This is a genomic window from Azospirillum sp. BE72 (genome assembly GCF_031455875.1).
In the GTDB taxonomy this organism is placed as follows: Bacteria; Pseudomonadota; Alphaproteobacteria; order Azospirillales; family Azospirillaceae; genus Azospirillum.
Genome location: NZ_JAVDTO010000001.1, coordinates 443,872 through 499,413, shown reverse-complemented (window position 1 = coordinate 499,413; position 55,542 = coordinate 443,872). Strand labels below are relative to the sequence as shown.

General features: G+C 68.0%; 54 protein-coding genes and 1 other RNA gene (2 of these 55 cut by a window edge). 22 read left to right on the top strand and 33 right to left on the bottom strand.

Annotated features, from left to right (window positions below; translation table 11 throughout):
• Window positions 1-29: the 3' end of a DUF2783 domain-containing protein gene (locus J2Y49_RS02470; protein ID WP_014248756.1), read on the top strand. 169 nt of this gene lie to the left of the window's left edge; 29 of the gene's 198 nt are visible here — the last part of the coding sequence; its start codon lies beyond the left edge, outside the window; the stop codon is at window positions 27-29.
• Between the two features lie 216 nt (window positions 30-245).
• Window positions 246-1,616 carry a CocE/NonD family hydrolase gene (locus J2Y49_RS02465; protein WP_310111846.1) on the top strand — a complete coding sequence of 457 codons (1,371 nt, stop codon included), beginning with the start codon at window positions 246-248 and terminating at the stop codon, window positions 1,614-1,616.
• 94 nt (window positions 1,617-1,710) lie between these two features.
• Here J2Y49_RS02465 and infC read toward each other — a convergent pair whose 3' ends face one another.
• Both infC and thrS read right to left on the bottom strand, forming a co-directional pair.
• Window positions 1,711-2,274: a translation initiation factor IF-3 gene (gene infC, locus J2Y49_RS02460; protein WP_409017768.1), complete on the bottom strand. Its 564-nt coding sequence runs from the start codon at window positions 2,272-2,274 to the stop codon at window positions 1,711-1,713.
• A gap of 48 nt (window positions 2,275-2,322) precedes the next feature.
• Window positions 2,323-4,287 carry a threonine--tRNA ligase gene (gene thrS / locus J2Y49_RS02455; protein ID WP_310111840.1) on the bottom strand — a complete coding sequence of 655 codons (1,965 nt, stop codon included), beginning with the start codon at window positions 4,285-4,287 and terminating at the stop codon, window positions 2,323-2,325.
• 214 nt (window positions 4,288-4,501) lie between these two features.
• On the opposite strand from thrS, the gene J2Y49_RS02450 reads away from it, so the two are divergent.
• Both J2Y49_RS02450 and J2Y49_RS02445 read left to right on the top strand, forming a co-directional pair.
• Entirely contained in the window at window positions 4,502-4,747 is a 246-nt protein-coding gene (locus J2Y49_RS02450) for an AbrB/MazE/SpoVT family DNA-binding domain-containing protein (RefSeq protein WP_310111837.1), read from the top strand.
• On the top strand, window positions 4,744-5,091 hold the full coding sequence (locus J2Y49_RS02445; RefSeq protein ID WP_310111834.1) for a type II toxin-antitoxin system PemK/MazF family toxin: 348 nt from the start codon (window positions 4,744-4,746) through the stop codon (window positions 5,089-5,091). The genes J2Y49_RS02450 and J2Y49_RS02445 overlap by 4 nt, the downstream gene beginning before the upstream one ends.
• A 10-nt stretch (window positions 5,092-5,101) precedes the next feature.
• On the opposite strand, the gene J2Y49_RS02440 is transcribed toward J2Y49_RS02445, so the two are convergent.
• The 3 genes from J2Y49_RS02440 to J2Y49_RS02430 all read right to left on the bottom strand — a co-directional run bounded on the left by J2Y49_RS02440 (window position 5,102) and on the right by J2Y49_RS02430 (window position 7,933).
• Entirely contained in the window at window positions 5,102-6,352 is a 1,251-nt protein-coding gene (locus J2Y49_RS02440) for an EAL domain-containing protein (protein WP_310111831.1), read from the bottom strand.
• A 136-nt stretch (window positions 6,353-6,488) separates the two neighbouring features.
• Complete coding sequence (locus tag J2Y49_RS02435) at window positions 6,489-7,562, bottom strand: quinone-dependent dihydroorotate dehydrogenase (RefSeq protein WP_310111828.1); 1,074 nt, start codon at window positions 7,560-7,562, stop codon at window positions 6,489-6,491.
• Window positions 7,559-7,933 (bottom strand): DUF952 domain-containing protein, encoded by a 375-nt coding sequence (locus J2Y49_RS02430; RefSeq protein WP_310111826.1) that lies wholly within the window; start codon window positions 7,931-7,933, stop codon window positions 7,559-7,561. The genes J2Y49_RS02435 and J2Y49_RS02430 overlap by 4 nt, the downstream gene beginning before the upstream one ends.
• 356 nt (window positions 7,934-8,289) lie before the next feature.
• Here J2Y49_RS02430 and J2Y49_RS02425 point away from each other — a divergent pair, with 356 nt between their 5' ends.
• Window positions 8,290-8,508 (top strand): hypothetical protein, encoded by a 219-nt coding sequence (locus J2Y49_RS02425; RefSeq protein WP_063635317.1) that lies wholly within the window; start codon window positions 8,290-8,292, stop codon window positions 8,506-8,508.
• A 29-nt stretch (window positions 8,509-8,537) separates the two neighbouring features.
• On the opposite strand, the gene J2Y49_RS02420 is transcribed toward J2Y49_RS02425, so the two are convergent.
• From J2Y49_RS02420 to J2Y49_RS02375, 10 genes are all read right to left on the bottom strand, one after another.
• Window positions 8,538-8,858 (bottom strand): hypothetical protein, encoded by a 321-nt coding sequence (locus J2Y49_RS02420; protein WP_149222382.1) that lies wholly within the window; start codon window positions 8,856-8,858, stop codon window positions 8,538-8,540.
• A gap of 33 nt (window positions 8,859-8,891) precedes the next feature.
• Window positions 8,892-10,412, bottom strand: a complete 1,521-nt coding sequence (gene terL / locus J2Y49_RS02415) for a phage terminase large subunit (RefSeq protein ID WP_310111820.1) — start codon at window positions 10,410-10,412, stop codon at window positions 8,892-8,894.
• Entirely contained in the window at window positions 10,409-12,439 is a 2,031-nt protein-coding gene (locus J2Y49_RS02410) for a glycosyl hydrolase family 28-related protein (protein WP_310111816.1), read from the bottom strand. Before J2Y49_RS02410 ends, terL begins: the two co-directional genes overlap by 4 nt.
• A gap of 33 nt (window positions 12,440-12,472) precedes the next feature.
• A complete protein-coding gene (locus J2Y49_RS02405) occupies window positions 12,473-13,279 on the bottom strand; it encodes a hypothetical protein (protein ID WP_310111814.1) in 807 nt (268 codons plus the stop codon).
• Window positions 13,279-15,174, bottom strand: a complete 1,896-nt coding sequence (locus tag J2Y49_RS02400) for a hypothetical protein (protein ID WP_310111812.1) — start codon at window positions 15,172-15,174, stop codon at window positions 13,279-13,281. The genes J2Y49_RS02405 and J2Y49_RS02400 overlap by 1 nt, the downstream gene beginning before the upstream one ends.
• Window positions 15,175-15,187: 13 nt before the next feature.
• Window positions 15,188-15,757 (bottom strand): hypothetical protein, encoded by a 570-nt coding sequence (locus J2Y49_RS02395; protein ID WP_310111809.1) that lies wholly within the window; start codon window positions 15,755-15,757, stop codon window positions 15,188-15,190.
• A gap of 91 nt (window positions 15,758-15,848) precedes the next feature.
• Window positions 15,849-16,121 carry a hypothetical protein gene (locus tag J2Y49_RS02390; RefSeq protein ID WP_310111807.1) on the bottom strand — a complete coding sequence of 91 codons (273 nt, stop codon included), beginning with the start codon at window positions 16,119-16,121 and terminating at the stop codon, window positions 15,849-15,851.
• A 56-nt stretch (window positions 16,122-16,177) separates the two neighbouring features.
• Complete coding sequence (locus J2Y49_RS02385) at window positions 16,178-16,996, bottom strand: phage capsid protein (RefSeq protein ID WP_194909743.1); 819 nt, start codon at window positions 16,994-16,996, stop codon at window positions 16,178-16,180.
• 331 nt (window positions 16,997-17,327) lie between these two features.
• Window positions 17,328-17,552, bottom strand: a complete 225-nt coding sequence (locus J2Y49_RS02380) for a hypothetical protein (RefSeq protein WP_194909746.1) — start codon at window positions 17,550-17,552, stop codon at window positions 17,328-17,330.
• Window positions 17,549-17,971, bottom strand: a complete 423-nt coding sequence (locus J2Y49_RS02375) for a Fur family transcriptional regulator (protein WP_310111803.1) — start codon at window positions 17,969-17,971, stop codon at window positions 17,549-17,551. Before J2Y49_RS02375 ends, J2Y49_RS02380 begins: the two co-directional genes overlap by 4 nt.
• 142 nt (window positions 17,972-18,113) lie before the next feature.
• On the opposite strand from J2Y49_RS02375, the gene J2Y49_RS02370 reads away from it, so the two are divergent.
• Both J2Y49_RS02370 and J2Y49_RS02365 read left to right on the top strand, forming a co-directional pair.
• Complete coding sequence (locus tag J2Y49_RS02370) at window positions 18,114-18,668, top strand: superoxide dismutase family protein (RefSeq protein WP_194909748.1); 555 nt, start codon at window positions 18,114-18,116, stop codon at window positions 18,666-18,668.
• A gap of 297 nt (window positions 18,669-18,965) precedes the next feature.
• Window positions 18,966-20,501, top strand: coding sequence for a DEAD/DEAH box helicase (locus J2Y49_RS02365; protein WP_310111799.1), 1,536 nt, complete (start codon window positions 18,966-18,968; stop codon window positions 20,499-20,501).
• A gap of 75 nt (window positions 20,502-20,576) precedes the next feature.
• Here the strand turns inward: J2Y49_RS02365 and gstA are convergent, their stop codons facing one another.
• The 9 genes from gstA to J2Y49_RS02320 all read right to left on the bottom strand — a co-directional run bounded on the left by gstA (window position 20,577) and on the right by J2Y49_RS02320 (window position 29,713).
• Complete coding sequence (gstA, locus tag J2Y49_RS02360) at window positions 20,577-21,191, bottom strand: glutathione transferase GstA (RefSeq protein ID WP_310111798.1); 615 nt, start codon at window positions 21,189-21,191, stop codon at window positions 20,577-20,579.
• A 98-nt stretch (window positions 21,192-21,289) separates the two neighbouring features.
• Entirely contained in the window at window positions 21,290-22,741 is a 1,452-nt protein-coding gene (locus tag J2Y49_RS02355; protein WP_310111794.1) for a methyl-accepting chemotaxis protein, read from the bottom strand.
• 14 nt (window positions 22,742-22,755) lie between these two features.
• Window positions 22,756-23,070, bottom strand: coding sequence for a hypothetical protein (locus tag J2Y49_RS02350; protein ID WP_310111792.1), 315 nt, complete (start codon window positions 23,068-23,070; stop codon window positions 22,756-22,758).
• A 415-nt stretch (window positions 23,071-23,485) separates the two neighbouring features.
• A complete protein-coding gene (locus tag J2Y49_RS02345) occupies window positions 23,486-24,310 on the bottom strand; it encodes an acyl-ACP desaturase (RefSeq protein WP_310111790.1) in 825 nt (274 codons plus the stop codon).
• A 259-nt stretch (window positions 24,311-24,569) separates the two neighbouring features.
• Window positions 24,570-24,986, bottom strand: a complete 417-nt coding sequence (locus tag J2Y49_RS02340) for a F0F1 ATP synthase subunit epsilon (protein WP_310111788.1) — start codon at window positions 24,984-24,986, stop codon at window positions 24,570-24,572.
• A gap of 145 nt (window positions 24,987-25,131) precedes the next feature.
• Window positions 25,132-26,553, bottom strand: coding sequence for a F0F1 ATP synthase subunit beta (gene atpD, locus J2Y49_RS02335; protein ID WP_310111784.1), 1,422 nt, complete (start codon window positions 26,551-26,553; stop codon window positions 25,132-25,134).
• Between the two features lie 86 nt (window positions 26,554-26,639).
• Entirely contained in the window at window positions 26,640-27,527 is an 888-nt protein-coding gene (locus tag J2Y49_RS02330) for a F0F1 ATP synthase subunit gamma (protein ID WP_310111781.1), read from the bottom strand.
• Between the two features lie 87 nt (window positions 27,528-27,614).
• Window positions 27,615-29,144: a F0F1 ATP synthase subunit alpha gene (atpA, locus tag J2Y49_RS02325; RefSeq protein ID WP_014248784.1), complete on the bottom strand. Its 1,530-nt coding sequence runs from the start codon at window positions 29,142-29,144 to the stop codon at window positions 27,615-27,617.
• Complete coding sequence (locus J2Y49_RS02320; RefSeq protein WP_310111775.1) at window positions 29,144-29,713, bottom strand: F0F1 ATP synthase subunit delta; 570 nt, start codon at window positions 29,711-29,713, stop codon at window positions 29,144-29,146. The genes atpA and J2Y49_RS02320 overlap by 1 nt, the downstream gene beginning before the upstream one ends.
• Window positions 29,714-30,096: 383 nt before the next feature.
• Here J2Y49_RS02320 and J2Y49_RS02315 point away from each other — a divergent pair, with 383 nt between their 5' ends.
• The gene (locus J2Y49_RS02315; RefSeq protein ID WP_310111773.1) at window positions 30,097-30,492 is read left to right on the top strand and encodes a hypothetical protein; all 396 of its coding nucleotides are present in this window, start codon (window positions 30,097-30,099) and stop codon (window positions 30,490-30,492) included.
• A gap of 118 nt (window positions 30,493-30,610) precedes the next feature.
• Here J2Y49_RS02315 and J2Y49_RS02310 read toward each other — a convergent pair whose 3' ends face one another.
• Together J2Y49_RS02310 and J2Y49_RS02305 are read right to left on the bottom strand one after the other, a co-directional pair.
• Window positions 30,611-31,126 carry a cache domain-containing protein gene (locus tag J2Y49_RS02310; RefSeq protein WP_310111771.1) on the bottom strand — a complete coding sequence of 172 codons (516 nt, stop codon included), beginning with the start codon at window positions 31,124-31,126 and terminating at the stop codon, window positions 30,611-30,613.
• Window positions 31,127-31,313: 187 nt separating this feature from the next.
• On the bottom strand, window positions 31,314-33,530 hold the full coding sequence (locus tag J2Y49_RS02305) for a primosomal protein N' (protein ID WP_310111768.1): 2,217 nt from the start codon (window positions 33,528-33,530) through the stop codon (window positions 31,314-31,316).
• A gap of 195 nt (window positions 33,531-33,725) precedes the next feature.
• On the opposite strand from J2Y49_RS02305, the gene fsa reads away from it, so the two are divergent.
• The 4 genes from fsa (at window position 33,726) to J2Y49_RS02285 (ending at window position 38,562) form a co-directional block, all read left to right on the top strand.
• Window positions 33,726-34,382, top strand: a complete 657-nt coding sequence (gene fsa / locus J2Y49_RS02300) for a fructose-6-phosphate aldolase (protein WP_085090287.1) — start codon at window positions 33,726-33,728, stop codon at window positions 34,380-34,382.
• A gap of 17 nt (window positions 34,383-34,399) precedes the next feature.
• Window positions 34,400-35,122, top strand: a complete 723-nt coding sequence (locus tag J2Y49_RS02295; protein WP_310111765.1) for a DUF484 family protein — start codon at window positions 34,400-34,402, stop codon at window positions 35,120-35,122.
• Complete coding sequence (locus tag J2Y49_RS02290; protein ID WP_310111763.1) at window positions 35,119-36,069, top strand: tyrosine recombinase XerC; 951 nt, start codon at window positions 35,119-35,121, stop codon at window positions 36,067-36,069. The genes J2Y49_RS02295 and J2Y49_RS02290 overlap by 4 nt, the downstream gene beginning before the upstream one ends.
• Before the next feature lie 312 nt (window positions 36,070-36,381).
• Entirely contained in the window at window positions 36,382-38,562 is a 2,181-nt protein-coding gene (locus J2Y49_RS02285; protein ID WP_310111761.1) for a methyl-accepting chemotaxis protein, read from the top strand.
• A gap of 105 nt (window positions 38,563-38,667) precedes the next feature.
• On the opposite strand, the gene lpdA is transcribed toward J2Y49_RS02285, so the two are convergent.
• Both lpdA and J2Y49_RS02275 read right to left on the bottom strand, forming a co-directional pair.
• Window positions 38,668-40,065: a dihydrolipoyl dehydrogenase gene (gene lpdA, locus J2Y49_RS02280; RefSeq protein ID WP_310111760.1), complete on the bottom strand. Its 1,398-nt coding sequence runs from the start codon at window positions 40,063-40,065 to the stop codon at window positions 38,668-38,670.
• A 159-nt stretch (window positions 40,066-40,224) separates the two neighbouring features.
• Window positions 40,225-40,812, bottom strand: a complete 588-nt coding sequence (locus J2Y49_RS02275; protein ID WP_310111757.1) for a Uma2 family endonuclease — start codon at window positions 40,810-40,812, stop codon at window positions 40,225-40,227.
• 174 nt (window positions 40,813-40,986) lie between these two features.
• On the opposite strand from J2Y49_RS02275, the gene J2Y49_RS02270 reads away from it, so the two are divergent.
• Window positions 40,987-41,145, top strand: coding sequence for an entericidin A/B family lipoprotein (locus tag J2Y49_RS02270; RefSeq protein WP_014248797.1), 159 nt, complete (start codon window positions 40,987-40,989; stop codon window positions 41,143-41,145).
• Between the two features lie 174 nt (window positions 41,146-41,319).
• On the opposite strand, the gene J2Y49_RS02265 is transcribed toward J2Y49_RS02270, so the two are convergent.
• The 3 genes from J2Y49_RS02265 to rfaE1 form a co-directional block, all read right to left on the bottom strand.
• Entirely contained in the window at window positions 41,320-41,688 is a 369-nt protein-coding gene (locus J2Y49_RS02265; RefSeq protein ID WP_310111753.1) for a DUF6481 family protein, read from the bottom strand.
• Window positions 41,689-41,882: 194 nt separating this feature from the next.
• Window positions 41,883-42,092 (bottom strand): cold-shock protein, encoded by a 210-nt coding sequence (locus tag J2Y49_RS02260; protein WP_194909781.1) that lies wholly within the window; start codon window positions 42,090-42,092, stop codon window positions 41,883-41,885.
• Window positions 42,093-42,289: 197 nt separating this feature from the next.
• Window positions 42,290-43,735 carry a D-glycero-beta-D-manno-heptose-7-phosphate kinase gene (gene rfaE1 / locus J2Y49_RS02255; RefSeq protein WP_310111749.1) on the bottom strand — a complete coding sequence of 482 codons (1,446 nt, stop codon included), beginning with the start codon at window positions 43,733-43,735 and terminating at the stop codon, window positions 42,290-42,292.
• A gap of 122 nt (window positions 43,736-43,857) precedes the next feature.
• On the opposite strand from rfaE1, the gene J2Y49_RS02250 reads away from it, so the two are divergent.
• The 3 genes from J2Y49_RS02250 (at window position 43,858) to J2Y49_RS02240 (ending at window position 46,533) form a co-directional block, all read left to right on the top strand.
• Entirely contained in the window at window positions 43,858-45,351 is a 1,494-nt protein-coding gene (locus J2Y49_RS02250) for a HAMP domain-containing sensor histidine kinase (RefSeq protein ID WP_310111746.1), read from the top strand.
• 32 nt (window positions 45,352-45,383) lie between these two features.
• A complete protein-coding gene (locus tag J2Y49_RS02245) occupies window positions 45,384-45,659 on the top strand; it encodes a hypothetical protein (RefSeq protein WP_310111745.1) in 276 nt (91 codons plus the stop codon).
• 91 nt (window positions 45,660-45,750) lie between these two features.
• Window positions 45,751-46,533 (top strand): methyltransferase domain-containing protein, encoded by a 783-nt coding sequence (locus tag J2Y49_RS02240; RefSeq protein ID WP_310111743.1) that lies wholly within the window; start codon window positions 45,751-45,753, stop codon window positions 46,531-46,533.
• A gap of 26 nt (window positions 46,534-46,559) precedes the next feature.
• Here J2Y49_RS02240 and J2Y49_RS02235 read toward each other — a convergent pair whose 3' ends face one another.
• A complete protein-coding gene (locus J2Y49_RS02235) occupies window positions 46,560-47,183 on the bottom strand; it encodes a ParA family protein (protein WP_310111740.1) in 624 nt (207 codons plus the stop codon).
• An 11-nt stretch (window positions 47,184-47,194) separates the two neighbouring features.
• Entirely contained in the window at window positions 47,195-48,799 is a 1,605-nt protein-coding gene (locus J2Y49_RS02230) for a CHAD domain-containing protein (RefSeq protein WP_310111738.1), read from the bottom strand.
• A gap of 294 nt (window positions 48,800-49,093) precedes the next feature.
• Between J2Y49_RS02230 and J2Y49_RS02225 the strand changes: the two genes are divergently transcribed.
• The 6 genes from J2Y49_RS02225 to J2Y49_RS02200 form a co-directional block, all read left to right on the top strand.
• Complete coding sequence (locus J2Y49_RS02225; protein WP_310111735.1) at window positions 49,094-50,287, top strand: phosphoglycerate kinase; 1,194 nt, start codon at window positions 49,094-49,096, stop codon at window positions 50,285-50,287.
• Between the two features lie 146 nt (window positions 50,288-50,433).
• Window positions 50,434-50,531, top strand: an RNA gene (gene ffs, locus J2Y49_RS02220) — signal recognition particle sRNA small type.
• Between the two features lie 105 nt (window positions 50,532-50,636).
• Window positions 50,637-52,529, top strand: a complete 1,893-nt coding sequence (locus J2Y49_RS02215) for a DNA polymerase III subunit gamma/tau (protein WP_310111733.1) — start codon at window positions 50,637-50,639, stop codon at window positions 52,527-52,529.
• A 3-nt stretch (window positions 52,530-52,532) separates the two neighbouring features.
• Window positions 52,533-52,856 (top strand): YbaB/EbfC family nucleoid-associated protein, encoded by a 324-nt coding sequence (locus J2Y49_RS02210; protein WP_085090301.1) that lies wholly within the window; start codon window positions 52,533-52,535, stop codon window positions 52,854-52,856.
• A gap of 59 nt (window positions 52,857-52,915) precedes the next feature.
• Window positions 52,916-53,509 (top strand): recombination mediator RecR, encoded by a 594-nt coding sequence (gene recR, locus J2Y49_RS02205; protein ID WP_310111723.1) that lies wholly within the window; start codon window positions 52,916-52,918, stop codon window positions 53,507-53,509.
• A gap of 361 nt (window positions 53,510-53,870) precedes the next feature.
• Window positions 53,871-55,542: the 5' portion of an NAD(P)/FAD-dependent oxidoreductase gene (locus J2Y49_RS02200; RefSeq protein WP_310111721.1), read on the top strand. The gene runs 497 nt beyond the window's last position; 1,672 of the gene's 2,169 nt are visible here — the first part of the coding sequence; it begins with the start codon at window positions 53,871-53,873; the stop codon falls past the right edge of the window.

Sequence of the window (55,542 nt, the reverse complement as noted above, 5' to 3'; positions counted from 1 at the left end):
TGCGGGTGGCGCGGCAGGGGGTGGAATGAGGGACTCGTGGTGCGAAGTTAGACCCCCACCTAACCTCCCCCGCTGGGCGGGGGAGGAACTGCCGCCACTCTCCTGCATAAGCGCTTGTCCCCTCCCCCGCCCAGCGGGGGAGGGTTAGGGTGGGGGCATCGTCAGCCACCTCTCCCACTGACGCCAAGCCCAAGATGGCGTACAAAAGCGCAAGCCCCCCTTCCCTTGCGGAGACTGCGCCCGCCATGACCCTGCGCCGCCTGATCGCCCTGCTGTTCATGCTGTCATGGTGCGGACCGGCGCTGGCCGAAGGGCTGGTGCAAACGCCGCTGTCGATCCCCGCGCGCTTCCCCGACGGATCCTCCGCAACGTTGGAGGCGATGCTGCTGCGGCCGGACGGTCCTGGTCCCTACCCCATCGCGATCATCAGCCACGGCACCCCGCGCGACCCGGCGGAGCGGGCGCAGATGACGCCGTTGCGCTATCTGCCGGAAGCCCGTGAGTTCGCCCGGCGCGGCTGGGCGACGGTGGCGGTGATGCGGCGCGGCTATGGCGGATCGGACGGTCCCTACAGCGAGACGACCGGCGCCTGCAACAACCCCGACTACCTGCATTCCGCCCGGCAGAGCGCCGAGGACCTGCGTCAGGCCGTCCGCCATGTGGCGACCCAACCCTATGCCGATCCCGGCCGCATCATCGCGGTGGGCGTGTCGGCCGGCGGGCTTGCCAGCATCGCGCTCAGCGCCGATCCCCCGCCCGGGCTGAAGGCGGCGATCAGCTTCGCCGGCGGGCGCGGCTCCATAGCCGACAACGAGGTCTGCCGGGAGGAGCGGCTGGTCGCCGCCTTCGGCACGCTGGGCCGCAGTTCGCGCGTTCCGACCCTGTGGATCTATGCCGAAAACGACCTGTTCTTCGGCCCCGATCTCGCCCGCCGCCTCTGGGAGGCTTTCACCCATGAAGGCGGCCGGGGCGAGTTCATCGCGGCACCGCCGCACGGCAAGGATGGGCATTCCTTCTTCAGCGCGGCGATTGCGGATTGGACGCCGATGGTCGACGAATTCCTGGCGCAGAACGGGCTGGTCCCGCGCCGGACGCCGATCGCGCTGACCTTGCCGGCTCTGCCGCCGCCGCCCGAACTGTCCGCCGCGAACCGGGCAAAGTTCCCCGCCTATGTCGCGGCCGGCGGCAACAAGGCCTTCGCCGTGTCGCCCGACGGCGCCTATGGCTGGAAATCCGGCCTGCGCGGCCTGGACGCGGCGCAGGAGGGCGCGCTGGAGACCTGCGCGAAGCATACCCGCCAAAGCTGCCGCATCGCCTACCTGAACGACCGCCCTGCCGGTGCCGATTTGGCCGCCACGCCGATGGAGGAACCGCGCGGCACGCAAGTCAGGCTGGAGCCGCCTCCCGAGCTGTCCGACGCCAACCGGCCGAAATTCAGCGCCTATCTTGAAGCGGCCGGCCGCAAGGCCTTTGCGGTGTCGCGGGACGGCGCCTTCGGCTGGAAGTCCGGCATGTCCAGTGAGGACGCCGCCCGCCGCGGTGCCCTGGACAACTGTGCCAAATACACCCGCCACACCTGCTATGTAGTGATCGTCGACGACCGGCCGCTGCGGTGAGGAAAGGTTGGGGAACCCGCACTGCCGCATCAGGCAAAGAAAAAGGCCCGTCCGGCATCCCGGACGGGCCTTTCTCGCAACAATCACCCCCGCGTCAGCGCGGAGCCAGCACCATGACCATCTGGCGGCCTTCGAGCTTCGGCATCTGCTCGACCTTCGCCAGTTCGGTAAGCTCGTCGCGGACGCGGACCAGCACGTTCATACCCAGATCCTGGTGCGCCATTTCGCGGCCGCGGAAGCGCAGGGTCACCTTGACCTTGTCACCTTCCTCGAGGAAACGGCGCGCCGAGCGCATCTTCACGTCATAGTCGTTGTCATCGATGTTCGGCCGGAGCTTGATCTCCTTGACCTCGATGATCTTCTGCTTCTTGCGGGCCTCGTTCGCCTTCTTCTGCGCCTCGTACTTGAACTTGCCATAGTCGAGGATTTTACAGACAGGCGGTTCGGCCTGGGGAGCAACCTCGACCAGATCGAGGCCGGCATCCTCAGCGGCCAGCAAAGCATCGCGCAACGACACCACCCCCATCATCTCGCCATCGGCACCGACGAGACGAACGGAACGAGCCGAGATCTCCCGGTTAACCCGCGGGCCATCGCGGGTCGGGGCGGCTTCGGACGGGATCCTGGCTATGGACGCTTCTCCATGGTCTGAAACCACGCAGAGGCCGGCCGTCCAGAGGAGCGGCCGGCGGCGTCGCGTGGTCGGTTAAAACGGCGAGTCGGTCACGGTTTCGCCTGCGGGCGATTTCGCTTCCTCAACCAGTTTAGCCACGGCAGCGTCGAGGGCAAGAATTTCCTGATCCTTGCCGCCCAGCACGCGGAGCGCGACCGTCCGCTCGTCTGCCTCGCGCTTTCCGACAACCAGCATCAGCGGCACCTTCTGCAGGCTGTGCTCACGGACCTTCAGGTTGATCTTCTCGTTGCGGGTGTCGAGCTCGACGCGCAGGCCCTTGCGCTTCAACAGCTTGGCCACTTCCTCGGCATAGCCGTCGGCCTCGCTGGTGATGGTGGCGACGGTCACCTGCACCGGCGACAGCCACAGCGGGAACTTGCCGGCGTAATGCTCGATCAGCATGCCGATGAAGCGCTCCATCGACCCCAGGATCGCCCGGTGCAGCATGATCGGCCGGTGGCGCGCGCCATCCTCGCCGATATAGCTGGCATCGAGTCGTTCCGGCAGGTTCGGATCGTACTGCAGCGTGCCGCACTGCCAGGTCCGGCCGATGGCGTCGGTCAGGTGGAATTCGACCTTCGGTCCGTAGAAGGCGCCCTCGCCCGGCAGTTCCTCGTACTCCAGCCCGGCGTCGCGCAGCGCCTGGGCGAGCGCTCCTTCGGCCCGGTCCCACAGCTCGTCGGCGCCGGTGCGGACGTCCGGACGCAGCGCCAGTTTCACCGAGATCTTGTCGAAGCCCAGATCCTTGTAGACGCCGAGCTGCAGCTTGAAATACTCGGCCGCCTCGCTCTGCACCTGATCCTCGGTGCAGAAGATGTGGGCGTCGTCCTGGGTGAAGGCACGCACGCGCATGATGCCGTGCAGCGCGCCCGACGGCTCGTTGCGGTGGCAGGCGCCGAACTCCGCCATGCGGATCGGCAGGTCGCGGTAGGAACGCAGGCCGTGGCGGAAGATCTGCACATGGCCGGGGCAGTTCATCGGCTTGATGCCCAGCAGCTTCTCGCCGCCGTCGGCCTCCACCTTGAACATGTTGTCGCCATACATGTCCCAATGGCCCGACGCCTTGAACAGCGAGCTGTCGATCAACTGCGGCGTCTTGACCTCGACATAGCCGGCGCCCTTCAGCTTGGTGCGGATGTAGGTTTCCAGCGTCTGGTAGAGCGTCCAGCCCTTCGGATGCCAGAAGACCGAGCCGACCGCCTCCTCCTGCACATGGAACAGGTCCAGTTCCTTGCCCAGCTTGCGGTGGTCGCGCTTCTCCGCCTCCTCGATCTGGTGCAGGTAGGCCTTCAACTCCTTCTCGTCGCGCCAGGCGGTGCCGTAGATGCGCTGGAGCATGGGGTTGCGGCTGTCGCCGCGCCAATAGGCGCCGGCCACCTTCATCAGCTTGAAGCCCTGCCCGACCTTGGCCGTCGTCATGGCGTGGGGACCGCGGCACAGATCCAGCCAGTCGCCCTGGCGGTAGATCGACACCGGCTCGCCCTGCGGGATCGCCTCGATCAGCTCGGCCTTATAATGCTCGCCGAGATTCTTGAAGTAGGCGACGGCTTCGTCGCGGTCCCAGACCTCGCGAACGATCGGGATGTCGGCCCCGACGATCTCGCGCATCTTCGCCTCGATCTTCTCCAGATCCTCGGGCGTGAACGGCTCGTCACGCGCGAAGTCATAGTAGAAGCCGGTGGCGATCGACGGGCCGATCGTGACCTGCGTGCCGGGATACAGCTTCTGCACCGCATCGGCCAGCACATGGGCGGCGTCGTGGCGGATAACCTCGAGAGCGTCGGCGTGGTTGCGCGTGACGATCTCGATCTTGGCGTTGGTAGTGACGGTGGTGGTGAGGTCCTTCACCGTGCCGTCGATCTTGACGGCAAGCGCATCTTTGGCAAGGCGCGAACCGATGGACTGGGCGATCTCAAGCCCCGTCACCGGCCGGTCGAACTCCCGCACGCTGCCGTCGGGCAGCGTGATGGCGATGTTGGACGTCACCGAAGTCACCATTTACTAGTGTTGGTCTCACCCGCATCGGGTGCCCGGACAGGACCGGGAACGCGAAATTTCCATCGCCACGTGGGGGAATGTCAAGCGCGGTGGCCGAAATCAAGGCCTCCAGGCAACTCATGGCTTTATTTTTGCCACGCTTGCCGTATATCCTGTGAATATCCGGCTCGATGGCATTTCCATGCCATATCGCAGCGTCAAGGAGGCCACGTCCATGCAGGTCCAACTCGCCCGATGGGGCAACAGCCTGGGCATCCGCATCCCAAAGGACATCGCCAGTCAAGTGGGGCTGCGAGATGGCGCAAGGGTCGATATTCACGCCGAAGGCGACCGGATCGTCATCACCGCGGACCGCCCCCGTTACAGCCTCGATGAACTCATGAAAGGCGTCACGCCGGAGGCGATGCGGGATGCGTTCGACTGGGGTCCTGACGTCGGCCGCGAGATCGTCGAAGAATGACCGAAGAAGAATGGCAACCGGAAGCAGGCGATCTGATCTGGACCGACTTCGATCCTCGCACGGGGCGCGAGCAAGGCGGGCGAAGACCGGCACTGATCGTGTCGCCCTGTGCATTCTGGCAAGCGACGCGCTTTGCAATCGTATGCCCGATCACCACGCGCGTTCGCCCATTTCCCAGCAGTGCCGTCCTGCCGCCGGGTCTGCCGATTTCCGGTGAAATCCTGACCAGCCATGTCCGCAGCATCGACACCATGGCCCGGCCGGTGCTGTTCTCCGGCGCACGCATCCCATCTGCTATCCTGGCAGAGGTGCGCGGAAAGCTCGCGGCGCTGATCGGGCTTTAGAATTCCACCCTCACTCCGGCTTCCGGCTCAGCCGCGGTTCGCCGAACAGATAGCCCTGGCCGAAGTCGAAGCCGGTGTCGAGCACCTCGACCAGCTGGTTCTCGGTCTCGATCTTCTCCACGATGAGGTCGATACCGTCAGCGGCGCAGCGGCGGCGCAACTCCCGGATGCGTTCGGCATTGGCGGGGTCGAGCACCAGGGCGCGGTCCAGCTTGATGCAGCGGAACTCGTGGCGCAGCAGCCGGTCGACGTCGATGGCGAGATCCGTCACCTGATCCATCGAGAAGCGGAAGCCCAGCCGCGCCAGCTGCGACAGGATGCCCATGGTCACTGCCCCGCCGGCGCTCAGGGCATGCTGGCTCAGTTCGAACACCAGCTTCGGCACCAGGGCGTGGTTCTGCGCCATCATGTTCAGGAACTGGCGCATGAACTCCGCGTCGGCCAGCGTCGCGGCAGAGATGTTGGCGAAGAAGCCGATGGCGTGCTGGCGCCGCTCCGTCTCGCGGATCAGCTGGACGCAGCGGACCAGCTGCAGGTTGTCGATGGTGGCGATCAGCCCCTCGCGCTCGGCGATGTCGAGATAGCGGTCGGGCATGATCTGCTGCCCGTCGGCGGCCCGCACGCGCGAGAACACCTCGTAAAAGCGGTGCTTGCGCTGGGGCAGGCTGACGATGGGCTGGAGATATACGTCGATGCGGTCGGCCTTCAGCGCGTCGCGCACCGCCTCCAGCACCGCGGCGTCATCCATCGGCGCGGACGGCGCAGCGGCGGACGGCGCAGTGGCGGACGGGGCCGGCGCGGGACGGCGCTCCGCACTGGCGGCCGGTGGACGGGGAGCCCGCCGTTCGGTCAGGCGGGCGACCAGCGACTGCAGAAGCCTCACCTCCTGCATCACCGCGTCGTAGCGGCCCCCGCCGTCGGACTGGGCACCGGGTTCGGCGGCGAACCGCTGCTCCAGAAGGTGGGCCAGTTCCTCCACCCGGTCGTTCAGACGGGCGAGGCGGCGGGCGGCCTTGCGCTCGCGTTCCAGCCGGGTCACCACGTCATGGACCAGCGCCCCGGCCAGCACCACCAGCGCGCCGGCCATCCACGCCAGCAGCGGATCGGCCTCCGGGCGTAGCGCCCATAGAGCGGCACCGGCGGAAATTCCGGCGATCAGGTAAGCCAGCGCATAGACAAGGTGCGTCAGCAGGGTCATCGCAGGAACCACGGTGGTGGAAACGGTAGTGCCGGGGCGGAAGTCGGCGGTCAAGGCCTTCATTAGGATGCGGAGCCTTCGGCACGGGCATGGCACGGACCGGGCGGGCATCCCCACTCACTGTCGGGACACCCGTTTGACGATCCGTTAATGCTACGCCCCTGCACGCCGCATCCTGCGCGGTTTCAGCGGTGATCCCTCAGCGGAGATCCGCCCCCACCGCCTCGGCGACCGAGCGGAAGCCGTCGCGGCGCAGCAGTTCCGCCAGTTCGCGGCGGATGCGGTGGACCACCGCCGGCCCGGCATAGACCATCGCCGAATAGAGCTGAACCAGCGAAGCGCCGGCCCGGATCTTGGCATAGGCGTCCTCGCCCGTCGCCACGCCGCCGACGCCGACGATCGGCAGCTTGCCGCCGGTCAGCGCGTAGATCTCGCGCAGGACGGAAGTGGAGGGTTCGAACAACGGAGCGCCTGACAGGCCGCCGGCCTCGCTGCGCATCGCCGCCGGGATGCCGTCGGGCCGGGAGATGGTGGTGTTGGAGACGATCAGCCCGTCGATGCCGGACTCCAGCGCCACCGCCGCGATGTCGCTCTTGTCCTCCACCGTCAGGTCAGGGGCGATCTTCAGCAGAAGCGGCGGATTGCGGGTCAGGCCGCAGGCGGCCCGCGCCTCCAGCACCCGTTCCAGCAGGGCGCGCAAGGGATCCCGGCCCTGCAGCGCGCGCAGGCCCGGCGTGTTGGGGGAGGAGACGTTGACGACCAGATAATCGACCAGCGACGCCAGCCGGCGCACGCCGATCACGTAATCGTCGGCGGCGTCGACCGTGTCCTTGTTCTTGCCCAGGTTGGCGCCGACGATGCCGGGAGCGCGCCTGGCCGCCGCGCGGCGGCGCTCCAGCCGCTGGGCGAAGGCTTCCAGCCCCTCGTTGTTGAAGCCCATGCGGTTGATGACCGCCCGCTGCTCCACCAGCCGGAACAGGCGAGGACGCGGGTTGCCGGGCTGCGGCCGCGGGGTGACGCTGCCCGGCTCGACGAAACCGAAACCGAGGTTCAGCATCGCGTCGACCACTTCGGCATTCTTGTCGAAGCCGGCGGCGAGCCCGACCGGGTTGGTGAAGTCCAGCCCCCAGACGCGGGTGTGCAGCGACGGTTCGTCCTTGCCACGGGCCGGCGGGACCAGTCCGGTCTTCAGCGCCTTGATGGTCAGGCCATGCGCGGTCTCTGGGTCGAAGCGGAACAGCAGCGGCCCGGCAAGCGGATAGAGGTCGATCACGGAACGAGATCCTGGAGGGTGAAGGGAAAGCCGGCCGGGAAGACGTGGCGCCCATCCGGCCCCAGCGGCAGCGGGTCGACCCGCAGCACGGCATCCACCGGCAGTGGCCCGTAAAGATGCGGGAACAGCTGTCCGCCGCGCGAGGGTTCCCAACGCAGGGCGGCACCCAGCCGGTCGGCGTCCACCGTCAGCAGCAGCAGGCCGTCCTGGCCGGCCCGATGCTTGGCGGCGCTCTCCACCACCTGTCCGGCGGTGGAGAAATGGATGAAGCCGTCCTGGACATCCTGCGACGAACCCGGGTAGCTGCCGGCCGGGCGGGCGGCGTCCCACTCGTCCGCGCGGCACATGTGGTGGATGATTCGGTCGGTCATGATGGTCGGACACTATCCCAAGGCGCGGCCACCGGCCAGACGCATCAAAGCCGCAGCCCGAAAGCCGCAGTTACCCACTGTGCGGGGCGTCCCATGCGGTCGGGTCCGGCAAACCCTGGATCACAACGCAAGATCGACTCCCCGAATGCAATTACGCACGCGTCGCGCGTTGCATTTTGCAAAGCACACTCGAAACTATTCGGCATTTTGCGGGTATTTTTGAGTTTCCGGGGCCTTCGTTCCTGCCTAAACGGCGGGCCATCCAGTTCAACCCCTGCGATTCCAAGGGCCGAAGCCGCCTTCGCAGATTGGCACCGCTTTTGCTGTGACAGAAGCAAGTCAACGGAGGACCCGTCATGAACGCGATTTCCATGAGCCTGATGAAGAAGACCCAGTCCTGCGACACGGACCTGGGCGCCTCGGTCACCGCCATGGGCGCGCTGTGCGAGCCGGGTCAGACCGCGGTCCCGCTGAAGCCGAGCGCCACCATGCTAGCGGCAGGCGCGCGCGCCGGCGGCGTGTCGGTCGAAGTGGCCTGGAAGATCTACCAGGCGATGATCCACCACGCCGACTGAGCCGACTCGCCCGTTTCGGCCGTTGACGGTCAGCGCCGTCCGCCCTCGAAGGGCATGAAGCCGGAATCGAGCTTGGTCTCGATCCGCAGCAGATGGTCGGTCAGGCGCTGTTCCACGTCCTTGAGCGTCGCGAAGGAGACGTAGGTCTTCGCGACCTCCAGCTTGTATGCGGCAAGATTCTCGCGCACCTGTGCCTGAGCCTCCTCCGCCCGGGCGCGCAATTCGTCCAGCGCGCTGTCGGCATCCTTGCGCACCCGCGCGATCAGCCAGAACAGCCCGCCCATCGCCGGCAGTTCGACCGCGGTGATCCACCAGGCGAGATCCAGGCCTCCGGTCAGAGTGTCGTGCATCGGGGTCTCCTGTGGTTGAGGTGGGGAAACGACTCAAAGCTCCCAATCCGACGGCGCCACCACCGTGCCGATACCCCGCCAGTCGGGGCGGCGTTCGGGCGGGGCCGCCGCGTCTTCGAAACGGAAGGGTTCGGCATTGAGGCAGCCGGCCACCGCGTCCAGGCCGTCGTCGGGCCCGCGGTAGCGGCCGTCCGGACGCCAGTCGCGCATTTCCCGGATCAGCGGCGTGTCCCATACCGACCGGTGGGCCAGCAGGCGGCGGTCGGCCATCAGGGCATTGAAGGCCTCCGTGATCCGCTGGGCCTTGGGCTTGCGGCTGGTCTGCTCGACCACGCCGACGGCCAGCCGGTCATGGCGCAGCCGTTCGCGCAGCAGGCCGGGCAGGAAGCGGCCCAAGCCGTTGATTTCGATATGGATCGACGACAGGTGGTTGTCGGCGATAAGGCGGGAGACCTGACCGCATTGCTGATCGGCCTCCGTCTCTTCCAAACGCGGGTCGACCGCCAGATACAACACCCGGTGCAGGTAGAACCGGTTGTCGGTACCGCCGAAAACCACGGCCACCACGCTGCCGTCGCCGCTTTTCGCCTTGCCGTCCGCTTCCAGCCGGGCAAAGGCCGGGTCCCACCAGCAGGAGGCGGAAACCATCCGCACTCCGTCAAGCGTCAGCACCGCACGGCCCAGCGCCTCGCGATACACCAGCTCCGCGTCGTAGCGGCCGAGCTTGGCGACATCCAGCATACCGTCGGCGACGCTGACCGGACGCAGCAGCATCTGGCTGGTGAACTTGTTGGGGCCGGTGGATTTGCGGATGCGGGCAACATGCGCCTCGCCGAAGCGCTCCTTCCAGGTGTAGGTGCGGCGGCCCTCGGCGTCCTCGGTATAGACCGGCAGGACCAGCCGCTCGAACCCGTCCAAGAAGGGCGGGCTGCCGTCGTCGGTCTCCTCGGCATAGAGGCTGTCCTGCGCATGCGGCGTGCCGACATAGAGCTGCGTCCCGCCCGGCACCAGCACATACTCCAGCTCCGACAGACGCTCGCGCAATGCTGCGCGCTTGACCGCGGTGTCGGCGTTGCGCGGCACCTCCACATCGTCACAGATCACCACGTCGGCGCGGCTGCCGGTGATGTTGCCCCCGATGCCGGCCGCCGCCATCGACGGGTCGCGCAATTCCATCGGCCGCACCACCGTGAACTGGTCGGCCGCCCACTGGTCGCGCTCCCTGGCCGGCGGCTTCAGGTGGGCGCAGCCGGGATGGCGCTCCAGGATGCGCTTGACGTTGCGCACCATCTTCGTCGCCAGCTTCAGGTCGGCGGCCAGCACCAGAAGCCGGCGGTTGGGATCGCGCAGCAGCAGCCACGCCGCGAACAGCCCGACCAGGGTGGACTTGCCCGACCCGCGGAAGGCCATCAGCAGCATGCGCCGGTTCTGCCCGGCCATATGCTCCTCCAGCCATCCTGCCATCCGCGCGTGGTGGGCGGGGGTCTTCAGTTCGACCATCCTGTTCCAGCCGTCGACGAAGCCGAAGAAGCTGTCCTCCTTCCCCGCCCTCATGGATTCCGCCCCAGGATGTGCCAGCCGGCGCCGTTCGACATCACCGTCACCGCATGGCCCTGGGCGGCCAGCGCGATGGCCTCGCTGTCCGGCCCGCCGCCGCCGGCCTGGGTGACGGTGACGCGGTTGCCGCCGGTGTCGGACTTCTTGACGGTGACCGTCCGCCCCACCGCATGCGGCGCCGACGGCGCCGGCAGCCGCACCTCCACCGCCCCGCTCCAGGCGCTGACCAGATAGAGCTGCTGGTTCAGGTCAGGTTCGAACAGGCCGGGGGTGTCGTGATAGTGGGCGTTGCCCGGCTGGCTGTTGCCGGCGACGATCCACCAGCCCGCCCCGTTCGACACCAGCGTGACGAAGTCGTAGCGGTTGCCGAGCGACAGCGCCCGTCCGTCCGGCCCCGGCCCGCCGGTCTCCGTCACCGTCAGCGGGTTGGTGGACGCATCGGTGCGCTTGATCGTCACCGCATGGCCGTTGACGGTCTCGGCCTTCGGTAGACGCAACTCCACCGGCCCGCCATAGGCGCTGGCCAGATAGACGGAGCTGCGCAGGTCCAGCGCCACCACCCCGCCTGTCGCCGGTTCCACATAGTCGGTGTCGTAACGCAGCGCCTCCACCACCAGTTCGGTGACGCGGCTGCGCTGCAGCCGGTTCTTCTCCGGATAGCCGGCATTGACCGCCGTGTACTGCCCGCCGGAGCGGTCGAGGATCGCCGGACCGGCGGCGGCGGAGAACAGGTTGATGATCGCCGTCTCCACCGACCCGGCATCCAGCTGCAGATTCGGCAGGGCGCCCAGCGACTCGGCGTAGAAATTCACGATCAGCGTCTTGTCGGTGACGGAGCCGACACGGAAGCAGGCCTCCGCCTCCGGCCACAGATTGGCCTCGCAGTCGAAGAAGGCGTTGTTGTAGCGCCCCTGCTCCACGAAGAAGCCGCAGCCGCTCATCGGCGCCGACAGCGAATAGACCCGCACGGCGTGGAACCGGTTGGCGTTCGGCGTATCGCCCGCCCCCGTCCGCGTCAGCCACACCCCATGGCGCGACGGCCGCGCCACCAGCACGCGGGCGATGTTGTTCCAATAGCAGGGCAGGTTCGGGTCGATATGGCCGTCGAACAGCAGCCCCACCTCCGGCTCCCACAGGGTCAGGTCGGTCAGGCTGTTCTGCACGCAAGGCCCGTCGCGCCCGAACAGCCGCACTCCCGCCCTGCCCTGCTCCAGCCGCAGGCCTGACAGGGTGGCGTAACCGTCCGGCAGATGGATCAGGTCGAAGCCGTTGGACGCTCCCTGGATCACCGATCCCTGCCCCACCCCATACAGCGTCTGCCCATAACCGAGCGTCAGCGTGTTGGCGACGCGGTAGGTGCCCGGCGGCACGAAAACTGCGCGGGCCGAGGTCAGCGCCGCCTGCAGGGCCAGCGTGTCGTCGACCAGCCCGTCGCCCGCCGCGCCGAAATCCTTGACGGAGACGAGGTCGGCCAACTTGTCGCGCACCGGCCGCGCGGTGGCCCCGGCCCCCGGCGGCACATAGGTCGCCAGTGCCTCCTCGTCCACCGGCGGGCGGATGGTGGGGTTGCCGGCGCTGTCGAAGGCCAGCAGCTTGCCCTGGCGCAAAGCCCGTTCCGGCAGCAGGGGGGAGGCCGGCAGGTCGCTGTCGGCATAGCGCAGCATCAGTTCCTGATTGCCCGCCACCTGCTGGAGCATCGCCGTCAACCGGTCCAGCTCGCCGTTGAGGGCGGAGGCCGGCAGCGGCCCGCTTTCACCGAAATCGCTGCGCCGTTCGATGGGCAGCCGGCGGCGCAGCAGCACCACCGTTCCCTCCGCCGGCGCCGCGGCGAAGGTCACCGCCCCGCCCGCGGTGGCCCCGGCCCCGCCGACCGCATAGCCTGTGCTCTGAAGCGCGGCGCCCAGGAAGACCTGCAGATCCTCGTCGGCGAAGATCGGGAACGGGTAGGTGAAGACCCGCTGCATGCCGTCGGCGAGATACTGCACGCGCGGGGTCCCGCGCGGAATGAGAAGCGACGTGGACATCAAGGGTCTCCGCGAAAACGGACACAAGCAGATTCAAAAGAACTTGCTCATGTATTCCAGCCGCTGACGGTCGGCGAGTTGCGACAACTCCAGCAGGTTGCGGCGCTTGGCTTCGTCCAGGCTCTGCTGGATGGCGGCGCGTTTCAGCTGGTCGGTCGCCTGCGCGTTCTTCCGTTCGGTTTCGCTGGAGTTGGTCAGCCCCAGCAGGATCGCCTCGCCCGACCCGTCCTGCGCACTGACGCCACGCGCGCCCAACCCGGCGCGGGTCTTGCCGACCGCCTGCCGCAGGGCGGCAAGCCGACGCTGCTCGGCGGAATCCGCCGCAGCGGTCAACTGTGCCAGCTGGGTTTGGGTATCGGTTTCCTTGGAGCGGACGGCCTGCTCCTGGCTGGCGCGCAGCTGCGCCAGCGTCTGCTCCTGGGAGGAGCGGAAATCGTCCATTTCCTTCGCCCGTGCCGCCGCCGCAGCAGCAGCGGCCTCCTCGTCCTTCTGGCGCTGAAGCTCCTGCTCCCGTTGACGCAACTCGGCATCATGCGCCCATTGGCGGGCCTGCGCTTCGGCCTCCAGCTGGGCCTGCTGCTGGCGGGCGACGGCTGCGGCCTGGGCGTTGCGTTCGGCCGCCGCCGCTTCCTCGCGGTACTTCTGTTCCAGGGCCGCCTGTGCCGCTGCGGCCTGCGCCGCGTCCTGCTGGCGCTTGTATTCCAGTTCGGCAGCGGCTTGTTGGGCTGCGGCCTGCTGTGCGGCGGCACCGGACTGGCCGGCATTGGCGCTGCGCACGGTGCCGATGACCGAGTTCGCCAGCGGCAGCGCCGTGGTCACGAGGGGAGCAATTCCACCCATCAGTCGTTCACCTTCAATTCCATGGTCACGGAAAGCAGCGTGAAGGGCAGCGGCGCATCCTGTTCGATGCGCCACAGCGGGACATTGGTGTCGTGGCGCCAGCCGAGCGCCCGCAACCGGCGGTCCCCCGACACGCGCGGCGGTACCCCGTCGGCTGGTTGCGGGCCCAGCCGGTGAAGCGGAAGTTCCTGCAACCCACGCCCCAGATCGACTCGCAGCGCCGCCGTCTCCTCCAGCCGGAAGGTGATGGCGACCAGCCGGACGATGTCGGCCCCGGTCGCCTGCCCCAGCAGGTTGGGCGGCAGCGGTTCGACCCGGTGGGTATAGGGCAGTCCGATCTCGACCCTGCGCGCCGGCGGGTCGAGCGTGATGCTGCCGGCCTGGACAGTGGCCGGGTTGCGCACCACCCCGTCGGCAACGACGGCGACCGTCCGTCCCTCCAGATGCGTCAGCCCGCCCCAAACCGCGGTTGCGTCCACCCGCTCGCCGGTGATCGCCGCGTCGAGATTCAGCGCATCGTCGAACCGCTCGACGGACCACACGCCGCGCCGCTCCACCAGCGTGTAGACTTCGTCACCCACCGCGGCGACGGAGCGGACCGCCCCATCGGTTTCCAGCAGGGTCCAGGCGGTGACATTCTCCGCCCGGTAGGCGGTCAGCGCCCCCAGCGTGCCGTCCTCCATCGCGACGAACAGCAGCCGGCGGTTCTGGTCGTAATCCTGGTCGCGCGGGCTGGACACCAGATGGCGGGCCAGCAGGGCGAGATCGTTCGCCTGATAGGCCGCCTCGGTGTCGGTATAGAGGAACTCGCGGATTTCGCGCCGGTTGCGCGGCACGAACAGCGTCGCCCCCTCCACATCGCGCGGCGGAATGGCGCGGTCCATCGGCGAGCCGATGCGCGTCTGGCGGTTGACCTGCATGCTCTGCGGGGTCAGCGGGTCGCCGGTCACCATGTACTCGGCGCCCGACGTGAAGACCTGCAGATGCCGGCCGGAAAAGACGGCGCGCACCGCGTTCACCTGATCGGACAGGATGCCGAACTCGATGGCCTGATCGTCCAGCCCCTCGCCCAGATCGAAGTTCCAGATCTGGGCGGAGCGCGACAGCCACAGCCGGTTGGGCAGGTCGCGCGAGCCGCCGATCACCAACCGGTCCTGGTGGAAGGCCGCCGACACCGGCCAGCCGCGCAATGCCGAGAAGGCCTGCTCCTCCCATTGCGTCGTCGGCTGGGTATCGGCCAGTGCTTCCTTGACCGTCGCGTTGACCTGGGTGGCCGATACCACGCCGGTCACCTGCAGTTGCTTGCCCTTGATGCGGATGCGGGTGCCGTCGTGGCGCGGGTCGAACACCGGGGCCGAGGCGGTGACGGTGATCGCCCCGCCGGTGCCGGACGGCGTCACCGTCACCGCCGGATCGCCGAAGCGGTGGAAGGGTGTCCGCACCAGTTCCCCTTCCACCGCAAAGGCCCACTCGGCCAGGGTCCAGGCCCCGTCGTCGCCACGCGTCAGCTTGCGCGGCGGCAGGTCGGGATGGCAGACCAGCAGCGTGTCGGCGCTCTGCGTCCAGGTGATCTGCGCCAGTTGCGTCATCGTCCAGGGCGCGGCAACCGACGCCAGCTTGCCCCCGCCCTGGAACACGTCGATCCAGCGGTCGGTGAAGACCAGCAGATAGGTCTGTTCGCTGTTCCGCTCGAACGCAACCAGCCGCCCGTCGCCGCGGGCCAGCGCGGTGAAGGCAAGGCCGGACCGCCGCGTCACCCCGCCGGTCGGGTCGATGAACAGGTTGCGCAGGGCCAGCGCGCCGTTGTCGTAGGCCTTGAGGTCGCCGCGCCCCAGCAGGCGGCGCGACACCTCTCCGGCGGTGAAGTTGGTCTTGACCTGATGCAGCCGTCCCATCACGCCCTCCCCATCACACTCTTGCTTCGATCAGCGTGAAGTCCTCGAAACCGGGCTGGGTGTCCTGCTGGGCGTCGATCTGGCGGGCACGGCGGAACTCGCTTTCGGCCAGCTGGGCCAGCAGCTCCGCCCGTGTCGAGCTTTCGGTCAGCGGCAGGCAGAACTCGGCGGCGAGCCGGGCGATCAGCGCCTGATCGAAGAAGGCAGGAAACTCCTCCTCCGCCGGACGGCCGATGTAGGACAGGGTGACGGCGCCGGCATCGCACAACAGCGTCCGGCCACTGATGCGATAGGACAGGCCGCGCCCCCGCCCGGCGCCGCCCGCCCCCAGCGCCCGCAGGAAATCGGCCGGCAGTTGGAAGGCGCAGGCATAGTCGGCGACCGGCGGTTCGGCCAGCCGCGGCAGCGTCGCCTGGACGCTGGCGAAGCTCCAGGCGTTGGCCGACAGCAGCGCGTCGCGCGTCGGCGCATAGAGGGCGGCGGCCACCTCCGCCTCGGCGGAGCCGTCGTCGAAGGAAGCGATGGCGGTGGCACCGAGCTTGATCAGCGCGCGGCCGCACAGGCCGATGGCGGTCAGGGCCATGGACGGTCTCCCTTTCCAGGGTTTCGGAAAGGCGCCGCCCTCCATGGTCGCCCTCCATGGTCGACGTGCGGCGCCCTTCCCCTTCGGCGGATCAGTCGCTGTTGGCGCTGCCGAACGGCGTCAGATTGGCGACGTCGACCGCCCCGTTGGCGCTGGCCGCCACCACCAGCACGCCGGTCGCCGGCGTGGCGGCGCCGACCGCGCAGTTCGCCAGCAGCATGTCGCCCACCCGCAGCAGGTCGGCCGCTCCGTTGAAATAGCCGACGGTGTCGATGTCGGTCGCCGCATCGGTCGTGGTGTAGTGCCAGAGCGTGAAGCCGTTCGCGTAGGCGAGCACGCTCAAATCCTTGGACGCATAGGCCATGGATCGAAGACTCCGGAATGTGGGGGATGCGAGTGAGAGGGGGGATCGCCCCCCGCTCAGCTCTCCAGGCAGCGCAGGGTCACCACGCCGGTGGTGTCGATCAGCGCGGCGCCCTGGCTCATCATGTTGTTGACGAAATGCGCCGCACGGTCGCCGTGCCAGGTGATGTCGGTCTTCACGTCGGCGCCCGCCGCATGGCCGACCGCCGTCTTGTGATACCAGTGGCAGAGCCGGACATTGCCGCTCAGCGTCAGACCGGAATGCGGCAGCCACAGCGTGCCGAGCCAGCGCTTGGCCTGGGTGCCGCGCCAGGGCAGCTCGTCGGAACCGACATAGTCGGAGCTGGCGAACTCCTCGATGCCCAGCAGCTGGCTCCACTGCTTCCAGCCGACGACGGCGAAGCGCTGGCCGTCGTCCGGCACATCGGCCTCGCCCATCATCTCGAAGGCGGCCAGGATCTTGGCCTTGGTCAGCCCGTCGGCGGCGCTGCCGGCATAGTTGACGGACTTGTTCAGTTCGGCGATCAGCAGCTCGTCGGTCTTGCGGCCCAGCGCATAGGCGCCGGCATTGGCGATGATCTGCCGCTCGTCGATGTTGGTCTTCAGCTCGTCCAGCCGGTCGACCCAGTCGCCGGCATAGAAATCATACAGCGCGCATTCGACCGGGGTGTGGTCCAGGTTCATCACCGGGACGGCACCGTGGCGCGACTTGGTGGAGGCGGCGCCCTTGCCGACCTTCTGGAAGACGGTGGAGGCGCCCTGCACGTTGTTCTTGCTGCGCACCGTGTTGCGCAGCTTCGAACCCATGCGCTGGTAGGCCTCGTGGACCTCGCGCTCGAACTGCTTGACGAACGCCTGGGCGATGCTGGTCGACATAAGGATTTTTTCCTTTCGCGTTCCTGCGGATCCCGCGACGGCGTGGCGGGAGGAATCGTTCCGCCACCCGGTTGTCGGAGATGCGCGCAAGGCGCAGCGCCGGCCGCGGGCGAAACGCAAAAACGAAAAGGGCCGGCCGGACTTTCAAGTGTCCAACCGGCCCTTTTCGGACCGAAGCGAGGGGAGAGCTGTGGGTCTGTCTGGCATCGAGGTCCAGGGGCGGACCTGTCGCCTTGACGAGATTGATTCTAGGATTTTATGCGGGGGCAATCAAGGACTATTTTCACACGAGGTGTCTGCTGGCGGTCGCCCCCACCCTGACCCACCCCCCTCAGTGCCGAACCGGCCCCGCCACCCAATGGCTGACGATGGTCTCCGCCTGGGCCGGCGGGATTTCCGGATGGTGGTAGCGGTAGACGGTGACCGCCGCCTCCAGCGCATAGCGTTCCGGCTGGCCGCAGCGGCACAGGCCGGAATAGCAGCGCTGCACCGCATCGCGGCAGGCGATGGCGTCGACGATCGGCTGCTCCGCCTCGGGGAAACGGGGATCGGTCATGGACGCTCCTCCTCATCCAGGGGCACGCCGTAGATTTCCAGCCGGTGGCCGACGATCTTGTAGCCGAGTTCGCGGGCGATGCGCTCCTTCAGCGCCTCCAGCTCCGGGCTGGCGAACTCGATGATTCGCCCGGTGCGGGTGTCGATCAGGTGGTGATGGTGGTCGGCCGACGCCTCCTCGTACCGCGCACGGCCGTCGCCCAGGTCGACACGCTCGATCACCTGCGCGTCTTCCAGCAGCCGCATGGTGCGGTACACCGTGGCGATCGAAATGCGCGGGTCGATCTGCACGGCCCGGCGGTGCACCTCCTCCACATCGGGATGGTCGTCGGCGTCCGACAACACCTGCGAGATGACGCGGCGCTGCCCGGTCATCTTCAGCCCCTTCTCCATACACAACGCTTCCAGACGCGACGTCATCACCCCAACCCTGGTCTTTGCTTCCCGAGACCCCCATCATACTGAAAACCGTTCGCAATCCCAGAGCGGTTTCGCAGCGACGGAAAGTCGCTGAACCCGCCGGCGCCACCCCTGGCCCGGCCAAGTTGGAGGACTCACCCGCATGACCCGTGCCCACCCGCCCCGGATCGGGACGACGCAGGCCCTGCTGATCGCCGGCCTGTCGCTGTTCGCCGCCCCGGCCCTGGCCCAGCAGTCGGCCCCGGCTCCCGCTCCCGCCGCCCAGGCCGCCGTCGCCGATGCCCAGGGCAAGCCGCTGGGGACCGTCACCTTCACCCGCTTCCCGCACGGCATCCTGGTCCACGGCCAGCTCGAAGGACTGCCGCCGGGCTGGCACGGCATCCACATCCACGAAAACGGCGCCTGCACGCCCGACTTCAAGGCGGCCGGCGGCCATTTCGCCGCCCAGGGCTCCAAGCACGGGCTCGAGGCCGAAAAGATGCATTACGGCGAGCTTCCCAACATCTGGGCCAACGAGGCGGGCAAGGCCGGGTTCGAGGCTATCACCCACATGGTCACACTGACCGACGGGCCGGACGGCCTGTTCAAGCAGGGCGGCACCTCCATCGTCGTCCATGCCCAGCCCGACGACTATCTCAGCCAGCCCGCCGGCAACTCGGGCGACCGCATCGCCTGCGGCGTCATCAAGAAGCCGTAAGCACCTCCTGAACCGCCCCGGGGCGCGACCATTTGCCGCGGCGTCGCGGCGGGGATTCGCGCCCCTCCCCCACGCATCCTGACCGGCGCACCCCTGCCGCGCACCGAGTTTGCTTGCCAAATCAAGCCACCGGCCCTATCTGTCCGGGGTCGGACGGCGCCCGGCGCCGCGCAGGACTTGCGCGCGCCCGGATCGCCCGCCGCCCGACGGCTCCGCGCCAACCCGCCGCGGAGCGCGCAAGCCCGGCCGCTCCCTCCTGGCGCGGCCCCCATTTTGGTGACCAGGACCATCGCTTCCATGACCGAATTCTCCGGCCTCGGCCTGATCGAGCCTCTTCTGCGCGCCGTCGCGGAGGAGGGATACTCCACGGCCACGCCGATCCAGGCCGGCGCCATCCCGCTCCTGCTGGCCGGCCGCGACGTTCTGGGCCTCGCCCAGACCGGCACCGGCAAGACCGCAGCCTTCACGCTGCCCATCCTGCAGCGGCTGTTCCAGAACAAGAAGCGCGTGGCCGCCAAGTCGCCGCGCACGCTGATCCTGACCCCGACGCGGGAACTGGCGCTGCAGATCGGTGACAGCTTCACCACCTACGGCCGCCATCTGCCGATCCGCCGCACCGTCATCCATGGCGGCGTCGGGCAAAGCCCGCAGGTCGCCGCCATCGCCCGCGGCGTCGAGGTGCTGATCGCCACCCCCGGCCGCCTGCTCGACCTGATGGCGCAGAACCACGTCAATCTCGGCGCGATCGAGGTGTTCGTCCTCGACGAAGCCGACCGCATGCTCGACATGGGCTTCATCCGCGACGTGCGGAAGGTGGTCGCGGTGCTGCCGAAGGAACGGCAGACGCTGCTGTTTTCCGCCACCATGCCCGACGCCGTGGTCGAACTGGCGCACAGCATCCTGACCGATCCCGAGCGCATCGAGGTGACGCCGCAGTCGACCACGGTGGAGCGCATCAACCAGCGCGTCCTGTTCGTGGACCGCAGCGACAAGCGCCGCCTGCTGGCCGACCTGCTCGAAGACTCCGCGATGGCCCGTACCATCGTCTTCGCCCGCACCAAGCACGGCGCCGACCGCATCGCCGACCACCTGAAGAAGGCGGGCATCGCCGCCGACGCCATCCATGGCGACAAGTCGCAGTCGGCCCGCGTCCGCGCACTGGAAAGCTTCCGCGCCGGCGAGTTGCGGGCGCTGGTGGCGACCGACATCGCCGCCCGCGGCATCGACATCGACGGCATCAGCCACGTCATCAACTTCGACCTGCCGAACGAGCCGGAAAGCTACGTCCACCGCATCGGCCGGACCGCCCGTGCCGGCACCGACGGCAGCGCGGTGTCCTTCTGCGACCATGAAGAGGTCGGTTACCTGAAGGACATCGAAAAGACGATCCGTCAGCCGATCCCGGCCGACACCGACCACCCCTACCACGCGGTCGACGTGGCGCAAATCCACGCCTCCAGCAAGCCGCCGCCCCGCCCCAAGGCGCCGGGCAGCAACCGCAACCAGAACAATCGCAACCAGCAGCAGGCCCGCCCCAGAAACGCTGGTTCCAACGCCGCACCGAAGCCGCCGGCCCCCGCCAAGGCTGCACAGCCGAAGCCTGTCGCGTCGGCCGCCAAGGTCCCGCAAAAGGCCGGCAAGCCGACCGGCGCGCCGCGGCCGGACGCCGCCCGCAACGACCAGAACCGGCATGACCGCCGTCCGGCTCCGCATGCCGTTTCGCACGGCAACACCCATGGCAATAACAACCATGGGGGCGGCAAGCAGGCCCCGCGCGCGGCCGGAACCCCCGGCGGCAACACGCCGATGCGCCGCAAGCCCAGCGCCGCCTGATCCGCGCAGCGCCAGGAAAGAAAAAGGCCCCGTCTCTCGCCGAGACGGGGCCTTTTCCGTTCGGAAACGCAGTCGTCAGCCCTGGGCTTCCGCGGCATGCGCCGCCTGCACCGCCGGACGGGCGCCGACACGGTTGCTGAAGGCGACCAGGTTCGGGACGGCCGACAGATCGAAGCCGATGCGCGGCATCCAACTCAGCACCGTGTAGGCGTAAGCGTCGGCGACGGTGAAGACGTCGCCGGTCAGGTAGGCGTTGCCCTCCAGCTGCTGGTTCAGCACCGACAGCTTGCCGCTCAGCACCTTGGCGGCGAACTCGCGGTGGGTGTCGGACACCACGTCTTTCAGCATCGGGAACAGCGGCACGACGCCCTTGTGCAACTCCGACCCGATGAAGCTCAGCAGTTCCTGGACACGATAGCGCTCCATCGTGCCGGCCGGCGGAATCAGGCCGCTGCCCGGCACCTTATCGGCGATGTACTGCACGATCACGGCGCCCTCGGTCAGGATACCACCCTCGTCGAGCACCAAAGCCGGCACCTGCCCCTTCGGGTTCACCGCCCGGAAATCGCTGCCGTCGGGCAGGGTCTTGGTCACCAGATCGACCTTCACCAGCTCGAAGGGCAGCCCGGCCTCGCGCAGGACGATGTGCGGCGACAGCGAGCAGGCGCCCGGCTTGTAATAGAGCTTCATGTCTCCGGAACCCCGTTTGGGTGTTGGTGGTTGGAGCGGAAGGGGTAGCGCAGTCCGCCGGCCGCCGCCAGCCCCCTCCCCGCCCCTTCCTCACCGCTTCACGCCGCCCGGATCGAGGTGGCGAGCGACGCCACCTCGCTCTGCAGTTGGGCGGCACTCCGGCGTACGACGTCCAGCCGCCGTTCCATCGCCTCTGCCGCGGAACCGGAACCATCGGCGACGGCGCGCACCCCCTCGACCGTCGCCGCCAGATCGCGGGCTTCCTCCGCCGTGGTCTGGATCCGGCCGATGATCGACTGGGCGGCGACGCCCTGCTGCTCGATCGCTCCGGCGATTCCCACGGTCACCTCGTTCATGCTGCCGATGGTGTCGACGATCTCGCCGATGGCCTGCGCGGTGCGCCGGGACGAAGCCTGGATGTCCGCCACCTGCCGGGCGATGTCGTCGGTCGCCCGCGCGGTCTGGCTGGCCAGTTGCTTGACCTCGCCGGCGACGACGGCAAAGCCCTTGCCCGCCTCCCCGGCCCGCGCGGCCTCGATGGTCGCGTTCAGCGCCAGCAGGTTTGTCTGGCTGGCGATGTCGCCGATCAGGCGAGTGATGTCCTCGATCTGGGCGGCAGTGCCTTCCAAGAGGGAGACGATCTCCCGTGTCGCCGACGCCTGCCGGCTGGCGGTGGAGACGATGCCGGTGGCGCGGTCGAGCTGTCCGCGGATGATGCCGGTCGATCCGGCGAGCTGATCCGCCGCCACCGTCATGTCATGCGCCCGTTCCACCGCCCCACCGATGGACCGCAAGGCCTCACCCAATTGCACGCGCGTGCTGCCGATGGTGGAGGCGACGGCTTGAGAGTCGCCGCTCAGCGCATTGGATGCCGTCAGGATCTGGTCGGCAGAGGTACCGATCACCGCGTGCAGCCTGCCGGCCACATCGGCGAGGGTCCGACGGCGCTCCTCAGCCGCACGTTCCTCCGTCGCCCGCTGCTCGGCCGCCAGCAACTCGGCCCGGCGGCGGGCCTCCTCGGCGGTGGCCAGCGTCGCCTCCAGGCTGTTCAGCAGGCCCTGCCCCTTCCAGGCGACTGCCACCAGAACCGTCACCTCCACCAGCACCGCCACCGCGTGGTAGAGCACCCGCACAAGGTTCCCGCCTTCCGGCAGCAGGGCATAGGGCAGGGCGAAATTCAGGACCAGATGATGCCCGGCTACAGCCAGCGTCGCCATCACCAGCGCGCCGACATCGATGAAGGCGATCAGCGCCGCCAGATTGGCGAAGAACAGGAAATGCAGATCGACCTGCCAGGGCTGTCCCTGCCCCACGGCGACGACCAAGGCGCTCTGAAGCATCAGCGCCACCGCCGACAGGCTGCGCCGCGTGGCGCCATTGGCTGAGAGCCGCCCCAGCGTCGCGCCGGCCGTGACCAGCAGTGCCAGAGCCGGAATGACCCACCCCCTGTCCATCGACCAGGAGAACAGGGCCAGGATCGGCACATAGCTCCACAGATAGGCGAGAATCGCCCGCTCACTGGCGGCGCGCAGGCGGTCGAGATTGTTCATGGAGTGGCTCCGGGTCAGGACGGCATACGACGCCGGTCCGCGCATCCGGCAAGAAGCGGATCGAGCAGCAGCCAAGCGCCATGCCGGTAAAGAGAAGCGGCGAAGTCAGGGTGGGCCGACCGTGCGACGACGATGTTCGCGAAGGGGCCGCCACGCAGCGGGGTTCCACCCGCCGCCGCCACACGTGCCATCGCCTCGGCCAGTGTGGTACCGGGAGCGAACACCGCGGCGACCGGCTCGGCCGGATCACCCGCGCCGGAAGCGGCCACCGGCAGGGCGGCGGCACCGGCCACCAGCAGAAGGACGGCGGGAAGATAGGAACGGATCATCGGCGGCAGACATCCATGCGCATACGATCGGATTTGTTCACAGTGACCGTTACGCAGCGCCTGCACGCCTGGATCTCGGGCCTGGCCTAAAATTCGATCCGCAACAAGGCGGCTGTGCCAAGCGGATGATGCCTATGACGGCATCCGAACCCAATCGTTGCGGATGATCTGCGGCGCTGAACACATTCACGGAACAGGGCGCAATAATGTGCAGACTGGGGAATTTGTATTTCATCAACGCCGCCCTTGGTGTTTCCCCCAATGGCGACGGATGACCTCTTCCACATCGCGTGACAGAGGCGAAAAGAGCAGGCCAGTTCTTTGAAGGACAATAACCGTTTGATGCCAGCCCACCAGCCGAACGCCAGCATCGCGTCGACAGGGGTGGGCTAGGGATACCGGCGGGCCGAGGCGGTCAGACCGCTTGAGCAGCCAGCTTCCTGGCTTGGCGGTCGATGAACCACCAGGCACCACGCGAAGCCACGCTGCACAGCCGTGTGTGCGGCTTCAGGCCACAGGCCTTGAACACCATGGCGATGGCGCGGTCGACGTGCTTGCGGCGGTAGCGGCCGAATGCGCGGCGCTTGTAGGCGGCGTTGTAGACCTTGTGCTCGTACGCGGCATTGGCCGGAGCGTTGGCGGCGTAATAGGCGTAGGCCAGCTCGTCATCCTCGGACTCGCCGATGCGCGACAGCGCCACCTTCAGGCGCTGGACCTTGTTCAGCCCTTCACGGTCCAGGTATTTCTTGGCATAGGTGTAGAAGATCTTGTAGTGGCGCAGTTCGTCAGCAGCGATGTTGCGGCAGATCTCCTTCAGCACCGGCTCGTCGGTCGAGTCGCCGATGGCGGCGTAGTAGGAGCTGGTGCCGGTTTCCACCATGCAGCGGGCGATCATCTCGCCGGTGCGCGATCCACGGACCGAGGCGTCCAGATCGATCGGCACGCGGTAGCCAGCGCGGAAGCGCTCCACCGCCGCCCGGAAATCGAAGGTCGGATCGACCAGCTCGGCCCAGCGGCCCAGCGCCTCGCCATGCTGGACCTCCTCGACCGCCCAGCCGCGGGCGACCTCCTGGAACTCCGGATCGTCATTGAAGACGTTGCACAGATAGGCCGTGTAGTCGTCGGCGTTGAATTCGACCAGAGCCGCCGCCTTGATCAGAGGGACCAAGTCGGGATCCACCCGGCCGGCATCGAAACGGTCCCAGGGAAGCTCATCGATCCGCCAATGCGCACGCGCCATGTTCCGCTCTGCCGCCTCGTCTTGGGCCGCCCTGACGGCGGCCGTGTCCAGTATCGGGTAGGGTCTGCTCCCGTGTCCCCACCAGTGCCGTCGGGGTGCGGCGGGGTTTGCGGTTCAGGCCTTCGAATGTAATTCGTCTTTTCGGCGATGCAACCAAGTCGCAACGGAAACGGGCGGCCTGGAAGCCCAAGCCGCCCGTTTGACCGAAGAGATGTATGCCGTCTGCGCCGGAAGAACCCTGGGCCGACGGACTTTCCGCTCAGTGAGCGGAGGACTGGCTCAGCGCGTCCAGCTTGGCGCGTGCAACGGCCAGCTTGGCCTCCGCGGCGGCACGCTCGGCGTCCGACTTACTGTCGTCCAGATCCTCGGACAGGTCCTTGATCTGCTTCTCGACCGCGGCGCGGTCCAGGTCGGTCAGCGCCACCGCTTCCTCGGCCAGCACGGTGCAGCGGGCCTCGGTGACCTCGGCGAAGCCGCCGGCGACGAAGACGCGGTCGACCACGCGGTCGCCCTCATAGACGTCGATGACACCCGGACGCACGGTCGAGATCATCGGCGAATGGCCGGCTAGCACGCCGAAATCGCCTTCCGAACCCGGCACCACGACCATGTCCACGGGCTGCGACTTCAGCAGCTTTTCCGGCGAGACCAGCTCGAATTCGACTTTATCGGCCATGGGTTTCCTGGTGCCTCTTCATAGGAACCCCCTCCCCCGATGACGGGGGGAGGGGGTGTGCTGATGTCGATTTCCGCCTGGCTTTCTCAGGCCCCTTCACAAGGCCGATGGAGTCGGGTCGGAATGCCGCAATCCCGGATCGGGATCAGGCGGCGGCCAGCTTCTTGGCCTTGGCGATCGCCTCGTCGATGGTGCCGACCATGTAGAAGGCGGCCTCCGGCAGGTGATCGTAGTCGCCGTTCACGATGCCCTTGAAGCCCTTGATGGTGTCTTCCAGGCTGACCAGCACGCCCGGGGTGCCGGTGAACACCTCGGCGACGTGGAACGGCTGCGACAGGAAGCGCTGGATCTTGCGGGCGCGGGCCACGACCAGCTTGTCCTCTTCCGACAGCTCGTCCATGCCCAGGATGGCGATGATGTCCTGCAGCGACTTGTAGGTCTGCAGAACCTTCTGCACCGAGCGGGCGACCGCGTAGTGCTCCTCACCGACGACGCGCGGGTCGAGGATGCGGCTGGTCGAGTCGAGCGGGTCCACGGCCGGGAAGATGGCCATTTCGGCGATCGAGCGCGACAGCACCGTGGTGGCGTCCAGGTGGGCGAAGGAGGCGGCCGGGGCCGGGTCGGTCAGATCGTCGGCGGGCACGTAAATGGCCTGCACCGAGGTGATCGAGCCCTTCTTGGTCGAGGTGATGCGCTCCTGCAGGGCGCCCATGTCGGTGCCCAGCGTCGGCTGGTAACCCACCGCCGACGGGATGCGGCCCAGCAGAGCCGACACTTCCGAACCGGCCTGGGTGAAGCGGAAGATGTTGTCCACGAAGAACAGCACGTCCTGGCCTTCCTCGTCGCGGAAATATTCCGCGAGCGTCAGGCCGCTCAGCGCGACGCGGGCGCGGGCGCCCGGCGGCTCGTTCATCTGGCCGTACACCAGGGCCACCTTGGAACCCGGGCCGTCGAGCTTGATGACGCCCGACTCGATCATCTCGTGGTAGAGGTCGTTGCCCTCGCGGGTACGCTCACCCACGCCGGCGAACACCGACACGCCGCCGTGCGCCTTGGCGACGTTGTTGATCAGCTCCATGATCGTCACGGTCTTGCCGACGCCGGCGCCGCCGAACAGGCCGATCTTGCCGCCCTTGGCATAGGGAGCCAGCAGGTCGATGACCTTGATGCCGGTGATCAGCACTTCGGCGTCCGTCGACTGGTCGACGAAGTCCGGGGCCTGACGGTGGATCGGCAGCGAGCGGGCGGCGTTGACCGCGCCGCGCTCGTCGATCGGCTCGCCGATGACGTTGATGATGCGGCCGAGCGTCTCCGGGCCGACCGGCACGGCGATCGGCGCGCCGGTGTCGCTCACCTCGGCGCCACGCACCAGACCGTCGGTGCTGTCCATGGCGATGGTGCGGACCGTGCTCTCACCCAGGTGCTGCGCCACTTCCAGAACGAGGGTCTTGCCGTCGTTCTGGGTGTGCAGCGCGTTCAGGATCGCCGGCAGGTCGCCGTCGAACTGCACGTCCACGACGGCGCCCGTGACCTGCGTGATCTTGCCGACAGAATTGGTGGTGGCCATGGAGTAAAGCTCCCTAGGAACTCGGTAAGTGTCGGTATGCCGTCGCCGGCGCAAATAGGCTGGGCCCTACGTGTCGGATGCGGCCGTTACAGAGCCTCGGCACCGGAGATGATCTCGATCAGCTCCTTGGTGATGTAGGCCTGGCGCGTCCGGTTGTAGGTGATCGTCAGCTTGTTGATCATGTCGCCGGCGTTGCGCGTCGCGTTGTCCATCGCGGTCATCCGGGCGCCCTGTTCGGACGCTGCGCTCTCCAGGAGGGCGCGGTAGATCTGGATGGACAGGTTGCGCGGCAGCAGTTCGGCGAGGATCTGCTCCTCGTCCGGCTCGAACTCGTACATCGCCTTGGCTTCCGAACCGGCGGCCTCGGCGGCCTCGGTGGCGACGGCGAAGGGGATGAGCTGCTGAACCGTGACGATCTGGGAGATCGCCGACTTGAACTTGTTGAAGACGACCGAGCAGACGTCGAACTCGCCGGCATCGAACATCGCCAGCACCTTCGTCGCCACCATGTCGGCGTCGCTGAAGCCGAGCCGGCGGCGGCCGACATCCTCGTAGCTCTCGACGATCAGGGAGGCGAACTCGCGCTTCAGCTGGTCGCGGCCCTTGCGGCCGACGGTCAGCAGCTTCACGGTCTTGCCTTCGCTCTGCAGGCGCGTGATCTGGCGCTTGGCCTCACGGACGATGGAGCCGTTGAAGGCGCCGCACAGACCGCGGTCGGAGCTGATGACGACCAGCAGATGCACCTTGTCGGCGCCCGTCCCGGTCATCAGCTTCGGGCCGTTGCCGCTGTCCTGCACGTTGGCGGCCAGGGAGGACAGCATGCGGCCCATACGCTCCGCGTAGGGACCGCTGGCTTCCGCCTGGTCCTGAGCGCGGCGCAGCTTGGAAGCCGCAACCATCTTCATGGCCGAGGTGATCTTGCGCGTCGACTGGACGCTCGAGATCCGGTTCTTTAGGTCCTTGAGGTTAGGCATGCCGGCCCTTCAATTCCGCTCGAGGTCGTTCCGTGACCGTCTCTACAAGACGGTGGGGGGCGGTTTCCCGCCCCCGCGCGCGGTCGGTCAGGCGAAGACCTTGGCGAAGCCGTCGAGGAACGCCTTCAGCTTCTCTTCGGTCGCCGAGGTGATCTGCTTGTCGGTGCGGATCGCCGCCAGGATATCGGCGCCCTTGGCGCGGATTTCCGACAGGAACTTGGCCTCGAAGCGGTTCACGTCCTCGACGCGGATGGCGTCCAGGTAGCCCTTCACGCCGGCGAAGATCGACACGACCTGCTCTTCGACGGGCAGAGGCTGGAACTGGCCCTGCTTCAGCAGTTCGGTCAGACGGGCGCCGCGGGCCAGCAGGCGCTGGGTCGAGGCGTCGAGGTCCGAGGCGAACTGGGCGAAGGCGGCCATCTCGCGGTACTGCGCGAGTTCCATCTTGATGGTGCCGGCGACCTGCTTCATCGCCTTGATCTGGGCGGCGGAGCCGACGCGGCTCACCGACAGACCGACGTTGATGGCGGGGCGGATGCCCTTATAGAACAGGCCGGTTTCCAGGAAGATCTGACCGTCGGTGATCGAGATCACGTTGGTCGGGATGTAGGCGGACACGTCGCCGGCCTGGGTTTCGATGACCGGCAGGGCGGTCAGCGAGCCGTTGCCATGGGCGTCGCCCATCTTGGCGGCGCGCTCCAGCAGGCGGCTGTGGAGGTAGAACACGTCGCCGGGATAGGCTTCGCGGCCCGGCGGGCGACGGAGCAGCAGCGACATCTGACGGTAGGCGACGGCCTGCTTGGACAGATCGTCGTACACGATCAGGGCGTGCATGCCGTTGTCGCGGAAATACTCGCCCATCGTGCAGCCGGTGTACGGCGCCAGGAACTGCAGCGGAGCCGGCTCCGACGCGGTGGCGGCGACGACGATGGAGTATTCCATGGCGCCGGCGTCTTCCAGGGTCTTGACGATCTGGGCGACGGTGGAGCGCTTCTGGCCGACGGCGACGTAGATGCAGTAGAGCTTCTTGCTCTCGTCGTCGCCCTGGTTGATCGGCTTCTGGTTCAGGAAGGTGTCGATGACGACGGCGGTCTTGCCGGTCTGACGGTCACCGATGATCAGCTCGCGCTGGCCGCGCCCGATCGGAACCAGGCTGTCGACGGCCTTCAGGCCGGTCTGCATCGGCTCGTGCACCGACTTGCGCGGGATGATGCCGGGGGCCTTCACCTCGACGCGCTTGCGCTCGACGTTGACCAGCGGACCCTTGCCGTCGATCGGGTTGCCCAGGCCGTCCACCACGCGGCCCAGCAGGCCACGGCCGACCGGAACGTCGACGATGGTGCCGGTGCGCTTGACGGTGTCGCCTTCCTTGATGCCGCGGTCGTCGCCGAAGATCACGATACCGACATTGTCGGTCTCGAGGTTCAGCGCCATGCCCTGCAGGCCACCCGGGAACTCGACCATTTCGCCGGCGCGGACGTTGTCCAGGCCGTGCACGCGGGCGACGCCGTCACCCACCGACAGGACCTGACCAACCTCGGCGACATCCGCCTCGGTCCCGAAATTCGCGATCTGCTGCTTGAGGATCGCAGAGATTTCTGCGGCGCGGATATCCATCAGACTGATCCCCCTGAGGCCTTCATGGCGAGTTGCAATTTGTTCAGCTTCGTGCGCACCGAGGTATCGACCATGCGCGAGCCGAACTTAACGATCATGCCGCCGATCAACTCCGGATCGACGGAGGTGTTCACCAGCACCTTGGAACCGATGGACGCCTTGAGCGCGTCGATCACGGCGGCGCGCTGGGCGTCGTTCAGCGGCTGGGCCGTCGTGACCTGCGCCGTGACCTCGCCGCGACGCCGGGCCAGTTCGGCCAGGAAGCCGTCGATCATCCCGTCGATCGAGAACAGGCGACGGTTGGCCGCCACCAGCCCGATGAAGCGCTTGGTCAGATCGGACACGCCGGCGCTGTCCAGGACAGCGGCCATGGCCTTGCCCTGATCGGCGCGGCTGATGACGGGGCTGCGGACGAGGCGACGGAGGTCAGCGCTCTCGGCCAGGATCTGCTTCAGCGTGGTCAGGTCGCTCGCGACCGTGTCCAACGCCTGGTTTTCGTCCGCAAGCTCGAACAGCGCGATGGAGTAACGCGCGGCGAGTTCGGATACGCCTGTTCCTTCGGATGCCACCTGATCCCTCGAATTGAGTTCGGTAGACGGTGAATTCGGCGGCCTTATAGGGTGTCAACCCGAGGCACAAACACCCCGGCCGCGAAAGCGAGCGGTCCAATATCACAGGAATCGCGCCTACGCAACGGGGTCTGGACAATTTGACTGCGGCGTTTTGAGCAACTGCGGAATCATTGGTCGCAACTGCGTTCGCCAATGACTCGAGTCGGGCTCGACTGGTCATACCGGCTGTGACTTCGATGTGGCCCCAATCTCGGCTTAATTCAAGGTTAACCAATCTGATCCACGGTCGTACCGAACCGCCCAGCCGGCCGATCCGCCACCGTTTTCGGTCGTTTCGCCATGCTAGAGGCCGGTCCAGAGAGACCAGGGGCCCTTCCGCCATGACCATCATGCCGACGTTCGATCCTAGTGCCGATGCCGTTGCCGACACCGCCGCGATCGCCGATGCCGGCACCGGATCCCGGCCGTCGAACGTCATCCAATTCTGCCGCGCCCGTTTCACTCCGGAAGACCTGGACGCCTTCTCCGCAGTCGCCGAACCCAAGCTGAGCCACGGCCATTGGGCCGGCGTGCTGCGCGAGTCGGGCCGCGACCATGACCGCCTGCTGGTGCTTCTGCCGGAGGTGGACCGCCCCGTCTTCCGCTTCGAACGCGACGCCAAGGGGCGCTACAGCCTGTCCTTCCACGACCGTTCCGGCTGGTACGGCATCGGAGCCGGCGACAGCGCCGCGGAATGCCTGTCGATCTGGCGCCCGCGCCGCCCGCGGACGCCGTGACCGCCGGATGGCCCGGGAAGGGCGGCTTCCAATTTTCACCATGTAGAAAAAGGGCGTGCGGCATCCCGCCGCATGGGTTCCACTGTCGGACCGGACGACCTGCCGGCGCCATCCCCGCCTATCGGTAGACCCCGACCGCCAGCATGTAGGGCTTGCCGTTCAGCACCAGGCGGCGGGCGTGCATCGTCTTGCGCGCAACCTGTCCGGTCAGCGGATCGATCCACTGATAGGTGACGTCGGTGCGTCCATCGCGCGCCACCCCGGCCAGCGCCTCGCGGATGAAGGGCTTGCCGTCGACGTCGCGCAGATCCCGCAGGTCCGACCCGTTCAGCGTCGCGGTCCAGCCATGAGCGATCATCACGCCGTTGTCGTCCAGCAGCATCGGGTAGAGGTCGCGGTCGATGTAAGCGCTATCATGGGCGGCAAAAGCTTCGGCCGCCGCATCCGGACCGATCCGCTCCAGCAGATGCTGGGCACGGTCGATCATGGTCAGCGCCTCGGCATCCGTGCCGCGGGTATGGGCCGGCGCGCCGGCGGCGAAGGCGATGACCACCAGCAGCAGAAGAACCGGCAGCACGGTCAGCAGGGTTTGACGCTGTACGCGCAGACGAAGCTTGGAGATCATGCCGACCATCAGCCTGAACCTGTGCCTGTGGTGTTTGGGTCCGGGAAGGATGTTTCGATTCGGAACCATCCCGGCCGTGGTAATACCGTGACCGCCGCCGCGCAATGGACCAAACGTCACAGGTGCCATGCCCGGCCCTCACGGCGACCGATGCGGGTCAATTCGCCGCAGCTTCGCCGGACGGCACTAAGGACGCCTAAAGGAAGCTGTAGGGGTCGACATCGATCTGCACCCGGATGGCCGGCGGGATCTCCACCCGGTCCAGCCATTCCGCGATCAGCGGCTGCACCTGGGTGCTGCGCGGCGCCTTCAGCAGCAGGCGGCGGCGATGCCGCCCGCGCAGCAGGGCCAGCGGCGCCGGAGCAGGACCCAGCACATGGACGTCGTCGCTGCGCGGGGCGGCACGGCCCAGCGCCATCGCCACCCGCTCCACCAGCGTCGAGTCCTCGCCGGACACGATCAGCGCCGCCAGCCGGCCGAAGGGCGGCATGCCGGCCTCCAGCCGCATCTCCGCCTCCAGTTGATAGAAGCCGTCGCGGTCGCCGGCGGCCAGCGCCTGCATCACCGGATGCTCGGGCATGAAGGTCTGCAGCATCACCCGCCCCGGCCGCTCGCCGCGCCCGGCGCGCCCGGCGACCTGATGCAGCAGCTGGTAGGTGCGCTCCGCCGCCCGCAGGTCGCCGCCGTTCAGACCAAGGTCGGCATCGACCACCCCCACCAGGGTCAGCATCGGGAAATGGTGGCCCTTCGCCATCACCTGGGTGCCGATGATGATGTCCAGTTCGTGCCGGCCGATGCTCTCCACCATCTCCTGGATGGCGCGCGGGCCGTGCAGGGTGTCGGACGCCATGATGGCGGCGCGGGCCTCGGGGAACAGCTCCGCCACCTCCTCTGCGATGCGCTCCACACCGGGACCGCAGGCGGCCATCGTGCCCTCCTCCCCGCATTCCGGGCAGGCGTGGGGCAAGGGCTGCTGCAGGCCGCAATGGTGGCATTGCAGCTTGCGGGCGAGCCGGTGCTCGACCAGCCACGCCGTGCAGTTCGGGCATTGCATGCGGTGGCCGCAGGCACGGCACAGGGTCAGCGGGGCATAACCGCGGCGGTTCAGGAAAAGCATCGCCTGCTCGCCTCCCGCCAGCGTGTCGGTCAGCGCCTTGCGCAGGCTGGGGGCCAGCCAATGCCGGGCCGGCGGGCGGTCGCGCCGCAGGTCGATCAGTTCGACATCGGGCAGCACCGCGCCGCCATGGCGGGCCGGCAGGGCGATGCGGGCATAGCGGTGGCTGTCGGCGTTGACCTTGGTCTCCAGCGACGGCGTGGCGGAGACCAGCGCGATGGGCAAGCCTCCCAGATGCGCCCGCGCCACCGCCATGTCGCGGGCGTGGTAGATCGCCCCCTCCTCCTGCTTGTAGGCGGAGTCGTGCTCCTCATCGACGATGATGACGCCCAGGTCGGGATAGGGCAGGAACAGGGCGGAGCGCGCGCCGACCACCACCGGCACCTCGCCCTTGGACACCGCGCGCCAGGTGTCGCGGCGCTGCGCCCCGGTCAATTCCGAATGCCATTCCGCCGGCGGCGCGCCGAAGCGCCGGGCGAAGCGGTCGAGCCACTGCGCCGACAGCGCGATTTCCGGCAGCAGCACCAGCGCCTGTTTGCCCTGCTCCAGCGCCGCCGAGATCGCCTCGTAATAGACCTCCGTCTTGCCCGACCCGGTGACGCCGTCGAGCAGCACGGTGGAGTAGCGCCCCGATGCCACCCGCTCGCGCAGATCGTCGGCCGCCGCCCGCTGGTCGGGCGACAGGGTGGGTCCGGGCCTCTGCCAGTCCGGCCGGCCGAGCCGGGTCGGCTGCAGCATCACCGGCTCCAGCAGCCCGGCCTCCGCCAGCCCGCGCACCACGGTGACGCCGCAGCCGGCCTCGTCGGCCAGCTCCGCAGGCGTGCGCGGCGGCCCATCCTCCAGCAAGGCCAGGATGCGCTTGCGCGGGTCGGTCATCTTGAAGCCGGGCGGCGGCTCGGCACCTGGCTTACGCAGATAGGCCAGCATCGGCTTGGCCGGCTCCAGCGCCGCCGGCACGCTGACTGCCATGCGCAGGACGAAGCCCGGCGGCGTCATGGTGTAGGCGGCGACCCAGTCGACGAAGCGGCGGCCGACCTCGGTCATCGGCGGCACGTCGAACCGGCGCACCACCGGCTTCAGCCGGCCGGACTCCAGCGTCCCGGCGCCCGGCCGCCAGACGACGCCGATCACCCGGCGCGGCCCCAACGGCACCTCGACGTAATCGCCGGCGACAAGCACCATCCCGTCCGGCACGCGATAGTCGTATGCCTCTCGGAGCGGCAACGGCAGCAGAACGGCGACGCGCCGGTCCGGCCCGCCAAGCTGCGTCTTTGCGGGAACTTCGGCGGTTTCACGCACAAAATCGCCTTCGGGCTGCCCGGTTTCGGGCGCATCCCCAAGAAGATCCCCCTGAATGCCCGGGGCGGAACTGGCGGAAGTCGAACGCATCGGCTAGAGTGGCCTCATGTCCCGGGCACCGGGCGGGACGGCGCGTCGGTCAGCTTTCCGGCGCGGCCGGTTCCGGTCAACATCAGCAAGCATGGACCCTTCGTCATGAAGTTCTTCGTCGACACCGCCGACATCGCCGAGATCCGCGATCTGGCCGATACCGGTCTGCTGGACGGTGTTACCACCAACCCCTCCCTGATCGCCAAGTCCGGCCGTCAATTCCTCGACCTCGTGGCCGAGATTTGCGACGTCGTCAATGGCCCGGTCAGCGCCGAGGTGGCGTCCACCGACTTCGAGACCATGCTCGCCGAGGCCCACAAGATCGCCAAGATCTCCCACCGCGTCGCGGTGAAGGTGCCCCTGACCCCGGCCGGCCTGAAGGTCTGCAAGATCATCTCGTCCGAAGGGACGATGGTCAACGTCACGCTGTGCTTCTCCCCCGCCCAGGCGATCCTGGCGGCCAAGGCAGGCGCCAGCTTCGTGTCGCCCTTCGTCGGCCGGTTGGACGACATCGGCCAGGACGGCATGGGCATCATCAAGGACATCTGCGAGATCTATAACAATTACGACGCCTTCAAGACCGAGGTGCTGGTCGCCTCGATCCGCAACCCGATGCACATCGTCAAGGCCGCCCGCCTGGGCGCCCATGTGGTGACCGCGCCGGCGTCGGTGCTGAAGCAGCTGTTCAACCACCCGCTGACCGACAAGGGTCTCTCCCAGTTCGTCGACGACTGGAAGAAGACCGGCCAGTCGATCCTGTAAGGCGGGCCGGAGCGATCATGGCCGACAGGGGCCGCGAACCGGGCCACCCCCCGCGTCAGGCGTCGACGCTCTCCTCGGAGGATGTGCGCGCCTATCTGCGGAGCCACCCGGACTTCCTGGCCCAGAACGCCGATCTGGTCCACCACCTGACTCCGCCGTCGGTCGACCGCGGGCGTGGGGTGGTGGACCTCCAGGCCTTCATGGTCGACCGGCTGCGCGCCGAGGTCCGCACCCTCAAGGACCAGCAGCGCGAGTTGATCGGCACCAGCCGGGCCAACCTGAACAGCCAGAACCGCATCCATGCCGCGGTGCTGTTCCTGCTCGACGCCCAGAGTTTCGAGCAGCTGATCCAGACCATCACCACCGATCTCGCGGTCCTGCTCGACCTCGATGTCGCCTGTCTGGTCATCGAATCCAACGGCACCGACATTCCCCATGTCCACCGCTCCGGCGTGCGGGTGGTGGAGCCGGGCGCCATCGCCGAGCGGCTGGGCCGCGCCGACGTGGTGCTGAACACCGACATCCAGGGCGATCCGGAGATCTACGGCCCCGGCGCCGGCCTCGTCCGGTCGGAGGCGCTGATCCGCATCCAGGTCTCCAGCGAGACGCCCGACGGCCTGCTCGCCTTCGGCAGCCGCGAGCCCGACACCTTCCACAGCGGCCAGGGCACGGAACTGGTCGGCTTCCTCGCCCGCGTGATCGAACGGGTGATCCGCGGCTGGCTGGAGCTGCCGGCGTGAGCGAGCCTGTTTTGGGGTTTTCCGCCAAGCCCGACGTTCAGGACGTGCTGGCCCACTGGCGGCGCTGGATGGAGAGCGAGAAGGCGGTCTCCCGCCACACCCTGTCGGCCTACACCGCCGACGTGGGCGAGTTCCTGCGCTTCCTCACCGAATTCCGCGGCGGCTCGCCGCCTTCGCTGAACGACCTGGGCGACCTGAAGGCGGCGGATTTCCGCGCCTGGATGTCCAGGCTGGCGATGGACGGTCTGGTCGGGGCCAGCCGGGCGCGCAAACTGGCGGCGGTGCGCAATCTGTTCCGCTGGATGGACCGCAGCGGTCGCCTGCACAATCCCGCCGTCGCCACGCTCGCCACGCCGAAGGTCAAGCGCCCGGCCCCGCGCCCGCTGACGGAGATCGACGCCGACCGCCTGCTGGAGGAGGCCGAGCGCGACCGCGAGGAGCCATGGATCGGCAAGCGCGACCGCGCCCTGTTCACCCTGCTCTACGGCTGCGGCCTGCGCATTTCGGAGGCGCTGGGTCTGCCCCGAAAGGACGCGCCGCTGGGCGACACGCTGCGCGTGACCGGCAAGGGCCGCAAGGACCGCATGATCCCCGTCCTGCCGGCCGTGACGGAGGCGGTGCGCGCCTATCTCGACGCCTGCCCCTTCACGCTGGCCCCCGACGGCCCGCTGTTCGTCGGCACCCGCGGCGGCCGGCTGAACGCCAGCGTGGCCCAGCACCAGATGCAGAAGCTGCGCGCCCTGATGGGCATGCCGGACAGCGCCACCCCGCACGCCCTGCGGCATAGTTTCGCGACCCATCTTTTGGCGGACGGCGGCGACCTGCGCGCCATCCAGGACTTGCTCGGCCACGCCTCGCTTTCCACAACCCAGCGTTACACGGATGTGGAGAGCGAGCAGCTGATGAACGTGTACCGCAACGCCCATCCTCGGGCACGGAAGGCCTGACCGGCGCCGGATTGCGCAACCGGATCAGCATATTCCAGTATGTTGCCCAACGTCTGGCCGAATTCACCATCGAAGCATTCGCGGGCACGCTGCAAACCGCGTAACAATCAGACTGCCGCAATCACTTTGACATCAATCAAACGCATTCTGCATAATGCAGAACATCCAATAATAATGATTATCAAAATCTCTGTGGCTCTGAGACTTTTGTATAGGATATCGGCGGCCACCCCTTACAAACCGTTATCGGTTGCTTAACATTTGACTTTGTTAATGTTAACCCGGCGCGAAGCTCACGCGGGGGAAACCGACATGCAAATAAAATCAATCCAATCGAAGATATCCATCCTATCGGGACTTTGCTTGGCAGGCACGGTTGCCGTACTCGTCGGTTTCGGAATCCTGTCGACACGCTCCAGCAACGATTTCGTCACGGACAACGTGGAGCGGATTCTTGAAAGCAAGACGACGGAGTCGCTTCAGAATCTCGCAGCCACCCAGGCCGGCCTTCTGAGGTCGGAGTTCGACACCGCGTTGAACGCCGCCCGGACCATGGCCGCCAGCTTCTCCAGCCTCGCCGATGGCAGCGCGGGCGGCCATGTCCCGTCCGACCAGCGCCGCGACGCCTTCAACGGTGTGCTTCTGTCGGTCCTCAAGCAGAACCCGCTGTTCAATGGCACCTATTCGGCATGGGAGCCCAACGCTCTCGACGGCCGGGACGAGGAGTTCCGCAACCGCCGCGAAACCGGAACCGACGCCACCGGCCGCTTCATTCCCTATTGGAATCGCGACCGGAACGGCCACATCGCCATGCAGCCCCTGGTCGAGTATGACAGCCGCGAGCGCCATCCCAACGGCGTCATGAAGGGCGGCTGGTACATCGGCCCGCAGGAGAACGGGCGTGAAAGCGTGCTCGACCCCCTGCCCTACATCGTGCAGGGCAAGCAGGTCTTCCTGGCGACCCTCTCGGTGCCGGTGGTGATCGACGGCAAGTTCCGCGGCGTGGCCGGTGCCGACTTCAACCTCGACTTCGTGCAGCAGCTGTCGACCAAGGTCAGCGCCGCCGTGTTCGACGGCCGCAGCCAGGTGGTCATCATCAGCAACATGGGCCTGATCGTCGCCCACAGCGCACGGCCCGATTTGATCGGTCAGCCGATTTCCACCTTCGACGCCTCGTGGCAGGCCGATCTGGCGAATGTCCAGGCCGGCAAGGCCCATGTCGATATCGAAGCCTCCACCAACATGCTGCGCAGCTTCGCCCCCATCACCATGGGCAACACCGAAAAGCCGTGGGCGGTGCTGGTCCAGGTGCCGAAGGACATCGTGCTGGCCGACGGCATGGCGCTGTCCTCCGCGCTCGGCGAGCGTGCCAATTCCAACATCCTGTGGCAGATCGCCGTCGGCGCCCTGGTCGCGCTTGGCGCCGTCGCGGTGATGTGGGTGGTCGCCGGCGGCGTCGCCCGGCCGATCCGCGCCAGCGTCGCCTTCGCCGAGGGCATCGCCGCCGGCCGCTTCGACCAGACGCTCGATATCCGCCAGTCCGACGAGGTCGGCGCCCTGGCCGACGCCCTGCGCAAGATGCTGGCCGACCTGAAGCGGATGATCGATCAGCGGGCGGAGGATCAGGCCAAGGCCGACGCCGAACGCCGTGCCGCCATGCTGCAGCTGGCCGACAATCTGGAAGCTCAGGTGATGAATGTCGTGGACGGCGTCGACCGTGCGGCCCAGTCGATGACCGGCACCGCCCAGACCATGACCGCCAGCGCGACCCAAACCAGCCAGCAGGCCGGCGTGGTCGCCAACGCCTCCCAGGATGCCAGCAGCAACGTCCAGACGGTCGCCAGCGCCACGGAAGAGCTGTCGGCTTCGATCCAGGAGATCGGCGAGCGGGTCAACCGCTCCGCCCAGATCGCCCGCGAGGCGGTGGAGGCTGCCCAGCAGGCCAACGGACAGGTCCTCAGCCTGACCGAGGCGGCGGAGAAGATCGGCACGGTGGTTCAGTTGATCCAGGACATCGCCAGCCAGACCAACCTGCTGGCGCTGAACGCCACCATCGAGGCCGCCCGCGCCGGTGAGGCCGGCAAGGGCTTCGCCGTGGTGGCGCAGGAGGTGAAGAGCCTCGCCAGCCAGACCGCCCGGGCGACGGAGGACATCGCCGGCCACGTCAGCGGCATGCAGCGCGTCACCGACGAGACCGCCAGCGCCATCAAGGGGATCGGCGGCATCATCGCCCAGATCGACGAGATCTCCACCGCCATCGCCGCCGCGGTGGAGGAACAGGGATCGGCCACCGCCGAGATCGCCCGCAACGTCCAGCAGGCCGCCAGCGGCACCCAGGAAGTGACCAAGACCATCGCCGACGTCCGCAGCGCCGCCGTCGAGGCAGGTCATTCCGCCGAGAACGTCCTGTCCGTCTCCGGTGAGCTCGCCAGCGATGCCGGCCGTCTGCGCAGCGTGGTGAACGGCTTCCTGTCGACCATCCGCGCGGCCTGACCGCCCGAGCGGAGCCGCGAAAACCAAAAGGCTCCCCCGCCGGACAGCGGGGGAGCCTTTTCGTCGTTACGGACCTCGCGGACCGCAGATCAGGTCTGCGGAGGATCAGATGTGCAGCGGACGCCCGTCCACCGCCAGCGCCGCTTCCTTGACCGCTTCCGACAAAGTCGGGTGGGCGTGGCAGGTGCGGGCGACGTCCTCGGCGGACGCGCTGAACTCCATGGCCAGCACCAGTTCGCCGATCATCTCCGACACGTTCGGGCCGATCATGTGGACGCCCAGCACCTGATCGGTGGAGGCATCCGACAGGATCTTCACGAAGCCGTCGGTGTTGCCGCCGGCACGCGCGCGGCCGTTGGCGGTGAACGGGAATTTGCCGGTCTTGTAGGCGACGCCCGCGGCCTTCAGCTGCTCCTCGGTCTTGCCGACGGCGGCGACTTCCGGCCAGGTGTAGACGACGCCGGGGACGAGGTCGTGGTTGACGTGGCTCTTCTGGCCGGCCAGCTGCTCGGCCAGCGCCACGCCCTCTTCCTCGGCCTTGTGGGCCAGCATCGGGCCTTCCACCACGTCGCCGATGGCGTAGATGCCCGGCACGTTGGTCTGGAAATGGTGGTCGATCTTGACGCGGCCGCGCTCCAGCTCGACGCCCACCGCCTCCAGGCCGAGGCCCTCGGTGTAGGGACGGCGGCCGATGGCGACCAGGACGGTGTCGGCCTCGATGGTCTGCGCCTCGCCGCCGGCGGCAGGCTCGACCGTCAGGGCCACGCCGGTCTCGGTCATCGACGCGCCGGTCACCTTGGTGCTCAGCTTGAAGTCCATGCCCTGCTTGGCGAAGATGCGCTGGGCCTGCTTGGACAGCTCGTTGTCCATGGTCGGCAGCACGCGGTCGAGATACTCGACCACCGTCACCTTGGCGCCCAGCCGGCCCCAGACCGAGCCCAGCTCCAGCCCGATCACGCCGCCGCCGATGACGACCAGATGCTTCGGCACCTCCGGCAGCGACAGGGCGCCGGTGGAGGACACCACGCGCTTCTCGTCGATGGCGATGCCCGGCAGCGGGGTCACGTCCGAACCGGTGGCGATGACGATCGCCTTCGACGCGGTGATGGTGCCGACGCCATCGACCTCGACGGTGTTCGGGGCGGTGATCTTGCCCGCACCCTTCAGCCAGGTGACCTTGTTCTTCTTGAACAGGAACTCGATGCCGCCGACATTGTCCTTAACGACCTTGTCCTTGTGGGCCAGCATGCCCGGCAGGTCCAGCTCGACGCCGCCGACCTTGATGCCGAACTTGGCAAGGCCGCGGGCCGCTTCCTCGAACTTCTCCGACGCCGCCAGCAGAGCCTTGGACGGGATGCAGCCGACATTCAGGCAGGTGCCGCCCAGCGTCCCCCGCTTCTCGACGCAGGCGACCTTGAAGCCGAGCTGCGCCGCGCGGATCGCGCAGACATACCCGCCGGGGCCGCCGCCGATCACAACGACGTCAAAAGTGCTTTCAGCCATGAGAGGCTTTCCTTTCGCCATTCTTGCTCGTTGCCAAAAGCCGTCCCATCCAGCGGGGAGGGCGCGCGGAATAATCCGCGGGGCGATTTATGCCCGCGCTCACGCCCGGTGGCAACGGGACACTTCGTCTCTGCAAGCAGGGTCGCCTAATGGACGAGGTCAGAACCCAAGGTCGCGGTACAGCTCGGCCAGCGGTATGTCGAGGCCGGCGGTTTCCAGCACCAGCCGCCCCTCCTCCTCCAGCACCTCGGGTGCGGCGGGCCAGAGATTGTCGGAGTCGCGGCGATGCAGCTCCGCCCGGACGATCCGCGAGTCGAGGAACAGGATCTCCCGCACCGACGGCATGGCGGCATAGGCGTGCAACTTCGCCCGCTGCGCCTTCTCCTCCGTCGGCGACAGGATTTCCACCAGCAGCACCGGCGCCGTGGTGTAGGGGATCTCCGGATCGAAGGGCTCGCAGGTCACGGCGAGGTCGGCGACGCGGTAATTGTGTGTCGGGTCGAAATGCGGACGGACGCCGGCCTCCGACAGGGCGCGGCAGCGGGTTCCGTCCCGCATGCCCTTCTCCCGCAACGCATCGCGCAATGCGCCGCCCAGGGCGACCTGCAGGGTGCTGTGCGCCGGGCTTGAATGCGCCTGCCCCACGATCTCGCCATCGACCAGTTCGTATCGGGCATCGTCACGGAACTCCATGGCCAGGAATTCGTCGACGGTTGTCAGCGGGGTGAAGCGGCGGGCGAGCGGCATGGCTGTCTCTGATCCGGGCGCGACTTGCGGCAACATCCCGAATGTAATCCATCCCGGCGCTGAAGCGAAGGGCACCCCTTCTGCGCAAGGCCCCTCCCCCAACGGATCGGGAAACCTTTACGGCTCCGCTTGCGTTCCAGTGGACATCACACAGCCACCGCAACGGAGACCACCATGACCACCGTCAAGAAGTTCGCCCTGCTCGCCGTCCTGGGCACGCTGCTGGGCACCACGCTGGCCGCCTGCAACACCATGGAAGGGGCCGGCCAGGACGTGCAGGCCGGCGGCCGCGCCATCGAGCGTGGCGCCGACAACGTCCAGAAGAAGATGTGAGTCGTTAGCCAGGACGGCTCCGGAAACCGATCCACCCGGAGCCGACAATGAAAAAGCCAGGGGCCCCATGCGTTCGATCCGAACCGCATGGGGGCCCTGGCTTTGTTCGACGACCGCTTTGTTCGACGACCGGATTCGCGGTTCAGATCGATTTCCGACTTTCCGCGACCCGACTCAGCGGCTTCTGGCCTTGCGGGCGGCGTAGCGGGCGTCGCGGGCGGCTTTCGCCTCCGCGGCCGTCGCCACTTGGCGCTTGGCCTGCTCGGCAAGCTCCTGAACCGCCAGAGCCTCGCGGGCAGCCCGCTCGGCCTGTTCGGCCTGCAACACTTCCTGTTCGGCGGCCTTGCGGGCTTCGCGCGCTGCGTTGCGTTCAGCCTCGCGGGCCTCACGGGCGACACGGATGGCCAGCCGCGCCTCTTCGCGCTCGGCGAAGATCGGATCGTTCACCCCGGGCTGCGCCTTGAACTTTTCCAGCAGTGCCTTTTTCGCGCCGGCCGCCGCACTCAGACGCTCCGAAAGCCCTGCATTCTTAAAGCCGTTCATATCCATCCATTTCGTGAATTCGGTCGTGATTTGGCCGTGCCCGCAGGCAGGCCATCAAGCAAGTCCCGTATCGGGCAGGGCCACCAAAGGCGGCGATGCGGCGCCGGGGATCGGTGATCCCGGCTGCGGCGCTCCCGATTTCCGGTACGAAAAAGGGCGGCCGGAGCCGCCCTTCCTCTTCGAACCTGCTGCGCTCAGAGCGCGCGCAGGTTCTCGGCCGCAACCTTGCCGCGGCGCGGATCGCGAACAGCATCGAAGGACAGCTTCTGGCCTTCACCGAGGTTGTTGATCCCGGCGCGCTCCACCGCAGAGATGTGGACGAACACGTCGGCCGTGCCGTCTTCCGGCTGAATGAAGCCAAAGCCCTTGGTGGAATTGAAAAACTTGACGGTACCGATAGCCATGGGTCAGTTCCCTTCCTGGCGTTGCCCTGCGCGAGAGTGCGCAGGCGCATCAATTTCACTTCGGGGAAGAGACCCAAATCCGTGTGAGGGATCGGAATAACAAAGCCCAGAGCAACGTCGATCACCCATAGATGGGCCATGCATCGGCAGCTTACAAGTGACAATCGATACCGGCGGCGATGGCCCGCCGGATTGTCTCAGCTCTTCATGCGTTTGATGGTGTTGGTCGTGCTCTGGCCCTGGACCAGATCGGCCAGCACAACTTTGCCGCCATAGCTCTGGACGAAATCCGCTCCCACCACCGTCGCGATGGTGTAGTCGGCGCCCTTGACCAGCACGTCCGGGCGCAGCGCGCGGATCAGGGTTTCCGGCGTGTCCTCGCCGAAGATCACCACCAGATCGACGCAGCCCAGCGACGCCAGCACCGTGGCGCGCGCCGTCTCGTTCTGCACCGGCCGGCTGTCGCCCTTCAGCCGCTTCACCGATTCGTCGCTGTTCAGCCCGACGACCAGGATGTCGCAGGCCGCACGCGCCTGCTTCAGCAGCGAGATATGGCCGGGGTGCAGCAGATCGAAGCAGCCGTTGGTGAAGCCCACGCGCTTGCCGCGCAGCCGCCAGCGCTCCGCCCGCTCGGCCGCGGTGTCGCGGGTCGCCACCTTCTCCTCGCCCTGGCGCCACTCCTGCTCGTGCAGGCCGGCCAGCAGCTCGGCCGAGCGGACGACCGCGGTGCCGACCTTGCCCACCACGATGCCGGCGGCCAGATTGGCCAGCCGCGCCGAATCCACCAGATCGATCCCCACCGACAGCGCGGCGGTCAGCGTCGCCACCACGGTGTCGCCGGCACCGGAAACGTCGAACACCTCACGCGCCTCGGCCGGCAGATGCACCGCGTCCCCCGCCGTGACCACCGACATGCCCTGTTCGCTGCGGGTGGCGACGACGGCGCCGATGCCGCAAGTGGCGATCAGGTGGCGGGCGGCGGCGATCACCTCCTCGTCCGTCCGCGCCGGCAGGCCGGTGGCCTCCATCAGCTCCTTGCGGTTGGGCGTCACGATATCGGCGCCGCGATAGCGGCGGTAGTCGCGCCCCTTGGGATCGACCACCACCGTGCGGCCGGCCTCCCGGGCGGCGGCGATCACCGCCGTCACCAGATCGTCGGTCAGCACGCCCTTGCCGTAGTCGGACAGGATGACGCCGCCCACGTCGGGCAGCAGTTCGCGCACCCGTTCCAGCACGCGGTCAGCGACGGTGATCGGCACCACCGTCTCGATGTCCGTGCGCAGAAGCTGCTGCTGGCCGGCGATGAAACGGGTCTTCACCGTGGTCTGGCGCCCGTCCTCAACGACGATTGCGCCGTCGCTGACGCCCTCGCGCCGCAGCAGGGCCAGCAGGTCGGTGCCGATGCCGTCGCGCCCGACCACCGAGACGAAGCGGCAGGCCGCCTCCAGCGCCACGAGGTTGGCGGCGACATTGCCGGCGCCACCCAGCTTGGGCACATCGCGGTCCACGCGCAGGACAGGGATCGGCGCCTCCGGCGACACCCGGTCCACCGAACCATAGACGAAACGGTCGAGCATCACGTCGCCAAGGCACAGCACGTTGGCGCGCGACAGACAGTCGATGTGACGGGCAAGGTCGCTCATGGCGCCTGTCTTACCAACGCCAAAGCGGTAATGCCAGCGGATCGGGGCCTTGGCGGGGGTGACGCTCGTTTGTCACCGTCGTAGGATGGCGTTCCTGCAACACACGCCCCGTCCCTCCGCCCATGCCCCGCCCCACCGTCGCGACCAGCCTGTCGGCCAAGCTGCTGGTGCTGACCATCCTGTTCGTGCTGCTGGCGGAGGTGCTGATCTACACCCCCTCCATCGCGCGTTTCCGCATGAGCTACCTTGAGGAGCGGCTGGCCGCCGCCCACATCGCGGCCCTGTCGGTGGAGGCCGCCCCCGACCTGATGGTGACGAAGGAGCTGCAGGCGAAGCTGCTGGCCTACACCGGCACCCATGTCATCGACCTGATCCAGCCGGGCGCGCGGGTCTACATGCTGTCGCGCCCGATGCCGCCGCAGGTCGATGCCGTGTACGACCTGCGCACCACCGGCATGGGCATGCAGATCGTCGATGCCGGCCACGCTCTGTTGCTGGCCCTGGAAGGCGCCTTCGGACCGCCGGGCAACCGGGTGATCCGGGTGATCGACCGCTCGCCCAACGACCCCGTCCAGCGCGTCGAGGTGACGATGGACGAGCGACCGCTGATCGACGCGATGGTGGAGTTCTCCCGCCGCATCCTGGCGGTGTCGGTCGCCATCTCGCTGATCGCGGCGCTCCTGGTCTATTTCACCCTGCATGCGCTGCTGGTGCGGCCGATGCGCCGGCTGACCGCGGAGGTCGTCGCCTTCCGCCGCGACCCCGACGGCGCCCCGCCCCTGGTGCCGGGTACCCGCGCCGACGAGATCGGCGTGGCGGAGCGCGAGCTTGCCGCCATGCAGGGCACGGTGCGCGCGGCGTTGCGGCAGCGCGAACGGCTCGCCACCCTGGGCACCGCGGTGGCGAAGATCAACCACGACCTGCGCGGCATCCTCTCCACCGCCTCTCTCCTGTCGGAACGGCTGACCGAGAGCACGGATCCGGAGGTGCGGCGGGTGACGCCGCGGCTGGTCGCCTCGCTGGATCGTGCGGTTGAGCTGTGCGGCCAGACGCTGTCCTTCACCCGCGACGGCGTCCTGCCGTTGTCGCCTGAAGCGGTCGACCTGCACCGCGTGGCGGATGAGGCCGGCGCAGAAGTGCTCGCCACCGTCCACCCCGACGGCGGACGGGTCGAAGCGGAGTGGATCAACGACATCCCCGCCGGCACGCCGGCGCCGGTGGATGCGGCACAGCTTGGCCGCGCCCTGATCAATCTCGGCCGCAACGCGGTGCAGGCCGGCGCCGGCCGGGTGCGGATCGCGGTCGAGGTCGAAACCGAGGCCGGGGCCGGGGCCGGACCCGCGGGCCTGCTGACCCTGACTGTCGCCGACAACGGCCCCGGACTGGCGCCGCGGGCACGGGAAAACCTGTTTCACCCCTTCGCCGGATCGGCCAGGGCCGGCGGGATCGGACTCGGCCTCGCCATCGCGCGGGAGGTGCTGCGCGCCCATGGCGGGGAGTTGCGGCTGGTGCGCAGCGATGCGACCGGAACGGTCTTCGCGCTTGACATACCGCAAGGCAACAAGGAAACCGATCCGGTAGATGTTGCAGGGCACAAGTCGTTTGTGTCGCATTGATTCCGCGGGTTCCGTCCCGCAGAATCCCTTCAATGACGAAGCGTTCGCGGGAAGCCCGGCGGGGCGGGAGGCGGGCGCTTTCCCTCCACCAACGCCTTGTTCTGAAAGGACTTCGCGACGTGAAAGCCTTCTCCTACTGGATCAATCCCATCCTCGCCGGCCTCATGGCTTTCGTCGGCCTCCTCGCCTCCTCGCGCGCGGCGGACGACGCATTCGCCATCGGTGGCCTGATCGTCTTCCTCGGCTGCGTGCTTTTCATCTTCGCGTCGATCGGCCGTTATTTCGACCGCATGGGCTCCGCCCACTGACCGTACGGGCTCCGATCTGCGGAGTCCCGACAGTCGACGCGAAGGCTGGAGGGCGTAAGCCCAACAAAGCGGGTGCCACATGACACACAGCATGGCATGGGACCCTGACGCCTTCGCGACGCTCGATGTCCTGCGCCGCCGTCCCGTCATCGACCTGACGGCGGCGCTTCCCTCCTCCTTCTCGCCGCGCTCGGTCGTCGATCTCGGCTGCGGCGCCGGGCAGCTGTCCCGGCTGCTGGCGGCGCGCTGGCCCCAGGCCGACGTTCTGGCGGTCGACCATTCGCGGGCGATGCTGCGCTGGGCCGCCGACACGCCGTCGCCCGTGCGCTACCTCCACGCCGATCTGGCGGTCTGGCGTCCGCACTGGCCGACGGATCTCGTCATCTCGGCCGGCGGGCTTCAGCATGTGGCCGGGCATGACCGGCTGTTTCCCGAACTGCTGCAATCGCTCGGCCCCGGCGGCGTGCTGGCCGTCGCCCTGCCCCGCCCGCAGGACCAGACCACCCACAGCCTGCTTCTGGAAACCGCCGCCGACGGGCCCTGGGCGGACCGGCTGCATGGCGCTTGGCCCGCGGCTCCGCTGACCGAGGGCCGGGGTTACGATGCCCAGGATTATTACGACTGGCTCGGCCCGGAAGGAGCGTCCATCGAGCTGTGGGAGACCGAGTATTTCCACGTCCTCGACGGCGACGTTCCGCTTCTGCAATGGCTGCATCAGGCGGCGCTGGCCCCGGTGATGGATCGCCTGACCGGTCCCGAACTCGACCGCTTCCTCGCCGCCTACCGCCGCCGCCTGGAGGCCGCCTATCCGGAGCACTCCAGCGGCAACACGCTGATCCCGACCAAATGGCTGTTCGTGGTGGTGCGGGTGTAGGGGAGGCCGCATGCAGCCCCCTTCTCTCAAACCCCGTCGATGTAGCTCAGCAGCGGTTGCCAGTCGCCGCGATGCTCGGCAGCGCGCTTGCCCGGCATGTCGAACAGGCTGAGGCCGCTTTCGGCCGCATCGGCATAGATCTGGCTGTCGCGCAGGCGGGTCACCACCTGATGGCCGATGCCGCCCAGGAAACGGTCCAGCCGGTCGGCGGCCCTGGTGCGGGCGCGCATGCGGTTGCCGACCACCGCCACCGTGGTCTTCTTCTTGGCGATGCGCTTCAACTCATCGAGCTTGGTGAGGAAGCGCTGGGTGGCCTGCTCGTCGAAGGCGCCGGGAAGCACCGGCAGCACGACGACGTCGGCCATCTTCACCAGATCCTCGATCTGCTTGGTCTTCAGCGCGGCGGGCGCGTCGATCACCAGCCGCTTGGTGCCACGCGGCGCATCGGAGAAGTCCTTGGCCCAGTCGAGCCCGACCAGGTTCGGCGCCTGTCCCGGCCGGCGTTCCAGCCAGCCGAGCGAGGAGTGCTGACGGTCCACGTCGGCCAGCACGGTGGGCAGGCCCGCCGCGGCGGAGGCGGCGGCGAGATGGGTGGCGACGGTCGTCTTGCCGCAGCCGCCCTTGATGTTGGCGACGAGGATGGTCAGCATGGGGCCGGACTCTACACCGCTGGGTCCGGCTTCGACCAGAAATGCTTGGTGTCGAGGAAATCATGCCACAGGGCGACCAGCGCCGCTTCGGTGTCGGCCACGCCGCGGGCGTGCCAGCCGATGACGATGCCGGCGGCGCGCGGCTCGCCGGGGGCGGAGCGGCTGCCGTCGTCATGCAGCTCGTGCAGAAGCCGCGTCGCCGTCGCCACGTCGTTCAGGTGGCCCAGCGCGTCCTGGAAGGCGGCAAGCTGTTGGATGTAGCGGCGCACCGGCTTGTCGTCATACAGGCTGCGGAAGAACTCCACGGCATAGCGCAGCTTCTTGAGGGCGATGCGCAGTTGGTGGCGCTGGGCCACCGGCAAATGGGCGAAGCCGTGTCCTGCCCGCTTGGCCTTCTTGTGGCGCTTGTTCAGCAGATGGTCGGCCAGCCCGATCACCGGCTGGAACAGCCGCACCGAGTCCTCGCTGACGGGCTGGTCGCGCCAGCCGCGCTTCTCTACCCAGCCGCCGACGCCCAGCAGGAAGGCGGTGTAGCGGTCCGACCGGATCGCCTCGCGCACGCCCTCATAGGCGCGCAGCCGCTTCGCCTCGGCCGCCGCCGCCAGCGTGTCCAGATCCTCCACCGCCGAGCGGCCATGCCCGTCGGCCTTGTGAAAGGCGTCGCGCACCGGGGCCAGCAGTTCCTCGCCGAACACGTCCCAGTCGCGCGCCGGCCCCAGGCTGCCGGCCAGCCACTTGATCTCGCCGACCAGCCAGAGATATTGCGCGGCCGGAATGAAGGGCCGGAACAGTGCGATGGCCGAGCGGAGCCGGCGCAGCGCGACGCGCATCTGGTGCACGCCCTCCGGATCGTCGCCGGCCAGCGTCACCGCTTCGTTCGCGACCATGTGGGCAAGACAGGCGCGCACGATGCGGGCGACCGCCCCTTCCACCGTCGTCTCGGGGTCGAGCAGCAGCTTTTCCGCCTTCAGCGCCTTCTCGGTCGCCCCATTCGCCAGCGCGTGGCCGCGCTCCGCCTTGGTGCGCATCTCCAGCCGCAGCGGTGCCGCCTTCGTCAGCTCCTGCGCCAGATCGTAGAGTGCGGTGGGCGAACCGCTCTTCAACTCCAGTTCCACCTCGCACAGGTCGCTGGACCGACCGTCGGGCAGCAGGATCCGGCCGCGGTCGAAGGCGACCTCGATGGCGGCGGCGTCACCCCCCTCGCCCAGCGTCACGTCCTGGATCGTACGCTCGACGACCGAGGTGAAGACCGGCTGCAGTTCCGATTCGCTGAGCGTTCCCAGCAGTTCGATGGCGGCGCCGTCGGTGATCAGCGTCAGGTCGGGCACGGCGGAGGTCACCGCGCATTCCCATTCCCCGCGTCCCAGCCCGTCCTCGTCCGGCGCGGACTTGACCGTCTGGACATAGCCGTCGCCGGTCTTGCGCACCCGCAACGTCACCTTGCGCGCGGCGAGCCGGCGGTCTTCGGTGTCGTAATAGGTGCTTTCCAGGGTCTTCGCCGTTGCCGGTCCGGTTGCCCGGTCCGCAATGGCGGGAGCGGCACGCAGCGTGTCAAAGTCTTCCGGCTTTGCCGCCAGCTTCAATTCCGTCTCGCGGTTGATGTCCGCCTCAGCCATCGCCTGCGCTTCAACCCCCGTTTTACGGCCCATGGGCCTACAGTTGGGTGTTTGCACAGGCCATGGACAGGGTCAAGTTACGGAAATGTTGCAGAAGCCTGGGGTTGCAGTACCCATCTTCCCCGCATCTTCCTTTCGTTCGTAGCGCTTTGACAGGGGTTGCAGGGTCAATATGCCCCATTTCACCCCACCCTTGGGGCGTTGCAATGCGGTCGGCGCTGTGATTGGGTTCCGGCAAATCGACCGAGGGCCGATCCCGGACGGGAAACGGCCATTATCAGGGGAAGTGTGAAGATGACCGATTTCAACACGATCGACGACCTCGAGGTCAGCGGCAAGACGGTGCTGGTGCGCGCCGACCTGAACGTCCCGATGCAGGACGGCAAGGTGTCCGACACCACCCGCATCGACCGCCTCGCCCCGACCCTGAAGGAGCTGTCCTCCAAGGGCGCCAAGGTCGTCGTCCTGTCGCATTTCGGTCGCCCGAAGAACGGCCCGGACGCCAAGAACTCGCTGCGCAACGTGCTGGACGCGCTGAGCGCCGCCGTCGGCCAGAAGGTCGCCTTCGCCGAGGATTGCGTCGGCGACAAGGCCAAGGAAGCCATCGCCAAGGTGCATGACGGCGCCATCGTGCTGCTGGAGAACACCCGCTTCCACGCCGAAGAGGAAAAGAACGACCCGGCTTTCGCCAAGCAGATGGCCGATCTGGGCGACCTCTACGTCAACGACGCCTTCTCCGCCGCGCACCGCGCCCATGCCTCGACCGAGGGTGTCGCCCGCCTGCTGCCCAGCGCCGCCGGCCGCCTGATGGAAGCGGAGCTGAAGGCCCTGACCCTGGCGCTGGAGAAGCCGGAGCGTCCGGTTGCCGCCGTCGTCGGCGGTGCGAAAATCTCCACCAAGCTGGAGTTGCTGGGCAACATGGTCCGCAAGGTGGACCTGCTGGTGCTGGGCGGCGGCATGGCCAACACCTTCCTGTTCGCCCAGGGCACCGACGTCGGCGCCTCGCTGTGCGAGAAGGACATGGCCGACCAGGCCCGCGCCATCATGGCGACCGCCAAGGAAGCCAACTGCGAGATCCTGCTGCCGAAGGACTTCGTCGTCGCCAAGGAGTTCAAGGCCGGCGCCGCCAACCGCGTCGTCGCCTTCGACGCCATCGGCGCGGACGAGATGGCTCTCGACATCGGCCCGGCCACCGTCGAGTTCCTGGGCGTGAAGCTGCAGGGCGCCAAGACCGTCGTGTGGAACGGCCCGCTCGGCGCCTTCGAAATCCAGCCCTTCGACGCCGGCACCAACGCGGTTGCCGGTCTGGTCGCCGCCCGCACCGAGGCCGGCGGCCTGCTGTCGGTCGCAGGCGGCGGCGACACCGTCGCGGCAATGGCCCATGCCGGGGTCGAGGACAAGTTCACCTACGTGTCCGCCGCCGGCGGCGCCTTCCTGGAATGGCTGGAAGGCAAGGAACTGCCGGGCGTCGCAGCGCTGAAGAAGTAAGCGGTTCCACGGGATCGCAGACGCGAAAGGCTCCGGGTTTCGGCCCGGGGCCTTTTGCATGTCCGGGGATAAACGGTTGCGGCTTCGAAAGCACCGGGACTCGAATAGGCTTGCATCCGCACGCGCGAATGCCCATAACAGCAGCGGGAGACTGGCGTCGGACGAGTCCCTCGCCAACCCGGTCAGGTCCGGAAGGAAGCAGCCGCAACGAGTTACGGCTCGGGTCGTTCGTCCAGTCTCCCACCCTCTTCAAAAATTGCCAGCACGAAACAGACGGCGACAGCGCGGCGCCGGGGCGCTATCCTGCGGCCCGAAATTCCCCCTCCCGTCGTTTCGACAGGCCAGCCGCGTGACCGATACCACAGTCGACACTCCCGCTTCCGCACCCGCCACGGCTCCTGCCACCGGGCTGGCCTATCGGGTGCTGGCGCGCAAATACCGGCCGAAGACCTTCGACGAGCTGATCGGGCAGGACGCGCTGGTCCGCACCCTGACCAACGCCATCCAGTCCGGCCGCATCGCCCAGGCTTTCATGCTGACCGGCGTGCGCGGCGTCGGCAAGACCACCACCGCACGCATCATCGCCCGCGCGCTGAACTGCACCGGCCCCGACGGCAAGGGCGGGCCGACGGTCAGCCCCTGCGGCGTCTGCGACAACTGCCGCGCCATCGCCGAGGACCGCCACGTCGACGTGATGGAGATGGACGCCGCCAGCCACACCGGCGTCGACGACATCCGCGAGATCATCGACGGCGTGCGCTACTCGCCGGTCTCGGCCCGCTACAAGCTCTACATCATCGACGAGGTCCACATGCTGTCGAAGAGCGCGTTCAACGCGCTCCTGAAGACGCTTGAGGAACCGCCGAGCCATGTGAAGTTCGTCTTCGCCACCACCGAGATCCGCAAGGTCCCGGTCACCGTGCTGTCGCGCTGCCAGCGCTTCGACCTGCGCCGCGTCGACGCCCAGGTGCTGAAGGAGCATTTCACCCGCGTCACCGCCATGGAAGGCGCCGACATCGAGGGGGATGCCGCGGCCTTGATCGCGCGCGCCGCCGACGGATCGGTGCGCGACGGGCTGTCTCTGCTCGATCAGGCCATCGCGCTCGCCGCCGGCACCGTCACGGCGCAGCAGGTGCGCGACATGCTGGGTCTGGCCGACCGCACCCGCGTCATCGACCTGTTCGAGGCCGCGGTTTCCGCCAAGCCTGCCGAGGCGATGGACATCCTGTCCGACCTGCACCGTGTCGGGGCCGATCCGGTGGTGATCCTGCAGGACCTGCTGGACCTCGTCCACAATCTGACCCGCCTGAAGGTGGTGCCCGACAGCGCCAACGACCCCTCCCTGCCGGAGGCGGAGCGCACGCGCGGCTCCGCCCTGTCGGGCAAGCTCGGCATGCCGGCGCTGACCCGCGCCTGGCAGCTTCTCTTGAAGGGGCTGAACGAGGTGCAGGCCGCCCCGGTGCCGCAGCAGGCGCTGGAGATGGTGATCGTCCGCCTGTCCTACGCCGCCGACCTGCCGACGCCGGGCGAGCTGATCCGCCAGTTCCAGGCCCAGCAGGCCAATGGCGGAGCGGGTGCGCCCGGCGGCCGCGGTCCCGGCGGTGGCGGCGGCCCCGTCGCCGTCGCCAGCCAATCCCCTTCCATGGCGACCCACGCCGTCGCCCGCTCCATGGGCTCCGCCCAGCCGCAGAGCGCGCCCGTGGCACAGGCGGCCACCGCCGCCAACCCTGCCCTGGCCGCCGCCCCGGCCGGCGAAGAGCTATCGCCGATGCCGCACGACTTCCGTGCGCTGGTGCAGCTGTTCTCCGACCGGCGCGAGGGCGCGCTTTACGGCTATCTGATGGAGACGGTGCAACTGGTCCGCATGGAGCCGGGCCGGCTGGAGCTGAAGCTCCGCCCCGCCGCCCCGCCGACGCTGCCGGCCAAGGTCGGGCAGTTCCTGACCGAATGGACCGGCCATCGCTGGATCGTCGCCCTGTCCGAAGGCCACGCCCAGCCGACGCTGGCCGAGCAGGGCCAGGCCGAAAAGCGCCGCGCGCTGTCCGAGGCGGAGGCCAACCCGGTGGTGCGCGCCGTGCTCGACGCATTTTCCGGTGCGAAGATCATCGACATCCGCGACCTCGCAGAAGTTGCCGCAGCGGAGAGTGCGGCGGTTGCGGATGACGGCGAGACACCCGATTTCATGGTTCAGCAGCAGGACGACGGGGTCTACTACCCCCTCGACGACGAAGGAGAGTACTGACCGATGAAGAATATCGGCAACATGATGAAGCAGGCCCAGCAGATGCAGGCCAAGATGCAGGAAATGCAGGCGAGCCTGGAGCAGGTCGAAGTGACCGGCCAGAGCGCCGCCGGCATGGTCGTCGTGACCGTCAACGGCAAGAGCGAGATGAAGAAGGTCAAGCTCGACAAGTCGGTGGTCGATCCCGAGGACGTCGAGGTGCTGGAGGACTTGATCGTCGCCGCCTTCAACGACGCCAAGAAGAAGGTCGAGCAGCATGTCGCCGAGGAGACCTCGAAGATGATGGGTGGCCTGAAGCTGCCGCCGGGCATGAAGCTGCCGTTCTGATTCTACAGCACCTGTGAAAATCCCCTCTCCCCGGAGGGGAGAGGCGGATTTGCACATTCATGATCGGACCTGAAATCGAACGCCTGATCCAGTTGCTGTCCAAGCTGCCGGGGCTCGGTCCCCGGTCGGCGCGGCGGGCGGCGCTGCATCTGATGAAGCGGCGGGACAGCCTGCTGGTGCCCCTGTCGGAAGCGATGGCGGCGGCCGGCGAATCGATCCGCGCCTGCTCCGTCTGCGGCAACCTGGACAGCCGCGACCCCTGCACCGTCTGCTCCGACTCCACCCGCGACCGCTCGGTCATCTGCGTGGTGGAGGATGCCGGCGACCTGTGGGCGCTGGAACGCACCCGCGCCTTCCGCGGCACCTACCATGTGCTGGGCGGCCTGCTGTCGGCCCTGCAGGGTGTCGGACCCGACGACCTGAACATCGCCGGCCTCGCCGAACGCGCCAAGGATCCGGCGGTGCGCGAGGTCATCCTGGCGCTCAACGCCACCGTCGACGGCCAGACCACCGCCCATGTGGTGACCGACCGCCTGACAGACTCCGACGTGTCCGTCTCGCGTCTGGCGCATGGCGTCCCGGTCGGCGGCGAGCTGGACTATCTCGACGACGGCACGTTGACGGCGGCGCTGAAGGCACGGCGGCCGCTGTAGCGTTGGCTGCGATACCCCCCACTCTAACCCTCCCCCGCTCTCAGCGGACCTATGGTCCGCCTGTCGCGTCAGCACAAAGCATAGCTTTGTGCGAGATCTGGGCGGGGAGGGGATTAAGCGCTTGTTCGGAATGGCGGCGGCAGTCCCTCCCCCGCCCAGCGGGGGAGGCTAGGTGGGGGTCTCACCTCCTCACACATACACCCTCCCGAAGCGTACACTCCCGCACTTCACGCATCGCCAACCGCCGTACACCGCAATTCACGAAGCCGACACTGCGCCCGGCGTACCTGCGCTGGCACGTACACCCGCCTGCCGACAATGGTCCTTCGCAACATCCACCACCTGCGAAGGCACCATCCCGATGCGTACGCCCGCCAAGCTTCCCATCGCGTTCCGTATCCTGCTGGGCTTCTCTCCCTGGCTGCTGTTCGGCGCCGTCCTGCCGCTCGCCGGGCTGCTGCCGGCCTCCCTAACGGCGCTCGCGGCCAGCCTCGCCCTCTGCGTCCTCGACAGGCTGCGCGGCTCCCTCAAGGCGCCCGAGCTGGTGGCCGCCGCCTTCTTCGCCATCCTGCCCGTCTGCGGTCCGTTGGGCTGGGACTGGCCGGTCCACAATCTCGGCCTCGCCATCCATCTGGCGCTGTCGGCCATGGCCTTCGGCAGCATCGCAGCCGGCAGCCCCTTCACCCTGCAATATGCCCGCGACGACTGGCCGCGCGAGTATTGGCACCTGCCGCAGTTCGTCGCCGTCAACCGGCTGATGACGGCGGTCTGGGGCGTGCTGTTCCTGATCGGCGGTCTCGGCTTCGCCGCCCTGCCCGGCTGGGAGGCGGCTTTCTCCATCGGCAGCAGCGCACTTGGCATGGTCGCCAACCGGCTGCTGCCGGATTGGATCGTCGGGCGCACAATGCGCCGGCGGTTGGCGGAGGCCGATGCGCATCCCTGGCCGGCGCCCGCGATCCTGAACCGCACGCGTACAACGCCGAACGAGCGCGACGTGGTGGTGGTCGGCTCCGGCATCGGCGGCCTGACGGCGGCGGCGCTGCTGGCGCGGGCCGGGGCGCGGGTGACGGTGCTGGAGGCGCATGACCGCCCCGGCGGCTTCTGCACCTCCTGGACGGTCAAGGCGCGCAACCGCGGCGAACCGGGCGCCGAGCCCTTCCGCTACGTTTTCGATGCCGGCGTCCACGACATCAGCGGCGCCCATCCCGGCGGTCCGGTCGACCATCTGCTGCGCTCTCTGGGGGTCGTGGACCGGGTGGACTGGCAGCCGGTGAACCGCGGCGTCGCGCTGGATGGCAAGTTGCGTCTACTGGCCGACGATGCCGATGGGCTGGCAGCCCAGATCGCCGCCGACCACCCGCCCAGCGCCGCCGGAGCCGCCGCCTTCCTGGCGGAGATGCGGGCGGTCTATGACGACATGTATCGCGGCTGCGCCGAACGCGGCCTGCCCAACATCCCGCAATCGGTGGCGGCGATGCGGCGCTATGTGACGGAAAGCCCGCACGCCATGCGCTGGATGGCCCGGCCGTTCCAGGAGATGCTGGACCATTACATCCCCGACCGCGCCGGCCAGCGCCTGCTGACCGTGCTGACCGGCTATCTCAGCAACCGGGCGGAACTGCTGACGGCCGGACAGATGGCGCCGATCTTCGGCTATTGGTTTTCCGGTGGCTTCTATCCCGCCGGTGGGTCGCAGGCTCTGGCCGACGCGCTGGCCCAGTCGATCCGCGCCGATGGCGGTGAGGTCCGGCTGCGCAGCGCCGCCACGCGCATCCTGATCGAGAACGGCCGCGCCGCCGGGGTGGAGACCGCAGATGGCCGCACCGTCCGCGCTCCCGCCGTGATCTCAAACGCCGACGTGCGGCGGACCATGCTGGAACTGGTGGGGGTGGAGCATCTGCCGGCCGCCTACGCTGCCCGTTGCGCGGCGCTGCGTCCGTCCACCTCGGCCTTCATGGTCACGCTTGGGCTGGACATGGTCCCCGACCTGCCGGCGATGACCTTCCTGCCGCGGGATCGGACCGGCTTCGGCA

Bases quoted from the DNA above. Each gene is read 5' to 3' on its own strand.
- J2Y49_RS02430 (WP_310111826.1), bottom strand. From the start codon at position 7,933: ATGACCGACCGAATCATCCACCACATGTGCCGCGCGGACGAGTGGGAC.
- lpdA (WP_310111760.1), bottom strand. From the start codon at position 40,065: ATGGCTGAAAGCACTTTTGACGTCGTTGTGATCGGCGGCGGCCCCGGC.
- J2Y49_RS02345 (WP_310111790.1), bottom strand. From the start codon at position 24,310: ATGGCGCGTGCGCATTGGCGGATCGATGAGCTTCCCTGGGACCGTTTC.
- J2Y49_RS02265 (WP_310111753.1), bottom strand. From the start codon at position 41,688: ATGAACGGCTTTAAGAATGCAGGGCTTTCGGAGCGTCTGAGTGCGGCG.
- J2Y49_RS02445 (WP_310111834.1), top strand. From the start codon at position 4,744: ATGACCGAAGAAGAATGGCAACCGGAAGCAGGCGATCTGATCTGGACC.
- J2Y49_RS02405 (WP_310111814.1), bottom strand. From the start codon at position 13,279: ATGGGTGGAATTGCTCCCCTCGTGACCACGGCGCTGCCGCTGGCGAAC.
- J2Y49_RS02295 (WP_310111765.1), top strand. From the start codon at position 34,400: ATGGCCGACAGGGGCCGCGAACCGGGCCACCCCCCGCGTCAGGCGTCG.
- recR (WP_310111723.1), top strand. From the start codon at position 52,916: ATGATCGGACCTGAAATCGAACGCCTGATCCAGTTGCTGTCCAAGCTG.
- J2Y49_RS02210 (WP_085090301.1), top strand. From the start codon at position 52,533: ATGAAGAATATCGGCAACATGATGAAGCAGGCCCAGCAGATGCAGGCC.
- J2Y49_RS02425 (WP_063635317.1), top strand. From the start codon at position 8,290: ATGAACGCGATTTCCATGAGCCTGATGAAGAAGACCCAGTCCTGCGAC.
- J2Y49_RS02395 (WP_310111809.1), bottom strand. From the start codon at position 15,757: ATGGCCCTGACCGCCATCGGCCTGTGCGGCCGCGCGCTGATCAAGCTC.
- J2Y49_RS02340 (WP_310111788.1), bottom strand. From the start codon at position 24,986: ATGGCCGATAAAGTCGAATTCGAGCTGGTCTCGCCGGAAAAGCTGCTG.
- J2Y49_RS02260 (WP_194909781.1), bottom strand. From the start codon at position 42,092: ATGGCTATCGGTACCGTCAAGTTTTTCAATTCCACCAAGGGCTTTGGC.
- J2Y49_RS02285 (WP_310111761.1), top strand. From the start codon at position 36,382: ATGCAAATAAAATCAATCCAATCGAAGATATCCATCCTATCGGGACTT.
- J2Y49_RS02410 (WP_310111816.1), bottom strand. From the start codon at position 12,439: ATGTCCACGTCGCTTCTCATTCCGCGCGGGACCCCGCGCGTGCAGTAT.
- J2Y49_RS02355 (WP_310111794.1), bottom strand. From the start codon at position 22,741: ATGAACAATCTCGACCGCCTGCGCGCCGCCAGTGAGCGGGCGATTCTC.
- terL (WP_310111820.1), bottom strand. From the start codon at position 10,412: ATGAGGGCGGGGAAGGAGGACAGCTTCTTCGGCTTCGTCGACGGCTGG.
- J2Y49_RS02420 (WP_149222382.1), bottom strand. From the start codon at position 8,858: ATGCACGACACTCTGACCGGAGGCCTGGATCTCGCCTGGTGGATCACC.
- J2Y49_RS02375 (WP_310111803.1), bottom strand. From the start codon at position 17,971: ATGACGTCGCGTCTGGAAGCGTTGTGTATGGAGAAGGGGCTGAAGATG.
- J2Y49_RS02400 (WP_310111812.1), bottom strand. From the start codon at position 15,174: ATGGGACGGCTGCATCAGGTCAAGACCAACTTCACCGCCGGAGAGGTG.
- J2Y49_RS02245 (WP_310111745.1), top strand. From the start codon at position 45,384: ATGACGAAGCGTTCGCGGGAAGCCCGGCGGGGCGGGAGGCGGGCGCTT.
- J2Y49_RS02270 (WP_014248797.1), top strand. From the start codon at position 40,987: ATGACCACCGTCAAGAAGTTCGCCCTGCTCGCCGTCCTGGGCACGCTG.
- J2Y49_RS02390 (WP_310111807.1), bottom strand. From the start codon at position 16,121: ATGGCCTATGCGTCCAAGGATTTGAGCGTGCTCGCCTACGCGAACGGC.
- fsa (WP_085090287.1), top strand. From the start codon at position 33,726: ATGAAGTTCTTCGTCGACACCGCCGACATCGCCGAGATCCGCGATCTG.
- J2Y49_RS02365 (WP_310111799.1), top strand. From the start codon at position 18,966: ATGACCGAATTCTCCGGCCTCGGCCTGATCGAGCCTCTTCTGCGCGCC.
- J2Y49_RS02385 (WP_194909743.1), bottom strand. From the start codon at position 16,996: ATGTCGACCAGCATCGCCCAGGCGTTCGTCAAGCAGTTCGAGCGCGAG.
- atpD (WP_310111784.1), bottom strand. From the start codon at position 26,553: ATGGCCACCACCAATTCTGTCGGCAAGATCACGCAGGTCACGGGCGCC.
- atpA (WP_014248784.1), bottom strand. From the start codon at position 29,144: ATGGATATCCGCGCCGCAGAAATCTCTGCGATCCTCAAGCAGCAGATC.
- J2Y49_RS02450 (WP_310111837.1), top strand. From the start codon at position 4,502: ATGCAGGTCCAACTCGCCCGATGGGGCAACAGCCTGGGCATCCGCATC.
- J2Y49_RS02350 (WP_310111792.1), bottom strand. From the start codon at position 23,070: ATGATCCGTTCCTATCTTCCCGCCGTCCTTCTGCTGGTGGCCGGTGCC.
- J2Y49_RS02225 (WP_310111735.1), top strand. From the start codon at position 49,094: ATGACCGATTTCAACACGATCGACGACCTCGAGGTCAGCGGCAAGACG.
- J2Y49_RS02230 (WP_310111738.1), bottom strand. From the start codon at position 48,799: ATGGCTGAGGCGGACATCAACCGCGAGACGGAATTGAAGCTGGCGGCA.
- J2Y49_RS02240 (WP_310111743.1), top strand. From the start codon at position 45,751: ATGGCATGGGACCCTGACGCCTTCGCGACGCTCGATGTCCTGCGCCGC.
- J2Y49_RS02465 (WP_310111846.1), top strand. From the start codon at position 246: ATGACCCTGCGCCGCCTGATCGCCCTGCTGTTCATGCTGTCATGGTGC.
- J2Y49_RS02330 (WP_310111781.1), bottom strand. From the start codon at position 27,527: ATGCCTAACCTCAAGGACCTAAAGAACCGGATCTCGAGCGTCCAGTCG.
- J2Y49_RS02235 (WP_310111740.1), bottom strand. From the start codon at position 47,183: ATGCTGACCATCCTCGTCGCCAACATCAAGGGCGGCTGCGGCAAGACG.
- J2Y49_RS02380 (WP_194909746.1), bottom strand. From the start codon at position 17,552: ATGACCGATCCCCGTTTCCCCGAGGCGGAGCAGCCGATCGTCGACGCC.
- thrS (WP_310111840.1), bottom strand. From the start codon at position 4,287: ATGGTGACTTCGGTGACGTCCAACATCGCCATCACGCTGCCCGACGGC.
- J2Y49_RS02370 (WP_194909748.1), top strand. From the start codon at position 18,114: ATGACCCGTGCCCACCCGCCCCGGATCGGGACGACGCAGGCCCTGCTG.
- J2Y49_RS02275 (WP_310111757.1), bottom strand. From the start codon at position 40,812: ATGCCGCTCGCCCGCCGCTTCACCCCGCTGACAACCGTCGACGAATTC.
- J2Y49_RS02315 (WP_310111773.1), top strand. From the start codon at position 30,097: ATGACCATCATGCCGACGTTCGATCCTAGTGCCGATGCCGTTGCCGAC.
- J2Y49_RS02440 (WP_310111831.1), bottom strand. From the start codon at position 6,352: ATGAAGGCCTTGACCGCCGACTTCCGCCCCGGCACTACCGTTTCCACC.
- J2Y49_RS02310 (WP_310111771.1), bottom strand. From the start codon at position 31,126: ATGGTCGGCATGATCTCCAAGCTTCGTCTGCGCGTACAGCGTCAAACC.
- J2Y49_RS02250 (WP_310111746.1), top strand. From the start codon at position 43,858: ATGCCCCGCCCCACCGTCGCGACCAGCCTGTCGGCCAAGCTGCTGGTG.
- gstA (WP_310111798.1), bottom strand. From the start codon at position 21,191: ATGAAGCTCTATTACAAGCCGGGCGCCTGCTCGCTGTCGCCGCACATC.
- rfaE1 (WP_310111749.1), bottom strand. From the start codon at position 43,735: ATGAGCGACCTTGCCCGTCACATCGACTGTCTGTCGCGCGCCAACGTG.